This window comes from Pseudomonas sp. B21-019, from assembly GCF_024749225.1.
Classification (GTDB): Bacteria; Pseudomonadota; Gammaproteobacteria; order Pseudomonadales; family Pseudomonadaceae; genus Aquipseudomonas.
The window spans coordinates 4,123,300-4,178,127 of the sequence record NZ_CP087193.1 but is presented as its reverse complement, the minus strand read 5'-3'; the positions used below and the strand labels follow the sequence as shown (position 1 = coordinate 4,178,127).

The 54,828-nt window shown below is 60.2% G+C and carries 56 protein-coding genes and 4 pseudogenes (2 of these 60 cut by a window edge); 34 read left to right on the top strand and 26 right to left on the bottom strand.

Annotated elements, in window-relative coordinates; all coding sequences use genetic code 11:
* Nucleotides 1–713: the 5' portion of a patatin-like phospholipase family protein gene (locus LOY36_RS18620; RefSeq protein WP_258669940.1), read on the bottom strand. 367 nt of this gene lie to the left of the window's left edge; 713 of the gene's 1,080 nt are visible here — the first part of the coding sequence; its start codon is at nt 711–713; its stop codon lies off the left edge, out of view.
* Nucleotides 714–995: 282 nt separating this feature from the next.
* Here LOY36_RS18620 and LOY36_RS18615 point away from each other — a divergent pair, with 282 nt between their 5' ends.
* Genes LOY36_RS18615 through LOY36_RS18600 form a run of 4 tightly spaced genes read left to right on the top strand, consistent with a single transcriptional unit; the run spans nt 996 to nt 3,606 of the window.
* The gene (locus LOY36_RS18615) at nt 996–1,304 is read left to right on the top strand and encodes a PepSY domain-containing protein (RefSeq protein WP_258669926.1); all 309 of its coding nucleotides are present in this window, start codon (nt 996–998) and stop codon (nt 1,302–1,304) included.
* Nucleotides 1,304–1,624 (top strand): PepSY domain-containing protein, encoded by a 321-nt coding sequence (locus tag LOY36_RS18610; protein ID WP_258669921.1) that lies wholly within the window; start codon nt 1,304–1,306, stop codon nt 1,622–1,624. The genes LOY36_RS18615 and LOY36_RS18610 overlap by 1 nt, the downstream gene beginning before the upstream one ends.
* A gap of 3 nt (nt 1,625–1,627) precedes the next feature.
* Nucleotides 1,628–2,296: a response regulator transcription factor gene (locus LOY36_RS18605; RefSeq protein WP_019648365.1), complete on the top strand. Its 669-nt coding sequence runs from the start codon at nt 1,628–1,630 to the stop codon at nt 2,294–2,296.
* Nucleotides 2,293–3,606 (top strand): sensor histidine kinase, encoded by a 1,314-nt coding sequence (locus LOY36_RS18600; protein ID WP_258669917.1) that lies wholly within the window; start codon nt 2,293–2,295, stop codon nt 3,604–3,606. Before LOY36_RS18605 ends, LOY36_RS18600 begins: the two co-directional genes overlap by 4 nt.
* Before the next feature lie 188 nt (nt 3,607–3,794).
* Here LOY36_RS18600 and LOY36_RS29180 read toward each other — a convergent pair whose 3' ends face one another.
* Together LOY36_RS29180 and LOY36_RS29175 are read right to left on the bottom strand one after the other, a co-directional pair.
* Nucleotides 3,795–4,550, bottom strand: coding sequence for a methyl-accepting chemotaxis protein (locus LOY36_RS29180; protein ID WP_408981129.1), 756 nt, complete (start codon nt 4,548–4,550; stop codon nt 3,795–3,797).
* A gap of 102 nt (nt 4,551–4,652) precedes the next feature.
* A pseudogene (locus LOY36_RS29175) lies at nt 4,653–5,723 on the bottom strand (HAMP domain-containing protein); the annotation flags it as partial.
* 597 nt (nt 5,724–6,320) lie between these two features.
* On the opposite strand from LOY36_RS29175, the gene LOY36_RS18590 reads away from it, so the two are divergent.
* From LOY36_RS18590 to LOY36_RS18580, 4 genes and pseudogenes are all read left to right on the top strand, one after another.
* Nucleotides 6,321–7,637, top strand: coding sequence for a Na+/H+ antiporter family protein (locus LOY36_RS18590; RefSeq protein WP_167331173.1), 1,317 nt, complete (start codon nt 6,321–6,323; stop codon nt 7,635–7,637).
* A gap of 91 nt (nt 7,638–7,728) precedes the next feature.
* A pseudogene (locus LOY36_RS29170) lies at nt 7,729–8,553 on the top strand (cache domain-containing protein); the annotation flags it as partial.
* 345 nt (nt 8,554–8,898) lie between these two features.
* Nucleotides 8,899–9,411, top strand: a pseudogene (locus tag LOY36_RS29165) (methyl-accepting chemotaxis protein); the annotation flags it as partial.
* Between the two features lie 95 nt (nt 9,412–9,506).
* The gene (locus tag LOY36_RS18580; RefSeq protein WP_086945083.1) at nt 9,507–9,665 is read left to right on the top strand and encodes a metallothionein; all 159 of its coding nucleotides are present in this window, start codon (nt 9,507–9,509) and stop codon (nt 9,663–9,665) included.
* 72 nt (nt 9,666–9,737) lie between these two features.
* Here LOY36_RS18580 and LOY36_RS18575 read toward each other — a convergent pair whose 3' ends face one another.
* Nucleotides 9,738–9,965, bottom strand: coding sequence for a DUF6555 family protein (locus tag LOY36_RS18575; protein WP_018925379.1), 228 nt, complete (start codon nt 9,963–9,965; stop codon nt 9,738–9,740).
* Nucleotides 9,966–10,110: 145 nt separating this feature from the next.
* Between LOY36_RS18575 and LOY36_RS18570 the strand changes: the two are divergent.
* The 3 genes and pseudogenes from LOY36_RS18570 to LOY36_RS18560 all read left to right on the top strand — a co-directional run.
* Nucleotides 10,111–10,884: pseudogene (locus LOY36_RS18570) on the top strand (AraC family transcriptional regulator); the annotation flags it as partial.
* Nucleotides 10,885–10,995: 111 nt separating this feature from the next.
* Nucleotides 10,996–11,169, top strand: a complete 174-nt coding sequence (locus LOY36_RS18565; protein WP_007933035.1) for a DUF1427 family protein — start codon at nt 10,996–10,998, stop codon at nt 11,167–11,169.
* A 29-nt stretch (nt 11,170–11,198) separates the two neighbouring features.
* Nucleotides 11,199–12,155, top strand: coding sequence for a zinc-binding alcohol dehydrogenase family protein (locus LOY36_RS18560; RefSeq protein ID WP_018925381.1), 957 nt, complete (start codon nt 11,199–11,201; stop codon nt 12,153–12,155).
* 69 nt (nt 12,156–12,224) lie between these two features.
* Here the strand turns inward: LOY36_RS18560 and LOY36_RS18555 are convergent, their stop codons facing one another.
* Together LOY36_RS18555 and LOY36_RS18550 are read right to left on the bottom strand one after the other, a co-directional pair.
* Complete coding sequence (locus LOY36_RS18555; protein ID WP_258669908.1) at nt 12,225–13,259, bottom strand: purine nucleoside permease; 1,035 nt, start codon at nt 13,257–13,259, stop codon at nt 12,225–12,227.
* A gap of 24 nt (nt 13,260–13,283) precedes the next feature.
* Nucleotides 13,284–14,240: a nucleoside-specific channel-forming protein Tsx gene (locus LOY36_RS18550; protein ID WP_111454117.1), complete on the bottom strand. Its 957-nt coding sequence runs from the start codon at nt 14,238–14,240 to the stop codon at nt 13,284–13,286.
* A gap of 478 nt (nt 14,241–14,718) precedes the next feature.
* Between LOY36_RS18550 and selD the strand changes: the two genes are divergently transcribed.
* Together selD and mnmH are read left to right on the top strand one after the other, a co-directional pair.
* Nucleotides 14,719–15,753, top strand: coding sequence for a selenide, water dikinase SelD (selD, locus tag LOY36_RS18545; RefSeq protein WP_019648372.1), 1,035 nt, complete (start codon nt 14,719–14,721; stop codon nt 15,751–15,753).
* Nucleotides 15,753–16,856 (top strand): tRNA 2-selenouridine(34) synthase MnmH, encoded by a 1,104-nt coding sequence (gene mnmH / locus LOY36_RS18540; protein ID WP_258669890.1) that lies wholly within the window; start codon nt 15,753–15,755, stop codon nt 16,854–16,856. Before selD ends, mnmH begins: the two co-directional genes overlap by 1 nt.
* 62 nt (nt 16,857–16,918) lie before the next feature.
* On the opposite strand, the gene LOY36_RS18535 is transcribed toward mnmH, so the two are convergent.
* Nucleotides 16,919–17,593 carry a hypothetical protein gene (locus LOY36_RS18535; RefSeq protein WP_019648374.1) on the bottom strand — a complete coding sequence of 225 codons (675 nt, stop codon included), beginning with the start codon at nt 17,591–17,593 and terminating at the stop codon, nt 16,919–16,921.
* Nucleotides 17,594–17,900: 307 nt separating this feature from the next.
* On the opposite strand from LOY36_RS18535, the gene LOY36_RS18530 reads away from it, so the two are divergent.
* From LOY36_RS18530 to hemB, 3 genes are all read left to right on the top strand, one after another.
* Complete coding sequence (locus LOY36_RS18530; RefSeq protein WP_019648375.1) at nt 17,901–18,608, top strand: glutathione binding-like protein; 708 nt, start codon at nt 17,901–17,903, stop codon at nt 18,606–18,608.
* A 23-nt stretch (nt 18,609–18,631) separates the two neighbouring features.
* Nucleotides 18,632–19,474 (top strand): PhzF family phenazine biosynthesis protein, encoded by an 843-nt coding sequence (locus tag LOY36_RS18525; protein ID WP_258669884.1) that lies wholly within the window; start codon nt 18,632–18,634, stop codon nt 19,472–19,474.
* Between the two features lie 139 nt (nt 19,475–19,613).
* Nucleotides 19,614–20,588 (top strand): porphobilinogen synthase, encoded by a 975-nt coding sequence (gene hemB, locus LOY36_RS18520; protein ID WP_258669860.1) that lies wholly within the window; start codon nt 19,614–19,616, stop codon nt 20,586–20,588.
* 112 nt (nt 20,589–20,700) lie between these two features.
* On the opposite strand, the gene LOY36_RS18515 is transcribed toward hemB, so the two are convergent.
* Nucleotides 20,701–22,230 (bottom strand): FAD-dependent monooxygenase, encoded by a 1,530-nt coding sequence (locus LOY36_RS18515; protein WP_019648377.1) that lies wholly within the window; start codon nt 22,228–22,230, stop codon nt 20,701–20,703.
* A gap of 177 nt (nt 22,231–22,407) precedes the next feature.
* Here LOY36_RS18515 and LOY36_RS18510 point away from each other — a divergent pair, with 177 nt between their 5' ends.
* Complete coding sequence (locus tag LOY36_RS18510) at nt 22,408–23,502, top strand: DUF1615 domain-containing protein (RefSeq protein WP_258669856.1); 1,095 nt, start codon at nt 22,408–22,410, stop codon at nt 23,500–23,502.
* An 81-nt stretch (nt 23,503–23,583) separates the two neighbouring features.
* A complete protein-coding gene (locus LOY36_RS18505) occupies nt 23,584–24,204 on the top strand; it encodes a glutathione S-transferase N-terminal domain-containing protein (RefSeq protein ID WP_019648379.1) in 621 nt (206 codons plus the stop codon).
* A gap of 202 nt (nt 24,205–24,406) precedes the next feature.
* Here the strand turns inward: LOY36_RS18505 and LOY36_RS18500 are convergent, their stop codons facing one another.
* A complete protein-coding gene (locus LOY36_RS18500) occupies nt 24,407–24,847 on the bottom strand; it encodes a CBS domain-containing protein (RefSeq protein WP_007939416.1) in 441 nt (146 codons plus the stop codon).
* A gap of 259 nt (nt 24,848–25,106) precedes the next feature.
* Here LOY36_RS18500 and LOY36_RS18495 point away from each other — a divergent pair, with 259 nt between their 5' ends.
* On the top strand, nt 25,107–27,467 hold the full coding sequence (locus LOY36_RS18495) for a DNA polymerase II (protein WP_258674202.1): 2,361 nt from the start codon (nt 25,107–25,109) through the stop codon (nt 27,465–27,467).
* Here LOY36_RS18495 and LOY36_RS18490 read toward each other — a convergent pair.
* The 3 genes from LOY36_RS18490 to LOY36_RS18480 all read right to left on the bottom strand — a co-directional run bounded on the left by LOY36_RS18490 (nt 27,432) and on the right by LOY36_RS18480 (nt 30,046).
* Nucleotides 27,432–27,902, bottom strand: coding sequence for a DUF1810 domain-containing protein (locus tag LOY36_RS18490; protein ID WP_258669850.1), 471 nt, complete (start codon nt 27,900–27,902; stop codon nt 27,432–27,434). The genes LOY36_RS18495 and LOY36_RS18490 overlap by 36 nt on opposite strands.
* Nucleotides 27,903–27,932: 30 nt before the next feature.
* Nucleotides 27,933–28,754, bottom strand: coding sequence for an aldo/keto reductase (locus LOY36_RS18485; protein WP_258669845.1), 822 nt, complete (start codon nt 28,752–28,754; stop codon nt 27,933–27,935).
* 143 nt (nt 28,755–28,897) lie between these two features.
* On the bottom strand, nt 28,898–30,046 hold the full coding sequence (locus LOY36_RS18480; protein ID WP_258669837.1) for an aldose epimerase family protein: 1,149 nt from the start codon (nt 30,044–30,046) through the stop codon (nt 28,898–28,900).
* Between the two features lie 248 nt (nt 30,047–30,294).
* Between LOY36_RS18480 and LOY36_RS18475 the strand changes: the two genes are divergently transcribed.
* A complete protein-coding gene (locus LOY36_RS18475) occupies nt 30,295–31,044 on the top strand; it encodes a hypothetical protein (protein ID WP_026345722.1) in 750 nt (249 codons plus the stop codon).
* Between the two features lie 164 nt (nt 31,045–31,208).
* A complete protein-coding gene (locus LOY36_RS18470) occupies nt 31,209–31,994 on the top strand; it encodes a sulfite exporter TauE/SafE family protein (RefSeq protein ID WP_019648385.1) in 786 nt (261 codons plus the stop codon).
* On the opposite strand, the gene LOY36_RS18465 is transcribed toward LOY36_RS18470, so the two are convergent.
* Entirely contained in the window at nt 31,976–32,371 is a 396-nt protein-coding gene (locus LOY36_RS18465) for a VOC family protein (protein WP_007939410.1), read from the bottom strand. The two genes, LOY36_RS18470 and LOY36_RS18465, sit on opposite strands and share 19 nt — an antisense overlap.
* A 164-nt stretch (nt 32,372–32,535) precedes the next feature.
* Between LOY36_RS18465 and LOY36_RS18460 the strand changes: the two genes are divergently transcribed.
* Nucleotides 32,536–33,081, top strand: a complete 546-nt coding sequence (locus LOY36_RS18460; RefSeq protein WP_019579989.1) for a DUF4174 domain-containing protein — start codon at nt 32,536–32,538, stop codon at nt 33,079–33,081.
* A 142-nt stretch (nt 33,082–33,223) separates the two neighbouring features.
* Here LOY36_RS18460 and ampC read toward each other — a convergent pair whose 3' ends face one another.
* A complete protein-coding gene (gene ampC / locus LOY36_RS18455; RefSeq protein WP_309475219.1) occupies nt 33,224–34,378 on the bottom strand; it encodes a class C beta-lactamase in 1,155 nt (384 codons plus the stop codon).
* Between the two features lie 160 nt (nt 34,379–34,538).
* On the opposite strand from ampC, the gene LOY36_RS18450 reads away from it, so the two are divergent.
* The gene (locus LOY36_RS18450; RefSeq protein WP_258669794.1) at nt 34,539–35,417 is read left to right on the top strand and encodes a LysR family transcriptional regulator; all 879 of its coding nucleotides are present in this window, start codon (nt 34,539–34,541) and stop codon (nt 35,415–35,417) included.
* Nucleotides 35,418–35,457: 40 nt separating this feature from the next.
* Here LOY36_RS18450 and gudD read toward each other — a convergent pair whose 3' ends face one another.
* Nucleotides 35,458–36,801 (bottom strand): glucarate dehydratase, encoded by a 1,344-nt coding sequence (gudD, locus tag LOY36_RS18445; RefSeq protein WP_258669793.1) that lies wholly within the window; start codon nt 36,799–36,801, stop codon nt 35,458–35,460.
* Nucleotides 36,802–36,823: 22 nt separating this feature from the next.
* Nucleotides 36,824–38,170, bottom strand: a complete 1,347-nt coding sequence (locus LOY36_RS18440; protein ID WP_258669781.1) for an MFS transporter — start codon at nt 38,168–38,170, stop codon at nt 36,824–36,826.
* 283 nt (nt 38,171–38,453) lie between these two features.
* Between LOY36_RS18440 and LOY36_RS18435 the strand changes: the two genes are divergently transcribed.
* Entirely contained in the window at nt 38,454–39,170 is a 717-nt protein-coding gene (locus LOY36_RS18435) for a FadR/GntR family transcriptional regulator (protein WP_258669767.1), read from the top strand.
* Nucleotides 39,171–39,208: 38 nt separating this feature from the next.
* Here LOY36_RS18435 and yegQ read toward each other — a convergent pair whose 3' ends face one another.
* Nucleotides 39,209–40,534 carry a tRNA 5-hydroxyuridine modification protein YegQ gene (gene yegQ, locus LOY36_RS18430; RefSeq protein WP_258669763.1) on the bottom strand — a complete coding sequence of 442 codons (1,326 nt, stop codon included), beginning with the start codon at nt 40,532–40,534 and terminating at the stop codon, nt 39,209–39,211.
* A 175-nt stretch (nt 40,535–40,709) separates the two neighbouring features.
* Here yegQ and LOY36_RS18425 point away from each other — a divergent pair, with 175 nt between their 5' ends.
* Nucleotides 40,710–41,771, top strand: coding sequence for an AI-2E family transporter (locus LOY36_RS18425; protein WP_258669760.1), 1,062 nt, complete (start codon nt 40,710–40,712; stop codon nt 41,769–41,771).
* Here LOY36_RS18425 and LOY36_RS18420 read toward each other — a convergent pair.
* The 3 genes from LOY36_RS18420 to LOY36_RS18410 all read right to left on the bottom strand — a co-directional run bounded on the left by LOY36_RS18420 (nt 41,768) and on the right by LOY36_RS18410 (nt 42,808).
* The gene (locus tag LOY36_RS18420; RefSeq protein ID WP_258669746.1) at nt 41,768–41,950 is read right to left on the bottom strand and encodes a hypothetical protein; all 183 of its coding nucleotides are present in this window, start codon (nt 41,948–41,950) and stop codon (nt 41,768–41,770) included. The two genes, LOY36_RS18425 and LOY36_RS18420, sit on opposite strands and share 4 nt — an antisense overlap.
* A 101-nt stretch (nt 41,951–42,051) precedes the next feature.
* Nucleotides 42,052–42,246 carry a hypothetical protein gene (locus LOY36_RS18415; protein WP_007940421.1) on the bottom strand — a complete coding sequence of 65 codons (195 nt, stop codon included), beginning with the start codon at nt 42,244–42,246 and terminating at the stop codon, nt 42,052–42,054.
* A gap of 193 nt (nt 42,247–42,439) precedes the next feature.
* The gene (locus LOY36_RS18410) at nt 42,440–42,808 is read right to left on the bottom strand and encodes a hypothetical protein (RefSeq protein WP_019579997.1); all 369 of its coding nucleotides are present in this window, start codon (nt 42,806–42,808) and stop codon (nt 42,440–42,442) included.
* 240 nt (nt 42,809–43,048) lie between these two features.
* Between LOY36_RS18410 and LOY36_RS18405 the strand changes: the two genes are divergently transcribed.
* A complete protein-coding gene (locus LOY36_RS18405; RefSeq protein WP_258669741.1) occupies nt 43,049–43,867 on the top strand; it encodes a shikimate 5-dehydrogenase in 819 nt (272 codons plus the stop codon).
* 198 nt (nt 43,868–44,065) lie between these two features.
* Nucleotides 44,066–44,584 (top strand): cupin domain-containing protein, encoded by a 519-nt coding sequence (locus LOY36_RS18400; protein WP_019648396.1) that lies wholly within the window; start codon nt 44,066–44,068, stop codon nt 44,582–44,584.
* A 187-nt stretch (nt 44,585–44,771) separates the two neighbouring features.
* On the opposite strand, the gene LOY36_RS18395 is transcribed toward LOY36_RS18400, so the two are convergent.
* Complete coding sequence (locus LOY36_RS18395) at nt 44,772–45,419, bottom strand: YceH family protein (RefSeq protein ID WP_019648397.1); 648 nt, start codon at nt 45,417–45,419, stop codon at nt 44,772–44,774.
* 127 nt (nt 45,420–45,546) lie between these two features.
* On the opposite strand from LOY36_RS18395, the gene LOY36_RS18390 reads away from it, so the two are divergent.
* Nucleotides 45,547–46,056 carry a DUF1993 family protein gene (locus LOY36_RS18390; protein WP_007901777.1) on the top strand — a complete coding sequence of 170 codons (510 nt, stop codon included), beginning with the start codon at nt 45,547–45,549 and terminating at the stop codon, nt 46,054–46,056.
* A 176-nt stretch (nt 46,057–46,232) separates the two neighbouring features.
* Here the strand turns inward: LOY36_RS18390 and sstT are convergent, their stop codons facing one another.
* Complete coding sequence (gene sstT, locus LOY36_RS18385) at nt 46,233–47,465, bottom strand: serine/threonine transporter SstT (RefSeq protein WP_019648399.1); 1,233 nt, start codon at nt 47,463–47,465, stop codon at nt 46,233–46,235.
* 334 nt (nt 47,466–47,799) lie between these two features.
* Between sstT and LOY36_RS18380 the strand changes: the two genes are divergently transcribed.
* On the top strand, nt 47,800–48,954 hold the full coding sequence (locus tag LOY36_RS18380; protein ID WP_138867944.1) for an MFS transporter: 1,155 nt from the start codon (nt 47,800–47,802) through the stop codon (nt 48,952–48,954).
* Nucleotides 48,955–48,958: 4 nt separating this feature from the next.
* Here LOY36_RS18380 and nhaR read toward each other — a convergent pair whose 3' ends face one another.
* Entirely contained in the window at nt 48,959–49,858 is a 900-nt protein-coding gene (gene nhaR / locus LOY36_RS18375) for a transcriptional activator NhaR (RefSeq protein WP_258669727.1), read from the bottom strand.
* A 281-nt stretch (nt 49,859–50,139) separates the two neighbouring features.
* Between nhaR and LOY36_RS18370 the strand changes: the two genes are divergently transcribed.
* On the top strand, nt 50,140–50,382 hold the full coding sequence (locus LOY36_RS18370; RefSeq protein ID WP_258669723.1) for a hypothetical protein: 243 nt from the start codon (nt 50,140–50,142) through the stop codon (nt 50,380–50,382).
* Nucleotides 50,383–50,410: 28 nt separating this feature from the next.
* On the top strand, nt 50,411–51,160 hold the full coding sequence (locus LOY36_RS18365) for a TerC family protein (protein WP_018925415.1): 750 nt from the start codon (nt 50,411–50,413) through the stop codon (nt 51,158–51,160).
* 80 nt (nt 51,161–51,240) lie between these two features.
* Here the strand turns inward: LOY36_RS18365 and LOY36_RS18360 are convergent, their stop codons facing one another.
* Complete coding sequence (locus tag LOY36_RS18360) at nt 51,241–51,411, bottom strand: hypothetical protein (RefSeq protein ID WP_019648402.1); 171 nt, start codon at nt 51,409–51,411, stop codon at nt 51,241–51,243.
* 171 nt (nt 51,412–51,582) lie between these two features.
* On the opposite strand from LOY36_RS18360, the gene LOY36_RS18355 reads away from it, so the two are divergent.
* From LOY36_RS18355 to LOY36_RS18345, 3 genes are all read left to right on the top strand, one after another.
* Nucleotides 51,583–52,311, top strand: coding sequence for a hypothetical protein (locus tag LOY36_RS18355; protein WP_018925417.1), 729 nt, complete (start codon nt 51,583–51,585; stop codon nt 52,309–52,311).
* A gap of 93 nt (nt 52,312–52,404) precedes the next feature.
* Nucleotides 52,405–52,620, top strand: a complete 216-nt coding sequence (locus LOY36_RS18350; protein WP_019580004.1) for a DUF6021 family protein — start codon at nt 52,405–52,407, stop codon at nt 52,618–52,620.
* 12 nt (nt 52,621–52,632) lie between these two features.
* Nucleotides 52,633–52,857 carry a hypothetical protein gene (locus LOY36_RS18345; RefSeq protein WP_019580005.1) on the top strand — a complete coding sequence of 75 codons (225 nt, stop codon included), beginning with the start codon at nt 52,633–52,635 and terminating at the stop codon, nt 52,855–52,857.
* Nucleotides 52,858–52,944: 87 nt separating this feature from the next.
* Here LOY36_RS18345 and pbpG read toward each other — a convergent pair whose 3' ends face one another.
* Nucleotides 52,945–53,883 carry a D-alanyl-D-alanine endopeptidase gene (pbpG, locus tag LOY36_RS18340; RefSeq protein WP_258669714.1) on the bottom strand — a complete coding sequence of 313 codons (939 nt, stop codon included), beginning with the start codon at nt 53,881–53,883 and terminating at the stop codon, nt 52,945–52,947.
* A 261-nt stretch (nt 53,884–54,144) separates the two neighbouring features.
* On the bottom strand, nt 54,145–54,828 hold the 3' portion of the coding sequence (folD, locus tag LOY36_RS18335; protein ID WP_019648405.1) for a bifunctional methylenetetrahydrofolate dehydrogenase/methenyltetrahydrofolate cyclohydrolase FolD. It continues 171 nt past the right edge of the window; 684 of the gene's 855 nt are visible here — the last part of the coding sequence; its start codon lies off the right edge, out of view — the gene reads right to left on this strand; it ends in the stop codon at nt 54,145–54,147.

Below are 54,828 nucleotides of genomic sequence, written 5' to 3'. Positions count from 1 at the left end.
CCTGCGCCTGCGCCCGGCAAGTCGCGTACGCCTTGCATGACCATCGGGATCGAACCCGAGGCGAGCAGGGCCTGGCGCAGGTTGCCGGCATTCAGTGAGATGAAGCGTGACGGGAAATCATTCAGCGCGTTGACCGGTGGCGCCTGGCGCGGGTCGTGGATGATCAGCCGCTCGAAATGCCGCGACAGCCGTGCGCGACCGCGCAGGTTGTCGGCGATCACTGACGACAGGCCCAGCCCCAACCGGCCGCGATGATCGTCCGCCAACAGGCCGTGGCTTTTGACCACCATGATGTTCAGGCGGTAGTGGGCGTTATCCAGAATCGCGGCATCGCGGCCGTCGAGCAGGTCATCGAGCATGCGCCGCGAGCTCTGGCTGATCTGCGCCATGGTCACGCCCTTGGCGAAGTTCTGCTCGGTGTACAGATGGCCGAGGCGGCGGATGCCTTCGGCGGCATCCGGCAGGCAGGCACTGGCGAACCGCCAGGAACCCACTGAGGCGCCGATCAGCGAACGCTCCCGGGGCGCCGCCGGCAGCCATTCGCCAAACAGCGCCAGGTCCAGACCCTGAATCCCCAGCGCTTTCGGGCCACCGGCGGCGCCCGGCAACGTGCCCACATCGGCAGCGCTCAAGCCGTTGGCACGGATGCGCGCCAGAGCACGCGGGCCGGCCTTGAGGGTCAGGGAAGGGAACTTGATGTGGATAGCGGTCATACCGGTCTCGATGTCTGGCAAGCAGGGATTATAAGCACCTCTTGGGCTGCGATTGTCCCCGATCAATGCAGGAGCTGCCGAAGGCTGCGATCTTTTGATTTTGATTTTTGGCGTTTATGACGCAGCCAAAGATCAAAAGATCGTCCGATCGCGGCCCGAGCCTTCGGCAGCTCCTACGGGGAATGCATCAGCTATTCCCAATGATGGCAATTCAGTTTCAGTTAAGTTCGAATCGCTAAGGTCGCTCCGTAGGCAACACATAAGAAAATATGGAGCCACCCCATGAAAATCCTGACTGCCCTGTTCACCGCGTCCCTCATTTGCCTGACCGCTAGCCTCGCTCATGCCCGCGACCTGGGCCCCGACGAAACCCTGAGACTGCGCGACGCTGGTACCATTGTGTCTTTCGAGAAGCTCAACGCCACCGCTCTGGCCAAACACCCCGGCTCGACCATCACCGGCACCGAGCTTGCAGAAGAGTACGGCAAGTACAAATACCAGGTGGAACTGCGTGACCCGCAGGGCATTGAGTGGGACCTGGAACTGGATGCGGTCAACGGGCAGGTCCTCAAGGATCATCAGGATACGTAATGAAGGTGCTTTTTTTGAATCGGCGCGCCAGCAGTCGCATGGTGCTGATGCTTCTGGCTTTTTGCTCGGTGGCCGTGGCCCGCGACCTGGATCAGGACGAAGCCCTGCGCCTGCGCCAACAGGGCGTGATCCTGCCGCTGGAGCAGCTCTTGCAGCAAGCACTGGACCGCTATCCCGGGGCCAAGTTGCTGGAAGCCGAGCTTGAAGAAAAACACGATGTCTATGTTTATGAAGTCGAGCTGCTGACCGCCGAAGGCGTGGTGCGCGAGCTGGACGTCGATGCCACCACCGGCCACCTGCTGAAAGACAAGGAAGATTGATCGATGCGTTTGCTCCTGGTGGAAGACCATGTGCCGCTGGCCGACGAATTGATGGCCGGCCTCAACCGGCAGGGTTACGCCGTGGACTGGCTGGCCGACGGCCGCGATGCGGTGTACCAGGGCAGCAGCGAGCCTTATGACCTGATCATCCTCGACCTCGGCCTGCCGGGTTTGCCGGGGCTCGAGGTGCTGGCGCAATGGCGGGCCGGTGGCCTGGCGACGCCGGTGTTGATCCTCACGGCGCGCGATTCCTGGGCCGAGCGGATCGAAGGCCTCAAGGCCGGCGCCGACGATTACCTGAGCAAACCCTTCCACCCGGAAGAGCTGCACCTGCGCATTCAGGCATTGCTGCGCCGCTCCCACGGCCAGGCCAATCAGCCGACGCTCAAGGCTGCCGGGCTGAACCTGGATGAAGGTCGTCAGTGCGTGACCCGCGACGGCGCCGACATCCAGCTCACCGCCGCCGAATTTCGCCTACTGCGCTATTTCATGCTGCACCCCGAACAGATCCTTTCCAAAAGCCACCTCGCCGAACACCTCTACGACGGTGAAACCGAGCGCGATTCCAACGTGCTCGAAGTCCACGTCAACCACCTGCGCCGCAAGCTCGGCCGCAGCGTGATCGAAACCCGTCGCGGTCAGGGTTACCTGTTCGGCGGGCAAGCCCAGTGAGGTCGATCCAGCGTCGCTTGAGCCTGGGCCTGATCAGTGTGATGGTGATCGTCGGCCTGGTGCTGGCGCAAACCAGCCTGTGGCTGTTCGAAATGGGTTTGCAGCGCTACCTCGAAGCCGGGTTGCGCAACGACAGTGAAAACCTGCTGGTGGCGCTGGTGCGTGGCCCGCAGGGGTTGCAGCTGGATGAGCGACATCTGTCGCCGGCCTATCAGCGCCCGTTTTCCGGGCACTATTTTCGTATCGACTTTGCCGACAGCCATTGGCGCTCCCGCTCGTTATGGGATCAGGACCTGCCGCGGCTCGAACACCCGGGCCTGAACAGCAACCTGCAACTGGGGCCGGAAGGGCAACAGTTGCTGGTGCTGCGTTCGGACTACCGGCGGCTGGGCCAGGCGATTTCCATCAGCGTCGCCCAGGACTACACGCCGGTGCGTGAGAGTTTCTGTCGCATGCAACAAGTCGGCCTCGGGTTGGGGCTGGCGGGGCTATTGCTGATTTTGCTGTTGCAACGGATCACCGTGCGCCGCGCCTTGCGCCCGCTGGAAAAGGCCCGCGAGCAAATCGCCCAGTTGCAGCAGGGCCAGCGTTCGCAACTCGACGAAGCCGTGCCGGTGGAGCTGGAGCCGCTGGTGGCGCAGATCAACCATTTGCTGGCCCACACCGAAGATAGCCTCAAGCGCTCGCGCAATGCCTTGGGCAACTTGGGGCATGCGTTGAAAACCCCGTTGGCGGTGTTGTTGAGCCTGGCTTCCAGCGAGAAGCTCGATGCGCACCCGCAGCTGCGCAAGGTGATTCAAGCGCAACTGGAGCAGGTCCAGCAGCGACTCAATCGCGAACTCAACCGCGCCCGGTTGTCCGGCGATGCGCTGCCGGGGGCGTTGTTTGATTGCGATGCCGAGCTGCCGGGGTTACTGGCCACGTTGAACATGATTCACGGCGAACACCTCGACTTGAGCTACCGAGCACCGACCGGTTTGCAACTGCCGTGGGATCGCGAAGATCTGCTGGAGTTGCTGGGCAACCTGCTGGATAACGCCTGCAAATGGGCGGATGCCGAGGTTCGGTTAAGCGTGGTTGAAACGGCTGAAAGTTTTCAGTTGAGCGTGGAAGACGATGGGCCGGGGATTCCCGAAGACCAGCGCGATCAGGTGTTCAGCCGCGGTACACGGCTTGATGAACAGACCGATGGGCATGGATTGGGATTGGGCATCGTGCGCGACATCGTCGACACGTGGGGCGGGGTGTTGAGGCTGGAGGAAAGCGAGTGGGGCGGGTTGAAAGTGATGATCGAACTGCCCAAACGCTAACGGAGGACTGAAGGTGTGGCGAGGGGGCTTGTCGGAACGCCGCATCGCCCCGTTGGGCTGCGCAGCAGCCCCAAAACCATTCACTCCGGTGTAATCAGACAGACCGAGCTGGCAGGTTTACGACTGCTGCGCAGCCGAACGGGGGCAAGCCCCCTCGCCACAAAAGCTCCCTCGCCACAGGTGTCAGGTCACACGCGAAACTGGTCCATCAAGCTCTGCTGCTGATTCGCCAGGCTGTTAAGCGACTGACTCACCCGCGCCGACTCATTGGCCTGTCCCGACAGCGATTCGGTCACATCCCGAATGGTCGCCACGTTGTTATTGATTTCCTCGGCCACCGCGCTTTGCTCTTCCGCCGCACTGGCAATCTGCAGGTTCATATCGCTGATCACCGTCACCGCATCACCAATCTGCCGCAACGCCGTCACCGCCTGACCCACCTGCTCGACGCTGCCCTGAGCCTGGCGATGGCTGCTGTTCATCGAGCTCACCACCTCCTGAGTACCGCCCTGCAACTGCTCGATCACCTGACGGGTTTCCTCCACCGATTCCTGAGTGCGTCGCGCCAGGTTGCGCACTTCATCGGCGACCACGGCGAAACCGCGTCCGGCCTCACCGGCGCGGGCGGCTTCGATGGCAGCGTTCAGCGCCAGCAGGTTGGTCTGCTCGGCAATGGCGCGTATCACCTCCAGCACCGAACCGATTTTCTCGCTGTTCGCTGCCAAGCCTTCAACCTGCACCATGGCTGCGCTCATGTCGGCGGCCAGATGGTCGATGCTGGTGGTGGTGCGGTCGATCACGGTCAAACCCTGACGGGTTGCCTGATCGGCGTCGCGTGCTGCTTGTGCCGCCTGCGCGGCGCTGCGGGCGACGTCCTGGGCGGTGGCGCTCATTTCGTGGGACGCGGTGGCCACTTGGTCGACCTGGCGGTATTGCTGTTCCATGCCGGCGCTGGTCTGGGTGGCGATGGCGGACGATTGGTCTGCCGTGCTGCGGGCGTCCTGCACCGAGCGTTTCACTTGGGCGATGATCGGTTGCAGCTTGTCGAGGAAGCGGTTGAACCAACCGGCCAACTGGCCCAGCTCATCCTTTTTGTCGTAAGCCAGACGCCGGGTCAGGTCGCCTTCGCCGCTGGCAATGTCTTCCAGCATGCGGGCCACGCCGAGGATCGGTTTGGTCACGCTGCGGGCCATCAGCCACACCAGTAACAAACCGACGAGCGCCGCCAGTACACCCAGGCACAGTTCAACCAGGGTGCCGGCGGTGTTGCTGTCGTCGAGTTGTTTTTTCAACGCTTCGGCGGGGCCGACCAGCACCTTCTCCGGCACGTCGAGCAACACGCCCCAGGATTTGCCACCGGGAATCGGCTGGAACGGCGACAGCACTTTCAGTTGCTGGTTGCTGTGCAGGCTCTCGGTCTTGCTGCTGGCAGTGAGCCGGCGCAGCAGTTCGGCGCCGTTGGTGGTGTCCACGGCGTCGAGGCGCTGGCTGAGCTTGCTGGCGTCCGGGCTGTAGCCGGCCAGCAAACCGACCGGGCTGACGATGCTGACGCTGGTCTGGCCGTCATAGAGTTTCTTGCTGGCGCTCTGACTGATCGCTTGCAGGCTATTGAGGTTGATGTCCACCGACAGCGAGGCGATGACTTTGCCGTTGACCATCAACGGGAACACGATGCTGGTCATCAGCACGTTCTGGCCGTCGATCACATAGAAGTAGGGTTCGATCACGCAAGGCTTGAGCGTGGTGCGTGGGCAGGTGAACCAGGCGTTGGCCGGTTCGCCGCTGGGGCCGGTGCTGGTGTCGGCCATGTCGCTTTCCGGCAGGGCCATGGAGGTCACTTTGCCGGGCGTCGGTTGCGACCAGTACAGGGCGAAACGGCCCTTGTCGTTACTGCCCAACTCCGTCTGCCCAGCGAACAGATTGTCCTTGCCGTCCAGCGCATTGGCCTCGAACACCAGCGACAGGCCAAGCAGGTCCGGGTTGGCCTGCAGGGCCGACTTGACCTGCCGGGTCAGGTCTTCACGCAGGTCGAAGGCATCGAGAAAGCGCTTCTCGGCCTGATCGCGCAAAAACAGCACCTGCCGCGAAAAGCCATGGCCATATTGATAGGCGTCCATGAACTGCTGGCGAATCCCCAGCGCCTGGACCTCACCCTGGGACTCAATGCGCGCCTGGGCGGCTTCGGTGAGCATTTCCATGCTCGAGGCTTTCACCAGTGCCGAGCTGTGCTCCATGCGATACAGCGAAAGCCCTACCAGCAGGGTCACGATGCCCGCCAGGCACAGCCCGGCCAACAGGGTGATTTTCCATTGAATGGAAAGGTGTCTGAGCGACATGGGAACGTCCTTTTATTCGATAAATATCTGAGACTTTGCACTGTAGCGGCCGTGATTTGGCTTTCTTTATGTCGCAGGCTGAATAACCAATCCCGATCACTGCAACCTCTGTGGCGAGGGAGCCTGTGGTGAGGGGGCTTGCCCCCGTTCGGCTGCGAAGCAGTCGCGAATCCAGGCAACCAAGTGTGTCTGCAGGAATATAGGGGGCCGCTTCGCGACCCAACGGGGGCAAGCCCCCTCGCCACAGAGCCCCCTTTGACAAGGCGGCAGCGGTCCGGCACAGTGCGCGCCCTCTAATAAAACCCTCTCTTCAATCCGCTGGCGGCGCTTGTGCGCACTGCCGGACGGACTCTTTCCGCTTGCCTTGAGGTAACGATGATTAATGCAGTAATTGCCGCGGTCGGCATCATGCTGATACTCAGCCTGTCCCGCGTGCATGTGGTAATCGCGCTGATTGTGGGCGCGCTGGTGGGTGGCTTGACGGGTGGCCTGGGGATCGATGCGACCCTCAAAGCCTTCAACAGCGGCCTCGGTGGCGGGGCGACGGTGGCGTTGTCCTACGCCTTGCTCGGCGCATTTGCGGTGGCCATTGCCAAGTCCGGCCTGGCCCACGCCCTGGCGGACAAAGCCCTGGCCATGGTCGATCGCCAGCACGCCAACGGTGGCGGCAATGTCAAATGGCTGCTGATCGGCCTGCTTTGGGTGGTGGCCATCGCCTCGCAGAACATTTTGCCGATTCATATCGCCTTTATCCCGTTGCTGGTGCCGCCTCTTTTATATGTGCTGACCAAACTGCAACTGGACCGGCGGTTGATCGCCTGCGTGATGACCTTCGGGCTGATCACGCCGTACATGTTCCTGCCGGTGGGCTTCGGCAACATCTTCCTCAATGAAATCCTGTTGGCCAACGTCGCCCGTAGCGGAGTGGACATCAGCGGCATCAACGTCACCCATGCCATGGGCATTCCGGCACTGGGCATGGTGTTTGGCCTCGCGGCAGCCTTCATCAGCTACCGCAAGAAGCGCGTTTACGACCTGGAAAAGATCGAGCAAGTCGAACAGGTCGCGGTGCAGTACAACCCCTTGAGCCTGATGGTCGCCGGTCTGGCGATTGTCGTGGCGTTCATTATTCAGCTGTTGCTGGACTCGATGATTATCGGGGCGCTGGTGGGCTTCCTGATCTTTTCGGCGTCGGGCATCGTCAAGTGGCGTGAAACCGACGACTTGTTCACCGAAGGCATGAAGATGATGGCGATGATCGGCTTCATCATGATCGCCGCGTCCGGGTTTGCCGAAGTGATGAAAGCCACCGGTCATGTGCAGACACTGGTGGAGTCCTCGGCCTCGTGGATCGACCACAGCAAAGGCATCGGGGCGCTGTTGATGCTGCTGGTGGGCCTGTTGGTGACCATGGGCATCGGCTCGTCGTTTTCCACGGTACCGATTCTGGCGGCGATTTTCGTGCCGTTGTGCGTGCAACTGGGCTTCAGCCCGATCGCCATCGTGTGCATCGTCGGCACGGCCGGCGCGTTGGGCGATGCCGGTTCACCGGCGTCGGACTCGACCCTGGGCCCGACCTCCGGTCTGAATATCGACGGCCAGCATCACCACATCTGGGACACCGTGGTCCCGACCTTCCTGCACTACAACCTGCCGTTGCTGGCGTTCGGTTGGGTGGCGGCGATGGTTCTGTAACCACTCTACCTTGTAGGACCGCGTTCAACTTTTGATCTGGCGTGCCGTTATAGCCTTTAACCACGCCAACAAAATCAAAAGAGTGAACGTCATGCGCATGAGCCTGAAGGCCAAAGTCCTGTCCCTTGCCGTCCTCCCGGTGTTGCTCTTTGCGCTGGTCATCAGTCTGACCACGCTGTTCATCCTGCAGGAACAGGCCCGCAAGGAAGTCGAGGAAACCCGTCAGCGCCTGCTCAACGACGCCAAAGCGACCCTGCAAAGTTACGTTGCCGTGGCTATGACCACGATCAAGCCGCTCTACGACGTGGCCGCCCCCGGCGATGACGCGGCGCGGGCGCAGGTGATCAAGTTGTTGTCGAGCATCACCTACGGCAAGGACGGCTACTTCTTCGGCTACGACTCCAACACCGTGCGCCTGTTCAGGGCCAACAGCCCCGAAGGCGTGGGCCAGAGCTTCAAGGACAACCGCGACCCGAACGGCGTCTACGTTAACCGCGATCTGGTGAAAGTCGCCAAGGACGGGACCCACTACCTGCAATACAGCTCGACGATGCCCGGTAACAGCCAAGTGCTGGTGCCCAAGCTCGGCTACACCGAATACCTGCCGAAGTGGGACATGGCGGTCGGCTCCGCGGTCAACCTCGACGGCATCGAAGCGCAAGTGGCGCTGGTCGAGACCAAGGTCCAGGAACGCATGCAAGGCGTGGTGCTGAGCATTGTCGGGATTGCCGTGGTGGTGCTGCTGGTGATCGCCGCGGCCGGGATGCTGCTGGCCAATACCATTCTGCGTCCGCTGAACCTGATGAAAGCCAACCTCGACGACATCGCGGCGGGCGAGGGCGACCTGACCCGGCGCCTGACCATCACCAGCCAGGATGAACTCGGCGAACTGGCCGGCTCGTTCAACCGTTTCGTCGACAAGATCCACGGCCTGGTGCGGCAGATCACCGAAATGACCTCGCAACTGACCGGGCTGGTGAATCAGGTTTCCGATCAGGCCCAACGCTCGGATCAGGCCATGGAGCGCCAGCGTCACGAGACCGATCAGGTGGCCACGGCGATCAACCAAATGTCGGCGGCGGCCCAGGAAGTGGCCAAGAGCGCGCAAAACGCCGCGGTCGCTGCCCAGCAGACCGACGAAGAAGGCCAGGCCGCCAAGCGCGTGGTGGCCGGCAGCATCGTGAAGATTCATGCACTGGTGAACGACATTCGCAGCAGCGGCGTGTCCCTCGACAGCCTGCAAAAAGACGTGTCGTCGATTGTCAGCGTGCTCGGGGTGATCCGTTCGATTGCCGAGCAGACCAACCTGCTGGCGCTCAACGCCGCCATTGAAGCTGCCCGTGCCGGTGAGGCCGGACGTGGTTTTGCGGTGGTTGCCGACGAAGTGCGGGCGCTGGCCAGTCGCACGCAAATCAGTACCCAGGAAATCCAGGGCATGATCGACCGCTTGCAGGCCGGCACCCAATCGGCGGTCGAGTCCATGCGCCGCTCCAGCGAGGCCGGCGACGGCACGTCGGCCCAGGCCAACGAGGCCGGGGCGTCGCTGGATGCCATGGCCCAGTTGATCGGCACCATCAACTCGATGAACGCGCAGATTGCCAGCGCCGCCGAAGAGCAAACCGCCGTGGCCGAAGAGATCAACCGCAGCGTGCACCAGATCGCCGTGGCGGTGGACAGCGTCGCCGACGAGACCCAGCGCGGCGCACAAACCTCGCGCAGCCTGGCCGATCTCGGTCAGCGCCTGGGGCAATTGGTCGGGCAATTCCGTATTTGATGCGGTGAGCGGGGCAGGGCTGGCTCCAACTCCTACACTGGTATTACGGTGCGCATCCGTCGCACCCGGACGACCATAACCATGGAGTCAGACTCATGAACGACGGTACCTGCGACTGCCCGAAATGCTCCTGCAAACTGGGCGATCACCCCATCGTGCGTCACGGCAAGCACTATTGCTGCGAAGGCTGCGCCAAACATCACGAACACGGCGAAGAATGTTCCACCAAAGGCTGCAAGTGCGCTAAGCACTGACCGTTCACCCAAAAAAAGTGGAGCCGCTGCGGCTCCACTTTCAGTTTGAATATTCACCCTCCCTTTCAAAGCTCAACTCGTCGGCCGCCAGGTCACGTTCTCGACGCCGAATTTTTCCGCCACTGGTTTGCTGGTCTTTTGCACCCGCTCACGGCCAAAACGCGGGATCCGGCCTATGCCGGCGTCGCAACTTGCCCAGTGCCAGGCTTCTGCGTTGTCCATTTTGTCCTGGCGGATGATGAAAGACTTGGGCTTGCCATGAAGTGTGTATTCAATGACGAAAAGTTTTGCGTTGTTCATAAAACCTGTATTCCTCCCTGTTGTAATAGAAGGATCGCCAGGCGCGCGAAAAATTCAGTCGGATTGTCAGTCGGTTACAGTGACTGGCGACACGCTGCACGCCTCGCTACCATGGAGCCTTTCCGCCCCTCAATGATCCTAGCCTATGGCCAAGGCCGCACCCCCTGATTTAAGTGATACCGATGTGCCGGTGCAACCGCTGGCACGTACTTACCCGCGTGGGTTGTATATCGAGCCTCACGAACATGTGTGGGGCCAGTTGCTGTACGCGATGAGCGGTGTGATGTGGGTCGAGACACCCCATGAAGCACTGGTGGTGCCGCCGCAACGGGCGGTCTGGCTGCCGCCGGGTGTGCCGCACGGGATTCGCGTGGTCTCTGACTTGCAGATGCGCAACATCTACCTGCGGCCGTCATTGGCGGCGACACTGGACGACAGTGTGCAAGTGATTGAAGTCGGCGGCTTGCTGCGCGAACTGATCGTCGGGCTGGTGGAGCAGGGCGACGACGGTGCCCCGGATTACTACGATGCGCTGGTCGGCCTGGCCTTGCTGGAGCTCAAGCGCGCCCGACGTTCATTGCTGAAAATACCGCTGCCGGACGATTCCGACCGGCGACTGATGAACCTGTGCCAGGCGGTCATGGCCTCACCGTCGCTGGACATTCCCTTCGAGCAGCACGCCGAAAATGCCGGTGCCAGCGTGCGTACCCTGGCGCGGTTGTTCAAGGACGGTTTGGGCATGGGCTTCGCCGAATGGCGGCGGCAGGTGCAACTGGCGACCGCGGCGGCCGAATTGATTCAGGGCGTACCGGTCAGCGCGATTGCCCGGGAGCTGGGTTATTCGCCGAGCAGCTTCAGCGACATGTTCCGCCGGGAACTGGGCGTCGCGCCTTCGCAGTTTTGCGTGAGCCAGCAACGGGGCGGCGCTGCGTCAAAAGCGCTTTGGCCGACATTCAGAAGTACTTGGCCGATGCCCGTGGCGACCTCTCTCTAGACTCTGCGCATACCCCCTTATGCCACGGAGTCTGTCATGAACTACCTTATCTCGTTGGGTATCGGTCTGGGCGTCGGCCTGCTCTATGGCGCGCTGGATTTTCGTTCCCCCGCACCACCGGCCATCGCGCTGGTGGGTCTGCTGGGCATGCTCGCCGGTGAGCAGTTGTGGCCCTTGGGCCGGCAACTGGTGGCGGGCTGGATCTCCTGAAACCTCTTATCCATTTGGTGGAAATGCCCATGAAAGCACTGCAATTCGACAAAACCGGCGACCTCTCGGCCCTGCGCTACGTTGAGGTGCCCACCCCCGTTCCCGGCGCTGACGAAGTGCTGGTCCAGATCAAGGCGGCGGGGCTCAATCCCAGTGATGTGAAAAACGTACTGGGGCGCTTTCCCTACACCACGTTGCCGCGGATTCCCGGGCGTGATTTCGCCGGTATCGTCGTCGAAGGCCCGCAGGCGCTGATCGGCCAGGAAGTCTGGGGCACCGGCCGGGAGCTGGGCTTCTTTGCCGACGGTTCCCACGCGCAATTCGTCAAACTGCCGGCCAATGGCGTGGCGCTGAAGCCGACGCATCTGAGCTTTGCCCAGGCTGCCAGCCTCGGTGTGCCGTACACCACGGCGTGGGATGCGCTGGAACGCAGTCTTGTCACGACCGGAACGCGGTTGTTGGTGATCGGCGGCGGGGCGGTGGGCAGCGCAGCATTGGCGCTGGCCAAAGTCCGGGGCGCCCAGGTGCTGGCGGCGGCGCGGCGGCCGGAACAGGTCAAGGATTTGCAGGCTCAGGGTTATCAGACGCTGCAACTGGATAAGCCTGAGGACCTGGGCGCACAGGTCAACGCTGTGTATGCCGGCGGCGCCGACGTGATCTTCGACACCACCGGTTTCTGGCTACCGGCCTCGGTCCCGGCGCTGGCCGCGTTCGGCCGAATCGCAATCATCGCCGCACCGGCGGATGGGCATGTGCAATTGCCGGCCCTGGCGCTGTATCGCAAGGGCGGTTCGGTGGTGGGGATCAATTCGTTGCTGTACGGGGTTCAGGCGTGTGCGGCGATGCTCGAACAGTTCGGAAGCTTTTTCGATCAGGGCCTGTTGCCGTTGCCGGAAGGGCTAGTTGAATCGCCGTTGGCCGAGGGGCTGGAACGGTATGCCGAGGTGAATCAGGGCAGTGGCGACAAGGTGATTTTGTTGCCTTGAAATGGATGCAACTGGAAATACACCCCGGATCAAATGTGGGAGCGGGCAAGCCCGCTCCCACCTATCAGATCAGGCTTCAGGCACACCTTTCTCCCAAGCCGACCAATTCTGCAAAATCTCCTGCACCAACGGATTCCCCGTGCGGTACAGGTTCTCCAGTGCCGGCACAAACCCGCCCTGATCGGCGTATTTGAGCAGGTTATCCACTTCGCTCTGGCCCGGCGCCGGCCGGTCGAAGTCGGAACCGGCGCGTACCACCGCCAAACGGCGGACATCCACCAGACCTTCGCGACTGGCCCGCAGCAGTGCCTCGTAGGTGGAGTTGTCTTCCTGCTGAGTGGTGCAGTAGACACCTTCGTTGTTGGTCAGCAATTTTGTCCAGACTTCCGCCCGCTCACTCAAGCGCGTCCCGGAAAACCAGGTATTGCCCGCCAGCGTGTCGCACTGGGTCACCACCGGCGGCTGATTGGCCGGGGCCGACGGATACTTCAAGCGCCACGCCGCCGATTCCTTGCTCTCGCTCAGTTCGACTTTGTGGCTCAGGGCGAAGGCTTTGGCCTGCAACTTTGGATTGAGTTCGAAGACTTCGGTCTTGTAATCCAGCGGCGGTTTTTCGTTCGGGCCTTTGGTGTTGATGCCCAGGTAACCGGTCGGCCAGTCTTTCGGCGCGTCCCGGGAGTCCAGTTCCCACTGGGTGCCGAACTCCACCAGGTAGTGCGCCCACGCGGTGGTGCCGATGGTCCCGTGTTTCGGGCTGATGCCGGCAATCCCGGCGATCAGGAAGTAACTTTTGCGCAGGTCGAATTTCGGCGACAGCGCCAGGGCCAGGGTCGAGGCCGCCGCATTGGTCTGGCCCATGCCGGTGACCATCAGGCACACCTGTTCGGTGTTGCAGCGAATGTTCGGGTACTCGGCGGACAGGCCCGGTACTCGCACTTCCTGCTTGAGTTCCAGGCGATCGATCCAGTTCTGCGCCTCGGGAGCGAACATGGTGATCAGCATCACTTTCGGCTGGATCGGCGCTTCTACCGCCCAGGCAGAGGAAGAGAGCAGGGTGCTTGCCGCAAAACCGACAGACAGGGAAAGACGCGTCATTGCCTTCATAAAACCTCCTGATTCAAATGAGCCTTAAAACTGATAGCCGACACCGGCGTAGTAACCCCAGCCGTTGGAACGGGCGCGGAAGTCGCCGTCGCCGAAATTCAACTCACTGCCGTCCTCCCAGTTGCCGCCGTTGTGGAAGTAACGGCCGACCAGGGTGAAACGCAAGTGGGTGAAGGCGTAGAGCAACACGTTGGTGGCCACGGTGGCATTGGCGGTGCGGGCCGGGTTGTCTTTGTGCAGATCGGAGCCGAAGTCGAAGTTGGTGAAACCGATGTAGGTCAACGAAGCGCCGTTGCTGAAACTGCTGATGGGCACGATGTATTTGAGCTGGGCGCGGTAGCCGTCCCACGAATACTCGTTGCTCGCGCCGTAGTTTTCCCACTGGTAGCGACCGTAGAAGTTGGCCGACAGGTTGACCCGCGAATGGGTGTCGATGTCGGTGCCGAGGCCGCTGTACAGCGTGTTGGCACGATTGGCGCTGTTGCTGCCGTGGTCGTAGATCCAGTCGAACGCCACGTACCATTCCTTGAACGGCCCGACGGCCAGGCTGCGGCCGGCGAGGTAGTCGATGGAAATCCGCGGTTCGTGCTCCATGAACACTGGCGAGCCGTGATCCCACACGCCTTTGTCATGGCTGTTGCCGATGTCGAAGATCTTCGGAATGTCGATGTAGCCGTACAACTCGAACGGCCCCTTGCGGCCGAAGTATTCGTACTCCAGGTAAATATCGTCGGCCGGTTGCGGGCCGAAACTGATGTCCTTGCTGCCGATGACGGTCAGGTCCTGATTGAACCAGTCCGACAGGTACGCGCCTTTTTTCGGTGGGTTGGCTTCAGGGCTGAGGGCTTCGCCCTGGGCGGATTCTTCGGTGGTGGCCGGTTGGGCCAACGCGGAGCTGCTGAGTAGTCCTGTAACGCTGGCCAACAGCAAGGAAACAGCAAACGTGCGCGAGCAAGTCACGCGACTGGAGGTGCAATGCATTAAAAGTCCCTTTTCGTGCGTATCGAAGGCCCGATGGTGCGGGCTTGTGCGGTTTAAGTGGTGAACAGGCCGGTATCGGCGACTCGCAAACGTTTGCACAAGCTATACCAATTTTCTCAAAGCGCTGAAAAGCCGGAGGAATTGGCGGTTTTGCTGTCCTTTCGGTCAAGGATTACGGGAGGATAGGTAAAACGAATGGAACTCGGGGCGAAGGGGATCTGGACAGGACATGCACCAAAGTGGTGTCACCTGATCTGTGGCCTGAGCTTTTGTGGCGAGGGAGTTTGCTCCCGCTGGGTTGCGCAGCAGCCCCAAAACCTTGCATGCGGTGTTTCTGGGAATCCCTGTCCGCCAGGTTTGCGGGTGCTTCGCACCCGAGCGGGAGCAAGCTCCCCCGCCACAATGGATCACTTATTGCGGCTCCTACAAATGGGGGTTGCTGTAGAATCCTGGGCATTGACTTCACAAGGTGCATCCCATGAGCGAGCCGATTCGTCTGACCCAATACAGCCACGGCGCAGGTTGCGGCTGCAAGATTTCGCCCCAGGTACTGGAGGTGATTCTGGCCGGCAGCGGGGCGCAGAACCTGGACCCGAAACTCTGGGTTGGCAATGCCTCGCGCGATGACGCGGCGGTGTATGCCATCGATGAAGAGCGCGGCGTGGTATCGACTACTGACTTCTTTATGCCGATTGTCGACGACCCGTTCGATTTCGGCCGTATCGCCGCCACTAACGCCATCAGCGACATTTACGCCATGGGCGGCGATCCGTTGATGGCGATTGCGATCCTCGGCTGGCCGGTCAATGTGCTGGCGCCGGAGATTGCCCGGGAAGTGATTCGCGGCGGTCGGTCGGTCTGCGATGAAGCGGGAATTCCCTTGGCCGGTGGCCATTCCATCGACGCACCTGAGCCGATCTTCGGCCTGGCCGTGACCGGACTGGTGGAAAAGCGCCACATGAAGCGCAACGACACCGCCACCGCCGGATGCCTGCTCTACCTCACCAAACCCTTGGGCATCGGCATCCTCACCACCGCCGAGAAGAAGGGTAAGTTGCGCAATGCCGACATCGGCCTGGCCCGCGACTGGATGTGCACCCTGAACAAACCCGGCAGCCGTTTCGGCAAGCTCGACGGCGTGACCGCAATGACTGACGTCACCGGTTTCGGCCTGCTCGGGCATCTGGTGGAAATGGCCGACGGCAGCAACGTGACCGCCCGCATCGGCTATGACCGTGTGCCGCGCCTGCCGGGCGTCGAGTATTACCTTGATCAGGGCTGCGTGCCCGGCGGCACGCTGCGCAATTTCGACAGCTACGCCAGCAAGGTCGGCCGGCTCCAGGAGTTGCATAAACGCGTGCTCTGCGACCCGCAGACCAGCGGCGGTTTGCTGATTGCAGTCACGCCCGAAGGCGACGCAGCGTTCCTGGCGGTGGCGGCCGAACTTGGGCTGGCCCTTCAGCCGATCGGCGAACTGGTTGAGCGACAGACCCACGCGGTTGAGGTGGTTTGATGTCCAGAGACTTCACCGATTACCGCGACATCTTCCTCAACGACCGGCCGATGATGGATGTGCGCGCGCCGATCGAATTCCTCAAAGGCTCATTCCCCGGCGTGGTCAACCTGCCGCTGATGAATGACCACGAGCGGCAACGGGTCGGCACTTGCTACAAGCAACACGGTCAGCAAGCGGCCATCACGCTGGGGCATCAATTGGTGGCCGGCGCGATCAAGGCCGAGCGCATCCAGGCCTGGGCCGATTTTGCCCGGGCGCATCCGGATGGTTATTTGTATTGTTTTCGCGGCGGACTGCGTTCGCAGATCACCCAGCAGTGGCTCAAGGACGAAGCGGGCATCGACTATCCGCGGGTCGGTGGCGGCTACAAGGCCATGCGCACCTTCTTGCTCGACACGCTCGACCAGGCCGTAGCCCAGTGCGATTTCGTTTTGCTGGGCGGCATGACCGGCACCGGCAAGACCGAGGTGCTCACGCAATTGAGCAACGCGCTGGACCTTGAAGGTCACGCCCATCATCGCGGCTCCAGCTTCGGCAAACGCGCCACTGGCCAACCCTCCAACATCGACTTTGAAAACCGCCTGGCCGTGGACGTGCTGAAAAAGCGTGCCAGCGGTATCGGGCAGTTTGTGCTCGAAGACGAGAGCCGCGCGATCGGCAGTTGCGCGCTACCGTTGCCGCTGTATCAGGGCATGCAGCAGTTTCCGATGGTCTGGCTGGAAGACAGCCTGGAAGGGCGCGTCGAGCGGATCCTGCGCGATTACGTGGTGGATTTATGCGCCGAGTTCACCGAGGTGTATGGCGATGAAGGCTTCACGCTGTTTTCCGAGCGGATGTTGGCGAGCCTGAACAATGTCCAGAAACGCCTGGGCGGCGAACGTCATCGGCGGATGCTGACCTTGATGGAAGATGCGCTGGCGGAACAGGCCAATAGCGGCGCGGTGGACTTGCACCGGGGCTGGATCGAAGGGTTGCTGCGTGAGTATTACGACCCGATGTATGTGTTTCAGCGGGAGAAGAAGGGCGCGCGGATCGAGTTTGTCGGGGATCGGGGGGCGGTTCTCGAATATTTGCGGGAGCGGGGTAAGCAGCGGGGGTGATGTTGTTTTTGCTGGCCCCTTCGCGGGCTTGCTCGCGATGGGGCCAGCAGGTGCCCGACCGCTTACGTCGGACAACTCTCCGGGCCGTTATTGAGCCCTTGCTTGTAGCTGTGGCTCTGCAGGCTGGCCTTGCCGTTGTGCCAGGTCAGCGTGAGCACGTACAGCGAGTCATAGTCGCTGGATGCCCAGTCATCGGTGATGCGCTGTTCTGAGCCGACGGCTTCCCCGGCGACCTTGTTGATCAGCTCGGGCAGGTAGCCATGGGACCAGGCGGTATAGATGATCGAGTTGTGATACTTGTCGCGAAGCAGTTCATCGGCCAGGTCGCTGGTGTCGTTGGCCGAAAATTCGATGTTCACCGGTAAGCCGAGCTTGATCGCGCTGGGGCTGATGGTCATCAGGGGGCGGATGTAACTGTAGGAGTTATCCAGTTCGCCTTCCTCGACATTGCGCGTCGGGTTGGCGGCAAACACGTAGTTGGCCTTGCCGAATTTTTCCGGCAGCAAGGTGGCCAGGTCGATGGCGCGGTTCAGTCCCTGGCAATTGAGCTGACCCAGGCCGCCGGCCGGTTTTTCCGCGTGACGCAAAAACACCAGCGTCTGTGTACCGTCCACCGGCTGGGCGCGGCTTACACTGGACTCCAGCGACAAAAGCAACGCGCTGGCCGCCAACAGAGCGGGCAGGAAGATATAAGCACGATGTTTGAAGCGGTTGGTGAATTTCAAAGGATTCATCATCGAATAGGTGATCTTCAGCGCATTTGGTTAAGGCTGACAAACATTGACACCTCAAGCTCCTAGCATAGGGTGTTTTCCATGTCGTTGACCCGGCCCATTTCTAACAGGGCAATGCTCAGAGTCCGATGAAGCCCTTTTGGTTCGATTCGAGCTTCGATCCGAGCGAGGTGCCTGACACTTTAGCGGCAACCTTGAACGGATTGGGGGGAAGGTTATCGACAGGATGTTTCGGATTCATGGACACAGTACACATCTTGGCCCCGTCCCCCTTATGATCTTCACTCCGATTTTCCCGTGGAAGCTCCCGATGACCGATTTGTCTGCATTCCCCATCACTCGAAAATGGCCGGCCCAGTACCCGGAGTGGATTCAGCTCTATTCCTTGCCAACGCCCAATGGCGTCAAGGTTTCGATCATGCTCGAAGAGATCGGGCTGCCCTACGAGCCGCATCGTGTGGGCTTCGACACCCAGGATCAGCTGTCCCCTGAGTTTCTGTCGCTGAACCCCAATAACAAGATCCCGGCGATCCTCGACCCCCACGGCCCGGGCGACCAACCGCTGGCGCTGTTCGAGTCCGGGGCGATTCTGATTTACCTCGCCGACAAGAGCGGGCAACTGCTGGCCCAGGAGTCGGCAGCGCGTTACGAGACCCTTCAGTGGCTGATGTTTCAGATGGGCGGTATCGGGCCGATGTTCGGCCAGCTCGGTTTTTTCAACAAATTCGCCGGCAAGGACTACGAAGACAAGCGTCCGCGTGATCGCTACGTCGATGAAAGCAAGCGCTTGCTCAAGGTCCTCGATGGCCGTCTGCAAGGGCGCGACTGGATCATGGGCGAGCGCTACACCATTGCCGACATCGCGACTTTTCCGTGGGTGCGCAACCTGATCGGCTTCTACGAGGCCGGCGACCTGGTCGGCATCCAGGATTTCCCCAACGTCACCCGCGTGCTGGAGCGTTTCCTGGCAAGACCGGCGGTAATTCGCGGTCTGGAAATCCCCAGGCAATCCCTTTGAATCCTTCATCACCAAGGCAGGCAATGAGCGCATTCGATTTCAAGCAAGTAGATGTTTTCAGCCCCGTCGCGCTCAAGGGCAACCCGTTGGCGGTGGTGTTCGGCGCAGACAAGCTCAGCGATGAACGCATGGCGGCGTTCGCGAACTGGACCAACCTCAGCGAAACCACGTTCGTGCTCGAACCTCGAGACCCCCGGGCCGACTATCGAGTACGTATCTTCACCACCCTGCAAGAGTTGCCGTTCGCCGGTCATCCGACGTTGGGCACGTGCCATGCCTGGCTCGAGGCCGGTGGGGTGCCCAAGGGTGAGGAGATTATTCAGGAGTGTGGTGTCGGCCTGGTGCGGGTGCGTCGGCAGGGGACGGAGCTGGCGTTTCTCGCGCCACCGCTGCTCAGGTCCGGCCCGGTGGACGCCGGGCTGGTCGAGCGCGTACGGCAGGGGCTGGGGTTGGCGCCGGGGGCGATTGTGCGCACGCAATGGGTCGACAACGGTGCCGGTTGGCTGGCGGTGATGGTCGCGGACCGTCAGCAGATTCTGGACTTGCAGCCGGATCATGCACAGTTGCTCGGCCTCGCCGTCGGTGTCATCGCGCCATGGCACCCCGAGAATGATGGTGCTGACGCGCAGTTCGAAGTGCGTGCATTCATCTCCGGCGACGGCATGCCGGAAGACCCGGCCACCGGCAGCCTGAACGCCGGGATCGCTCAATGGTTGTTCAGCGAAGGGCTGGCTCCGGCGTCTTATGTCGTCAGTCAGGGCCTGACCATGGGCCGCGCCGGGCGGATTCGGGTGGAGCAGGTGGGGGATGAGATCTGGATTGGTGGTGCTGTAGTGACGTGTATTACCGGAACGCTGACGATCTAACCTGTGAGAGCAGGCGGTATTCGATGCGGGCGATTGTTGCCGCCGCGGTAACGTTGTCTTGAGCGATCGAGGTTTGTGTCCCGCACCTTGCAGGGCATAAGCTTTGCGCCCTACGAATTTCGTCTCTTCAGGAAGGTCCATGTCCAGTCAGTTCCCCGAAGCACGTCCACGCCGTCTGCGCCGCAATGCGAGCCTGCGCAGCTTGTTCCAGGAAACCGAGTTCAGCTTGAACGATCTGGTGCTGCCGATTTTCGTCGAGGAAGAAATCGACGATTTCGTGCCGATCAAGAGCATGCCCGGGGTGATGCGCATTCCTGAGTCGAAACTGGCCGGCGAGATCGAGCGTTACGCCCGGGCGGGGATCAAGTCGGTGATGACGTTCGGCGTGTCTCATCATCTGGACAGCAACGGCAGCGACACCTGGAACGATAACGGCCTGGTGTCGCGCATGTCGCGCATCGCCAAAAACGCCGTGCCGGAAATGATCGTGATGTCCGACACCTGTTTTTGTGAGTACACCGACCACGGCCATTGCGGCGTGTTGCACCAGCACGAAGTTGATAACGACCAGACCCTGATCAATCTCGGCAAACAAGCCGTGGCCGCCGCCCGGGCCGGCGCCGATGTGATCGCGCCGTCGGCGGCGATGGACGGGCAGGTCCAGGCGATTCGCCGGGCGCTCGATGCAGCGGGGTTCAGCCAGACCGCGATCATGGCCTATTCGACCAAATTCGCCTCGGCGCTTTATGGCCCGTTCCGCGAAGCCGGCGGCAGTGCGCTCAAGGGTGACCGCAAAAGCTATCAGATGAATCCGATGAACCGTCGTGAAGCGATGCGTGAGTCGTTGCTGGACGAACAGGAAGGCGCCGACGCGCTGATGGTCAAGCCGGCCGGCGCGTACCTGGACATCATCCGCGACATCCGCGAAGCCTCGCGTCTGCCGTTGTCGGCGTATCAGGTGAGCGGTGAATACGCGATGATCAAATTCGCCGCCCAGGCTGGGGCGATCGATGAAGATCGCGTCGTGCGTGAGAGTCTGGGGGCGATCAAAAGGGCGGGGGCGGATTTGATTTTCACCTACTTCGCAATGGACCTGGCCCTGGCCGGGATCTAAACAATCAAAAGATCGCGGCCTTCGGCAGCTCCTACATTGAATGCGTTCGCCGCAATATTGCGGGTAAACATCGATCCTGTAGGAGCTGCCGCAGGCTGCGATCTTTTGATCTTCAGACGATAAAAGGCCGTATCCCATGATCGCGGAAATACCGTTCGATCACCTTCGGATCGGCGCTGTAATCGGCGATCGCCACATAGGTATCGGGGCGCAGCAGGTAAAACCCGTTGCGCGCCAGTCCCACGGTTTCAAACACCGGTCGCCAGTCGAACACCTGCAACGGCAGGTGATGCGCGCTGCACCAGGCGATCATCTCGTCGCTGGTTTCGCCATACACATGCACCTGCCAGGTCAGGTATTTCAGCGATTCGAAGTTGTCCCCTTCATCGTCGTGGGCCCAGGGCAGGCGATCACCGCCGTGAATATGGCCGGTAACGCCCTCACTCAACGGCATGCCGCGATAGTTGAGGGTGGTCTGTGACACCGTGCGAAACATGAACTCCCGGACCGCCTCGAACGAGATCATTTTCGGGATCAAAAAGGGCGCCACGCGCATGCGCATTACGTCGGCAATTGGCCCATCGGCCGTGACGAAATTGAACACCCGATCAGTGGTGGCCACCAGGCGCTGGGCAAAGGCGATGCGTTCGGTTTCATAACTGTCGAGCAGTTTGGCCGTGGCGCTGCCGCTCAACACCGCCGCGAGCTTCCAGGCCAGATTGATCGCATCGCCAATCCCGGTGTTCATGCCCTGGCCACCCGCCGGGCTGTGGACATGGGCAGCGTCACCCAACAGAAACGCGCGTCCGGTACGAAAGTGATCCGCTACCCGGTGATGCACGCGGTAGGTCGAGAACCAGTTCACCTGATCGATCTGCACCTTTAAATTCTCGATGGCCCGTCTGCTGACGTCTGCAAACTGGAGGGTTTCGGCGCGCTCGGCGCGTTCGTCGCGAACCGTGCCGATCAGTCGGGCACGACCTTCGCTGGACAAAGGAAAAATGGCGAGAAAGTCGGCTTCGTCGAGGTCCACATGCAATTCACCGTTGAACGTCGGGCCGCGGGCCTGCACATCCGCCACGTAGAAAATCTGCTGGTAGGTGCCCCCTGGGAAATCGGTGTCCAGGGATTTGCGCACGATCGAGCGGGCGCCGTCGCAGCCAGCGAGGTAACAGGCCTGACAGGTTTGCTGTTGGCCATCGGGCAAGCGCAGTGTTGCGGTGATGCCGTCGCCGGTTTCCTCGAAACTTTGCAATTCGGTGTTGCGCTCCACCGTAATGCCAAAGGTCTCCAGGCGTTCGATCAGCAGTTGTTCGTGCTCGTCTTGCGGATAGATTTCCAGGAACGCATAGGGCGTCAAACCCTCGCCGATGGCGCTCAGCGGCAGGTGCGCGACCGGTTCGCCCTTGACCCAGAAATTCGCGGCGCACACTTTATGGCCGTTCTGCACCACGGCGTCGCTGAGGTCGAGCTGGCGATACAGCTCCAGCGTTCGGGCCTGTACTGCCAACGCGCGTGAGGTAGTACCGGGGGCCGAGGTCTTGTCGATAATCCGCACCCCAATCCCCAGCTTGCTCAGCCACAGTGCCAGGACCAGCCCGGTCGGGCCGGCACCGATGATCAGCACATCGCTACGGTTCATGAGCCTGTCCTCCTCGGTGTGTGGATCAAGTATGGTTCAACCGGGGGGCACTCGCAGGCTCGACAGCGGCTACGGCGAACGAGTTGCTACGGAACAGGGAGAGGGCGGCATAGTCATAGCCTGCGCCATGCCATTGATCGTATGGTTAACCCGGCTCAACGGATTTGATGGAGCACCATGCAAGCCAATCGATTGATCATGAGCGTGGCCGCGCTGTTGGTACTGGCCGGTTGCGGCACTCAGCGCCCCCAGGAACCGCCGGCCCGCAAGCCTGCCGAGGTCAAGGCCGAAATCGTCAGCCTGCTGCCGGCCAAAACGGTCGACCGCCAGGGCTGGGCCACGGATATCTACGCAGCGTTTGCCGCGCAAAAGATTTCGCCGACCACGCAAAACCTGTGTTCGGTACTTGCGGTCGCTGAGCAGGAGTCGACGTTTCAGGCTGACCCGCTGGTGCCAGGCCTGGGCAAGATCGCCCGGGATGAAATCGACCGCCGCGCCGATAAGGCCCACATTCCCAGCTTGCTGGTCAGCGGTGCCTTGCAGGTGCGTTCACCCAACGGCAAAAGCTACAGCGACCGACTGAGTGCCGCGCGCAGCGAAAAAGAGCTCAGCGCGATTTTCGATGACTTCATCGGCATGGTGCCCATGGGCCGGACCTTGTTCGGCGGCTTCAACCCGGTACACACTGGCGGGCCGATGCAGGTCAGCATCGACTTTGCCGAGCAGCATGTGCGGGATTATCCCTACCCGGTGAACGGCTCGATTCGTCACGAAGTGTTCACCCGTCGCGGTGGCCTGTATTTCGGTATCGCCCACTTGCTCGGTTATCCGGTGAGCTATAAGCAGCCGCTGTATCGCTTCGCCGATTTCAATGCCGGTTGGTACGCCAGCCGCAATGCGGCGTTTCAGAACGCGGTCAGTCGTGCGACGGGTATCCCGCTGGCGCTGGATGGTGATCTGGTGCGCTACGACTCGATCATGCCCGGCACCACGGAACTGGCGGTGCGCACCCTCGGCAAGCAATTGGACATGCGCAACCCGACCATTCGGGATCAGCTGGAGGAGGGTAAAAGTCTTCAGTTTGAGGACACCACGCTCTATCAACGCGTCTTCGCTTTGGCCGAACAGGCCGAAGGCCGGCCATTACCCCGGGCGGTGTTGCCGGGGATCGTGCTGCAAAGCCCGAAAATCACCCGAAAACTCACCACGGCGTGGTTTGCCAAGCGGGTCGACGAGCGCTATCAGCGCTGTATGAAACGCGCGGGAGGGTAACCGGGCAAGCTCCCACCCACATGGTTCGCGCGCAGTCTTTGGCATCTGCTACAAAGAGAGAGTCGCAGAGGAGATTTAGTCATGTACCAGCTCTATGGGTATCAGAATTCGGGTGCGGCCGCCATCGAAGCCGCGCTGGAACTGTGCGAGGTTCCTTATCGCTTCATCGACGTATCATCGTCCCCGGAGGCGGTGCATGCGCTGGAGAAGCTCAACCCGCTCAAGCAGGTTCCCACTCTGCAACTGCCCGATGGCGGCGTTCTTGCCGAGAGTGCGGCCATCCTGATTCACCTGGGCCTTACGTTCCCGGAGTCGAACCTGTTGCCGGAAAATCCGATCAAGCGCGATCAGGTGATTCATGGTCTGGTGTACATCGTCAGCAATTGCTACAGCGCCATCGGTATCATCGATTACCCCGAGCGCTGGCTGGGCGAGGCGGACGAGTCGTCCCGGCAAAACCTCATGGCCGGTGCCCGCCGGCGCCTGCACTGGAATTGGGAGGTGTTTGCCGATCAATTCGCCGGCAAGCTGTACCTGGGCGATGGCAAGCCGGGCGCGCTGGATATTCTGGCGGCGGTGGTGACGCGGTGGGCGGGTACCCGGGAACACTTGCGCGTTGCGCGGCCGGGGTTCTTCGCCTGGCTCGAACGCTTCGACCGCCACCCGGTATTGGCGCCGGTCTTCTCGCGGCATTGGCCATAGGAACACATCAAACCAATGTGGGAACGAGCCTTTGTGGGAGTGGGGCTTGTCTGTGGCGAGGGAGCTTTTGTGGCGAGGGGGCTTGCCCCCGTTGGGTCGCGAAGCGGCCCTAAAAGCTTTGCGACTGCTTCGCAGCCGAACGGGGGCAAGCCCCCTCGCCACAAAGCCTCTCGCCACAAAAGCCCCCTCGCACAGTGTGGGATCACTCGCCGCGAATGTACTGCTCCAGCTGCCGAATCAGTTCAGCCTGTTCGGCAATGGCTTCCTTGACCAGGTCGCCGATCGACAGCAAGCCCATCAGCTCACCGTCCTCCACCACCGGCAAGTGCCGCAGGCGTTTGTCGGACATGATGCCCATGCAGGTTTCGACGGTTTGATGGGTGTCCACGGTGATCACCGGCGACACCATGATGTCGCTGACCGGTGTGCCGACGGAGGAGCGCCCCTTGAGCACCAGTTTGCGCGCATAGTCCCGCTCACTGATGATGCCGACGACCTTTCCATCTTTCAGGACCGGTAACGCGCCGACGTTTTTTGCGGCCATCACCATCAGCGCTTCCAGCACCATTTGATGAGGCGCAATGGTGTGGACTGCCTGATTCTGTTGGGCCTTTAACTTGAGCAACTGGGCGACGGTTTTCATGACGGCTTCTCGGGTGTTGTCGTTGTCCTTGAAGAATCGTAGAGACAGGCTCACAGAGCAAGGCGCAAAGCGGCAGATAACACGCAAATAGCGTCATTCAGTGATTTTTCTTTGTAAAAGTCCGGTACATACAGATGTGTGACGAGGGGGCTTTCCCTTTGTAGCAGCAGGCTTGGCCCGCTGCTACGGATCGCATTACGGCTTAGCCGGCGATCACGCGTAGAATCACCACTTGAATCAGATCGTTGAGGTTGCAGTGGTGGATTTACAGCAGGGCTTCGTCCTGACCCGGCATTGGCGCGATACCCCGGCCGGCACCGAAGTCGAATTCTGGCTGGCGACCGATGCCGGTCCCCGGCGCATCCGCCTGCCGCATCAACCGTCGGTCGCGTTCATTCCACAGGCCATGCGCGAGCCAGCCGAAGCGGTGTTGCGCGGCGAAAAGAACGTCGAACTGCGGCCGTTGGCGCTGCTGGACTTCGAGCACCGCCCGGTGCTCGGACTGTATTGCCAGCAGCACGGCCAGTTGATGCGCCTGGAAACCGCGCTGCGCAAATCAGGCGTCGAGGTATTCGAAGCCGACATCCGCCCGCCGGAACGCTACATGATGGAGCGGTTCATCACCGCGCCGGTTTTGTTCGGCGGCACACCCGGTGCCGACGGCCTGCTGCTCGACGCGCAAATGAAACCCGCCCCCGGCTACCGGCCGAACCTGCGGCTGGTCTCGCTGGACATCGAAACCACCGCCCAGGGCGAGTTGTACTCCATCGCCCTGGAAGGCTGCGGCGAGCGTCAGGTGTATATGCTCGGGTCGCCCAATGGTGATGACAACGGGGTGGATTTCCAGCTCGAATACTGCGATTCGCGAACCCTGCTGCTGAAAAAACTCAATGAGTGGTTCGCCCGGCACGACCCCGACGCCATCATCGGCTGGAACGTCGTGCAGTTCGACCTGCGCGTACTGCACGAACATGCTCGCCGCCTGGCGGTGCCGCTGAAGCTGGGGCGTGGCGGCGAAGAAATGCAGTGGCGCGAGCACGGCAGCGGCAATCATTATTTCGCCTCGGCTGCCGGCCGGTTGATCATCGACGGCATCGAGTCACTGCGTTCGGCGACCTGGAGCTTCCCCTCGTTCAGTCTGGAAAACGTCGCGCAAACCCTGTTGGGCGAAGGCAAGTCGATCGACAACCCGTACCAGCGCATGGACGAAATCAACCGTATGTTCGCCGAAGACAAACCGGCCCTGGCCAAGTACAACCTCAAGGATTGCGAACTGGTGACGCGGATTTTCGCCAAGACCGAGTTGCTGACCTTCCTGCTGGAGCGCGCCAGCGTCACCGGTTTGCCGGCGGACCGCAGCGGTGGCTCGGTGGCGGCCTTCACTCACCTGTATATGCCGCTGATGCACCGTCAGGGCTTCGTCGCACCGAACCTTGGCAATAAACCACCGCAGGCCAGCCCCGGTGGTTTTGTCATGGACTCGCAACCGGGGCTGTACGAATCGGTGCTGGTGCTCGATTACAAAAGCCTCTATCCGTCGATCATCCGCACCTTCCTGATCGACCCGGTGGGCTTGATCGAAGGGCTCAAGCATCCCGACGACAGCGAATCGGTGCCGGGTTTTCGCGGTGCCCGTTTCTCACGGACCCGGCATTGCCTGCCGGCCATCGTCGCCCGGGTTGCCGAAGGCCGTGAAACCGCCAAGCGCGAACACAACGCGCCGCTGTCCCAGGCCCTGAAGATCATCATGAATGCCTTCTATGGCGTCCTCGGTTCCAGTGGTTGCCGCTTCTTCGATACGCGACTCGCCTCATCCATCACCTTGCGCGGGCACGAGATCATGTTGCGTACCCGCCAACTGATCGAAGCTCAGGGCCATGCGGTGATCTATGGCGACACCGACTCGACCTTCGTCTGGCTGCGTCGCCCCCATGGTCAGGCCGAAGCGGCGCAGATCGGCCACGCGCTGGTGGACCACGTCAACCAATGGTGGCGCGAGCATGTGAAGCAGGAGTACGGGTTGGAAAGTGCCCTGGAGTTGCAGTTCGAAACCCACTACAAACGCTTTCTGATGCCGACCATTCGCGGTGCCGAGGAGGGCAGCAAGAAGCGCTATGCCGGGTTGGTTACCCGTGCCGATGGCACCGACGAGATGGTCTACAAAGGCCTGGAAACCGTGCGCACCGACTGGTCGCCGCTGGCCCGGCAATTCCAACAGGAGTTGTACCTGCGCATCTTCAAACGCAAGCCCTATCAGGATTACGTGCGTGACTATGTGCGCAAGACGTTGGCCGGTGAGTTCGATGAGCGCCTGATCTACCGCAAACGCCTGCGTCGGCCCCTGGATGACTATCAACGCAATGTGCCGCCCCATGTGCGGGCCGCGCGGATCGCCGATGACTACAACGATCAACAGGGGCGGCCACGGCAATATCACAACGGCGGCTGGATCAGCTACGTGATCACGGTCGCCGGCCCCGAGCCGCTGGAAGTGCGCAGCGCGCCGATCGACTACGACCATTACGTCACCCGGCAGCTGCAACCGGTGGCGGATGCCATCCTGCCGTTCGTGGATGACGATTTCTCAACGCTGATTGGGGGGCAGTTGGGCCTGTTTTGAGTCCAGCAGCGACAGCGTCCAGTCATCCGGTATGCCGTGAAAGTACTGATCCAGCGCCTGATGGAACAGGCTGCCTTTTGGCGAAACCTGGGCGAACAGCGTCATCGATGAATGAAACTTGAGGTTGTCGGGGTGCCCGAAAATCTTGGTGATCGAACGTTGAGGAACGTCCAGCACCAATTGCGTGCAGGTGCGCAAGCGCGGACCCAGTAGCGGATGCTCCAGGTACGCCACAGCTTCCTCGCTGGAGTGAATGGCAAAGTAGCGGGACATTTCGCTGTCACCCAACCCGGCAAACTGCGGAAAGATGAACCACATCCAGTGCCGACGCTTCTGGCCGGCGCGCAGTTCATCCTGAACCCACTCGAACACAGGATCCTGTGCCTGGATAAAGCGTGGCAAGTTGAAAGAGTCGAGCTGATCGGTACTTCTCATGCCGATGCCCTCTGATAGCTCCGCGATGGCTCAGACCATGGCCAACCGCTGCTTGCGTTGTGGCGCGCGAAACGCTTGGTCCAGCGCCTCCAGATCCCCGACTTCAAGCTGCAATTGTGCCGCTTGCGCGTTGAGCCGCACATGCTCGGGGTGGACCGCTTTGGGGATGGCGATCACCCCGTTCTGACGCAGAATCCATGCCAGCGCTACCTGCGCAGGTGTCGCCTGGTGACGGGCGGCAACCTGCTTGAGCGTCGGATTGGCCAGCATATGCCCGCCCTGGCCGATCGGACAGTAAGCCATCACCGGCATTTTTTGCTGTTGGCTCCAGGGCAGCAGATCAAATTCGATGCCGCGTTCTTCCAGGTTGTACAGCACCTGATTGGTCGCGCAGGCCGGTGAGGCCAGTTCCTCCAGGTCGTCCAGGTCGAAATTGGACACGCCCCAACGGCCGATCTTGCCGTCTTCGCGCAGGCGCTCGAAGGCTTCGACGGTTTCCTCGAGGGGATACTCGCCGCGCCAGTGCAACAGGTACAGATCGATGTAATCGGTATTCAACCGCCGCAGGCTGCGTTCGCAGGCCTGGGGGATGCCTTTGCGGCTGGCGTTGAAGGGGTAGACCTTGCTGACCAGAAAAACCTGGTCGCGCAGGCCTGTGATGGCTTCACCCACCACCTCTTCGGCGCCCCCTTCAGCGTACATCTCAGCGGTGTCGATCAGGGTCATGCCCAACTCGATGCCCAGGCGCAGCGCTGCAACTTCCTTGGTGTGTCGGGAGCGTTCCTCTCCCATGTGCCAGGTGCCTTGGCCGATGACCGGCACAGGGCTGCCGGCCAGCCCAAGAGTCCGCATGAATCCTCCTTATCGAAGTCCGATCGATACTACAGTTGGCAGCAAAATAGCAGGGTGGTTCCGTGCCATCATGAAAGATCGCAGCCCGCGGGGGCGGGGTGTACCCGCGATATCGGAGCTGCCGAAGGCTGCGATCTTTTGATCTACCGGGCGGAGAACCTGAACACCGTGGTCTGGGCATAGGTCTTGCCCGGATCCAGCCGCGTGGACGGGAAGCTCGGCTGGTTCGGCGAGTCCGGATAATGCTGGGTTTCCAGAGTAAAGGCACCCCAATGCGGGTAAATCTTGCCGGCCTTGCCCTTGACCGAGCCGTCGAGGAAGTTGCTGGTGTAGAACTGTACGCCAGGTTCGGTGGTATAGAGCTGCAAGCGACGGCCGGATTGCGGATCGCTGACATCGGCGGCGAGTTTGCCCAGGTCGCCCTTGGCATCCAGCACCCAGTTGAAGTCAAAACCGCCGTGTTTCGGTTCGGCGAATTTCAACTGCGGGTGATCGGCCTTGATGTGTTGACCGATGGCGGTCGGTTGAGTGAAGTCCATCGGCGTGCCGGCGACCGGGGCCAGCTCACCGGTGGGGATCAGTTTGCCGGTGACTGGCGTGTAACGGGCGGCGTGCAAGGTCGCCAACTGCTTCAGCACATCGCCGTTACCCGCGCCGGCGAGGTTGAAATAGCTGTGGTTGGTCAGGTTCAGCACCGTGGGCTTATCGGTGCTGGCCTTGTAGTCGATGCGCAGCTCATTGTTCTCGGTGAGGCTGTAGGTGACCTCGGTTTTCAGGTTGCCGGGGAAACCCATTTCGCCATCCGAGGACAGGTACGTCAGCGTCACACCCACCGAATCCTTGCCCTTGCTCGGTTCGGCTTTCCACACCCGCTTGTCGAAACCTTGAGCCCCGCCGTGCAGCGAATTGCTGCCGTCGTTGAGCGGCACTTGAAAGCGCTTGCCATCCAGCTCGAAGGCGCCGTTGGCCAGGCGATTGCCGAAGCGGCCGATGGTCGCGCCGAAGAACGCCTTGCCGCTTTGATAACTCTGTACGTCATCGAAGCCGAGCACCACATCGTCGAGCTTGCCGTTTTTGTCCGGCACTTTCAGCGACTGGAGAATCCCGCCGTAGGTAATGACCGTGGCCTGCAGGCCATGGCTGTTGCGCAAAATGTATTGCTCGACGGGTGTGCCGTCATTGGTTTTGCCGAAGGCTTTTTGTTCGCTGGACAAACCAGTGGCGTGAGCGGAGAGGGTGGCGATCATCAGGGAGAGTCCGAGGCCGGAGAGCAGGTGTCGGGATTGAAGCATGGTTGACCTTCCTTTTTGTTGTTTTTAAGAAGTAGTCATACTAATGATCGTGCTTTAGCGCGATCAAGGAAGGATTTATAGTCTATGTCTTGAGTAATGCAATTAAAAAGCATTACTAATGAGGGGCGCTTTCAGGGTGACCAGCGCTTACGGACCACCGGCACTGCACTTTTCCAGCTTTCACGGTTCTATCCTTGGGCAGCCTGCGGCGATCCCCACCGCCGGCCCATGCCCAAGTTCAAGAACCCATGGCTCGAGTTTTACCCCGTTTTACCCTGCACATTCGCCGTCATTGCTTGCTGCTGATAAGCCTGTCGATGCTCCTCGCCAGTGGTTGCAGCCATCAGCCGGGCAACGATGTCATCAGCCAGTTTCGCGATGGCAAACCCCAGGAATTCCTCCAGACCAGCGTCGACCGCATGGCGACCCTGACGATGCGCGACAACCTCGAAAGCCTCTACCTGCTGATGAACAAGCTCTACCTGCGCAACCCGCAGGAGCTGAAAAAATCCGGCTTCCTCGATGTCGGCACCGCAGAAAAGCAGGTGCGCATGGCCATCGAACAGCAAGAGCCGCTGCCCACCCTCGGCGGCAAAAAAGACCTCGCGGCGCTGAGCTTTGCCATGAGCCCGGAATTCCTCGGTGACCGGGTCGGCGCGTTCATCTATGCCATCGGCAGCATGCTGGTGACGGCCCATGGCAATCGACTGGAGTTCTACATGACGGATGCGCTCAACCCGACCTTCGTCAGCAATGCTGCGCGCAACATCGAAAAAGCCACCTGGATCTTGAGCCAGCGGCAAAACAGGCAAGGCGAGCCCTTGCTGTTTTCCAACGAAATCTCGGAGGAGGGCAGCAACCTGAGCTTTGCCGTGGAGTTCGGCAAAATCGTCGCGCGACTGGACCTGCTGACCCAGATGCTCGACGAGCGGTACCGGCGGATCGGCCTGAACTACGCCCAGAGTCTGCTGTTCCTGAATTTTTTGCCGGTGCAGTGAGATGTCGGATAAAGCGCAATTCTTGTGGGGTTGGTATTGAGGGGGAAGTCGCTGTTTCAAATCGGTGAATTGGCATAACGATAGACCGCATCGATATATGTGGTTATAAGAAAAATCGCTATGCTGCTGACCGGTTTGTTTCCTGCGAATTTCTGGGCGTATTAATGGATTTCGGTAATTTCGGGTTGGTCGTAGCGGGTCTGGTGGTCGGCTTTATTGTCGGCATGACCGGTGTTGGGGGCGGTTCGTTGATGACGCCGATCCTGCTGTGGTTCGGCGTAAACCCGGCCACGGCGGTGGGCACGGACTTGCTGTACGCGGCCATTACCAAATCCAGTGGTGTGCTGGTTCATCGCAAGAACAAGAACATCGACTGGGCGATCACCGGTTGGCTGACCCTCGGCAGTGTGCCGGCGGTAGCCTTGACGCTGTGGTTCCTGAGCACTTTGCAAACCTCGCCCGAGGCGATGAACGCCGTCATCAAACAGGCGCTGGGCTTCGTATTGTTCGCCACGGCGCTGGCGATTTTCTTCAAGAAACGCTTGCTCGATTTCGCTCACAAACGGGCGGGTGGCCAATACAACCCCAGCGGCTCCCGGTTGAATGCACTGACCGTGATCACCGGTCTGGTGCTAGGCACCATGGTGGCCCTGACTTCCATCGGCGCCGGCGCCCTGGGCACCGTTGCGCTGTTCATCCTGTATCCGCTGCTGCCCACTCGTCGCCTGGTCGGCACCGAAATCGCCCATGCGGTGCCCCTGACCCTGGTCGCCGGCCTCGGCCATGCGAGCATGGGTAACATGGACTGGCACGTCCTGGGCTTCTTGCTGGTTGGTTCGCTGCCAGGGATTTACCTGGGCAGCCATTTGACCGGGCGCATCTCCGACGAACTGCTGCGTCCGTGCCTGGCGACGATGCTGGTGCTGATCGGCTACAAACTGGCGTTCTGATCCGATACCGCTTCCCGAGTAAAAATCTCCAGCAGATGCCCGTCCGGGTCATCGAAATACACCCGCCGGCCACCGGCGTAATCGTTGATCTCGTTGGGCCGCTGCTTACCGGGGTCGGCCCACCACGGCTGCTTGATCGCCTGCAGGCGAGCGAAGGCCGCATCGAAGTCGTCGTCACCAATCAAGAACGCATAGTGCTGGGACGCGATGGGCGGGTCGTTGTTGTAGAAATCCAGCGACACCCCGTTATCGAACTTGACCACCAGCATCGGCCCGAACGGCTCGGGATCAGGCAGGCCGAGGAGGTCGGTCAGGTAGCGTGCCGAAACCTGTTTGTCACGGCACCAGACGATGGTGTGGTTCAGCTGAGCGCTCATGGATAAACCCTCACGATGAATCAGCTATGAGATTAGCTCAGGCTGTTGCGCAATGACCGCCCTGACCTAAGCTTGGGCAAGGCGGAACACAATCGCGGTGCATCGCCCGGAACGATCACCGCGATGCGCAATCATTAGAGCGTGGATATCAAAAGGAGATGCGCATGCTCATCAGGTCTTTGACCCTGGCTACCCTGTTGGCTTTCGTCGGTCCTTCATTCGCCGCCGATGACGATTCCCCTCTGGTTAAAGACGTGGGCCGGGCTCGACCCCTGATTGTCATCGCGCCCAGTTCGGTGGACCCGGTTTGGCTCAACCTGAAAAAATCACTGGACGACTCTGCCAACCGCAAGGGCTTCACCGATCGAAACATGGTGCTGTACACCGTGATCAATACGATGGGCCAACGGGACGGCAAAGACCTCGACCCGCAATCGACGATGGCGCTGATCCGCTCGCTCAAACTGGGCGCCGGCGCGAAGAGCAAAATCATCCTGATCGGCAAGGATGGCGAAAAGAAGCTTGAGCAGTCGGATGCGGTCGAGTTGAAAGAGATATTCAACACCGTCGACCAGCTGCCGACGGCCGAGAAGGAAGCAACGGTACCGGTGCCAGCGCCGGTGGCTGAAGTCGCACCGGTCAAAGGTGCTAAAGGTACCAAAGGCAAACCGGCGAAGCCTGCCAAACCAGCTGAGCAACCGGATGATTGAATTGAGTTGAGTAGTGGTGAGAAGGCTTACCCCAATGGGCGACCCCAACAGGTCGCCCATTTTGTTTGCCAACGGAAATCTGAAACTTGGTGATCCATTGTGAGGTAACCCTGTGGCGAGGGGGCTTGTCGGGTTACTGGGATCAATCGGCCAGCGCACTCAATATTTTGTGAGCGATTTTGATCCGCTCCGGATTCGGGTAGTTTTTGTTGGCCAGGATCACGATGCCGATGTCCTTCGCCGGGATAAAAGCAACGTAGGCGCCGAAGCCGCCGGTTGAGCCGGTTTTGTTGATCAGCACAGTGTCGCGTTGAGGTTGCGGTGGGGTCAGCCACTGGACTTCATGAGCCTCCATCGCCATCTGCGACGAGTTGCCAGCCAGCAATGTGTCGAGCTTCACCGGGTAGTTGTAGAGCTCCCACCCCAGCCCTTGAGTCATGCCACCAACCGTGTAGTAACCGGTATGAGTGATGGCGATCGCTTGCTGCAAAGGCTTTTCCAGCGACGCGGGATTCATGTTTGCCTCAACATAGCGAAGCAGGTCTGTGGCGCTGGTTTTCACGCCGTACGCTTCGGAATCCAGCGCACCCGGCTCGACCCGCACAGGTTTGTCATCCTTGCTGTAACCCTGGGCGTAAAGCCCCATCTGATCCTGCGGCACCTTGAGGTAGCTGTGCTTGAGGCCGAGTTTCGGCAACAAGGTTTTTTCCATCAGCTCATCGAACGGAGCCCCCATGCTTTGGGCTGCAAGATAACCGAACAGCCCAAGGCTGGGGTTTGAATACTGGCGACGAGTGCCGGCGGCGTAGGTGGGTTTCCACTGCTTGAAATAGCCGAGCATTTTGTCCTGATGGTCTGCCTCGCTGGGGAATTGCAGGGGCAGGCCGCCGGCGGTGTAGGTGCCGAGTTGCAGCACGCTGATGTTGTCGAACGCGCTGCCGCGCAAGGCTGGCAGCACCTGACTGGCGTTGTCCGACAAGGACAGTTTGCCGCTCGCCTGGGCATAGGCGGCGAGAGTGGCGGTGAAGGTTTTGCTCACCGAACCGATCTCGAACAGGGTGTTTTCGGTGACGGCATTACCGTTTTCTTTCGAGGCCACGCCGTAGTTAAAGTAATGCGGCTGACCATGGACGGTGATTGCGACCGCGAGGCCGGGGATCTTCTGTTGCTGCATCACCGGTTCGATGGCGGCTTTAACGATGGTTTCGATGCGCTCGTCAGCAAAGCTGTGGCTGGCACCGAGGAGAAGTGCGAAAGCGCTGTAGGATATGAGTTTCTTCTGATTTTTTTTACGCATGATTGAGACGCTGTCCATGATTGTTCGTGGTGTTAACCGCTACACTCCGAGCGGTCTTTCAAGGCGGTCCGCTGTTGGGCGAGCCAAATCTAGGCAGTTTGGCGAAGACCGGCAAACGACGATATTTCGGATGAGCCATTAGAAAATTTTGGGGGCTGGCATGATTCGACCTCATTTGCCGCTGAATGCGTTGCGTGCTTTCGAGGCTTCGGCGCGCCATTTGAGTTTCACCCGGGCGGCCGTGGAGTTGTGCGTCACGCAGGCGGCGGTGAGCCATCAGGTCAAAAGTCTTGAAGCCCAGCTTAACGTGACTTTGTTCAAACGCCTGCCCCGCGGCCTGATGCTGACCAGCGAAGGTGAAACGCTGTTGCCGGTATTGCGCGAATCCTTCGACCGGATTGCCGAAACCCTGGAGCGTTTCGAGGGTGGGCATTTTCGTGAAGTGTTGACGGTGGGCGCCGTGGGGACGTTCGCGGTCGGTTGGCTGTTGCCGCGATTGGCGGATTTTCAGCAGAAACATCCGTACATAGATTTGCGCCTGTCGACTAATAACAACCGGGTGGACGTGGCCGCTGAAGGTCTGGATTACGCCATTCGCTTTGGTGCGGGGGCGTGGCATGGAATTGAAGCGGTGCGGTTGATCGAGGCACCACTGTCGGTGCTCTGTGTGCCGGAGATCGCCCGGCAATTGCAGGCGCCAGAGGATCTGTTGCAACAAACACTGTTGCGCTCCTATCGCACGGATGAGTGGCCGGAGTGGTTTCAGGCGACCGGTCTTTCGGCCCATGCCGTGCTGCCCCGGAGCATCGTCTTCGATTCCTCTCTGGCGATGATGGAGGCTGCGTTGCAAGGTGCAGGTGTGGCATTGGCGCCGCCGCTGATGTTTGCCCGGCAACTGGCGGCGGGCGCAATCGAGCAACCGTTCGCCATCGGGATCACCACCGGCAGCTACTGGCTGACCCGCTTGCAGTCGCGCCCCGAAACGTCGGCGATGGCGGTGTTCCGGGGCTGGCTGCTGCAAGCGGCCCAGATGAAATAGTGTGAACACCACTCCTTGTGGGAGCGGTGTTTCCAGAGGTTTAGCGCACCAGGCACGGCCGCTTGTTATCGAACTTCCATCCCGGAATCAGAAACTGCATCGCCACGCTGTCGTCCCGCGCGCCGAGCCCCATGCTTTTGTACAGCTCATGGGCCTTGGCCAGTTGATCCATGTCCAGCTCAACCCCCAGGCCAGGTTTTTTCGGTACTTGCACGCAGCCGTCGACGATTTGCAGCGGTGCCTTGGTCAGGCGCTGGCCGTCCTGCCAGATCCAGTGGGTGTCGATGGCCGTGATCTCGCCCGGCGCGGCGGCCGCGACGTGGGTGAACATGGCCAGGGAAATATCGAAGTGGTTGTTGGAATGCGAGCCCCAGGTCAGGCCCCATTCATGGCACATCTGCGCCACCCGCACCGAGCCCTGCATCGTCCAGAAGTGCGGGTCGGCCAAGGGAATGTCCACCGACTGCAACTGGATCGCGTGGCCCATTTCCCGCCAGTCGGTGGCGATCATGTTGGTCGCGGTTTTCAGGCCCGTGGCCCGACGAAACTCGGCCATGACTTCACGGCCCGAGTAACCGTTTTCCGCCCCGCACGGGTCTTCGGCATAAGCCAGAACGTGATGCTGATCCCGGCACAGGCGGATCGCGTCCTTGAGCGACCAGGCGCCATTCGGATCGAGGGTGATGCGCGCATCTGGAAAGCGCTCGGCGAGGGCCGTGACCGCTTCGATTTCCTCGTCGCCGCTCAACACGCCGCCCTTGAGTTTGAAGTCCTTGAAGCCATAGCGGGCGTGAGCGGCGACCGCCAGGCGCACCACGGCGTCGGCGCTCATGGCTTTTTCGTGACGTACGCGGAACCAGTCATTGTCGGCATCCGGCTCATCGCGATAAGCCAGATTGGTTTCGTTGCGATCACCGACGTAAAACAGGTAGCCGAGCATTTTCACTTCATCACGCTGCTGACCTTCGCCGAGCAAAGCGGCGACCGGCACGTCCAGGTGCTGGCCAAGCAAGTCGAGCAGGGCGGCTTCCAGGCCGGTGACCGCGTGAATGGTGATACGCAGGTCAAACGTCTGCAAACCGCGACCGCCGGCATCGCGATCGGCGAAGGTCTGGCGCACTTGATTGAGGATCTTCTGGTAAGTGCCGATCGGGCTGCCGATCACCAGTGCGCGCGCGTCTTCCAGGGTCTGGCGAATGCGCTCGCCACCGGGTACTTCGCCGACGCCGGTGTGGCCGGCGTTGTCTTTGAGGATCACGATATTGCGGGTGAAGAACGGGCCGTGGGCACCGCTCAGGTTGAGCAGCATGCCATCGTGGCCGGCCACCGGCACAACCTGCATGCTGGTGATGATCGGGGCTTTTGCGGCTTCTTGTGGGTTCATTTTTTGTCCTTTAAACCAATGTTCAAGCGTGATTCGGCGCTGGTTTGCCCAGTGCAACGGCCGGTACGGGTTTCGGTTTATTGCGCGCGGCGAAGACGATGATCGCGGCGATGATCGAGGTGGCGGCCAGGCCGTAGAGCCCGCCCTGGATTGAACCGGTGTGCTCTTCCAGCAAACCGAAAGTGGTCGGCGCCACGAAGCCGCCGAGGTTGCCCACCGAGTTGATCAGCGCGATCACGCCGGCAGCGATCCGCGCATCCAGGTACGCCTGGGGAATCGGCCAGAACAGTGACGAAGCCGATTTGAAACCCAGTGCGGCGAAGCAGATCGCAACAAAGGCGAAGATCGGCCCGCCGGTGGTGGACATGAACATCCCCGCCGCAGCGATCAGCAGGGCAGTGGCGACCCAGGCTTGCTGGTGCTTCCATTTGCCCGACAGCGAGGCAAAGGCGTACATGCCGACGATCGACAGCAACCACGGAATCGAGTTGAACAAGCCGACCTGGATGTCGCTCAGGTCGCCCATTTTCTTGATGATGCTTGGCAGCCAGAAAGTCGCGGCATAGATAGTCAATTGAATGAAGAAGTAGATCAGGCAGAACAGAATGATCTGGCGATCCTTGAGCAGTGTGCCCAGCGACGGTTTGATCGGCGTCGCGGCTTCGCGGGCCAGTTGTTCGTCATCGATGGCTTTGACCAGCGCGTCCTGTTCAGCCAGGGTCAGCCATTTGGCGTCGTGGGGTTTGGAGTCCAGCCAGCACCAGACGAACACGCATAACCCGACCGAGAACATGCCCTCGATGAAGTACATCCACTGCCAGCCGTGCATGCCCAAACCGTTGATTTGCAGCAGCAGCCCCGACAGCGGGCCGGAGATCAGCGAAGCAATCGCCGAGCCGCTGAGGAAGATCGCAATCGCCTTGCCGCGTTCCACACCGGGCAACCAGCGGGTGAAGTAATAGATCACCCCGGGAAAGAACCCGGCTTCAGCCACGCCGAGCAGAAAACGCAGGATGTAGAAGTGGGTTTCGTTCTGGATGAACGCCATGCAGGCGGCCACCAGGCCCCAGGTCAGCATGATGCGGGTCAGCCAGATTCGCGCGCCGACTTTTTGCAGGAGGATGTTTGAGGGGACTTCGAACAGCGCGTAACCGATGAAGAACAGACCGGCACCGAGGCCGTAGGCGGCAGCGCCAATCCCTAAGTCATGTTCCATGTGGGCGCGGACGAAGCCGATGTTCACGCGGTCGATGTAGTTGACGATGAACATGATCACGAACAGCGGCAGGACGTGGCGTTTCACTTTCGAGATGGCGGACTTCAGGACCGAATCAGCGCCATCGTGCATCCCTGGTATGGATGTATTCACTTGTTTTTCTCCCACTCGTTATTTTTATGCGGGGTGTGGCTGGATGTTGCGTTGTTGATAGACATCATACAACTGGTTTTTTTGATTCGACAAGCGCTTTGGTCCAATAAAATGGCTATTTGTTTGGTGGTTTCTATGCTTTTTGTGGTCGGGCGCGGGGCTTTGATGGTGTTGGAGTGGTCAATTTGTTGAGTGTTGTCATACAAGTTTGGTGCTGTTTTCTGAAGATTCCAGGCGATTCCGGTGCTACGATCCGGGTAGCCCTGCTTTACGGATAATCACCATGCAAGAAGAGATCGACGCACCCGCCCGAAAGCGCGCTCACAACCTGGCCCATGACCTGGTGGCCAAGCTGACCCAGAGCATCCTGCTCGGCCAGATGCTGCCGGGGGATAAGCTGCCTTCGGAGAACTCGATTGTTCAGGAGCATGGGGTCAGCCGCACGGTGGTGCGCGAGGCGATTTCGAAATTGCAGGCTTCAGGGCTGGTGGAAACCCGTCACGGCATCGGCACCTTTGTCATCGAGCGCGCACCGGAGCAGGGGTTGCGGCTGAATGTCGATACCGCGCTGGGCGTGCGCAGTATTCTGGAGTTGCGCATGGGCCTGGAAACCCAGGCCGCCGCGCTGGCAGCGGTGCGTCGCACCGATCAGCAATTGGCGCAGATGCGTGAAGCGCTGGATGACTATCAAAGTTTGCTGGCCAACAACGACAGCTGCGTCGAGGCCGACAAACGTTTCCACCTGCTGATCGCCGAAGCCACCGGCAACGTGTGCTTCACCGAGATCATGCAGCACTTGGGCAATGCGATGATTCCCCGCACCCGCGTCAATGCCGCCGAGCGCGGGTCAGCGGATTTGAGCAAGCTGGGGCAACTCGCCAACCTCGAACACGAGGCGATTCTCAACGCCATCAAGCGCCAGGATCCGGATGCTGCGCGGGCGGCGATGTGGTTGCACCTGACCAACAGCCGCGACCGCTTTTCGGCGGGCGGCAGCTGATTCGTCAGTGCTTAGGGGGGGCTCGTCGCTCAGGTTTCTTAACTCACACCAACATCGCGCATCAACAATCCAAACCGCAAATCCACCGCATCCGGAATTGGCAAATACACCGTATGCCCATCCCCTGGCGCCACTTCTATCGTCTCGCCTCTAAGGTTCTGCAGTTGATGCAGGTCGAAGTGGAAGTTGCCCTTGGGCGTCATCAATTCCATGTGATCGCCCAGGCCAAAACGATTCTTCACCCGCACCTCGGCCAGCCGGTCACGGCGTTCGCCGGTCAACTCCCCAACGAACTGTTGGCGCTCTGAAACCGAGCTGCCGTTCTGGTAGTTCTGGTATTCGTCATGCACGTGCCGGCGCAGAAAACCTTCGGTGTAGCCGCGCTGAGCGAGGGACTCCAGATCAGTCATCAAGCTGCGATCGAACACCCGGCCAGCCACCGCATCGTCGATCGCGCGGCGGTAAACCTGGGTGGTGCGCGCGCAATAGAAATGCGATTTGGTCCGGCCTTCGATCTTCAGTGAATGCACGCCCATCTGTGTCAGGCGCTCGACGTGCTGGACGGCACGCAGGTCCTTGGCGTTCATGATGTAGGTGCCGTGTTCATCCTCGAATGCCGGCATCAGTTCGCCGGGGCGATTGGCCTCTTGCAACAGGAACACCTGATCGGTCGGCGTGCCGAGGCCCAGGGTGGGTTCGGGTGAGTGGTGCTGGACGATTTCACCCAGTTGATTTTCGCTGGCCGGTGTCGCCGAGTATTTCCAGCGGCAGGCATTGGTGCAGCTGCCCTGATTGGCGTCACGCTTGTTCATGTAGCCCGACAACAGGCAGCGCCCGGAATAGGCCATGCACAACGCGCCGTGCACAAACACTTCCAGCTCCATCGCCGGGACGTGCTGGCGGATTTCGGCGATTTCTTCCAGCGACAGTTCGCGGGACAGGATGATCCGGCTCAAGCCCTGTTGCTGCCAGAACTCGACGCTGGCCCAGTTCACCGTGTTGGCTTGCACCGACAGGTGGATCGGCATCTGCGGGAAGTGTCGGCGCACCAGCATGATCAGGCCGGGGTCGGACATGATCAGCGCGTCCGGCGCCATGCCGATTATCGGCTCCAGGTCCTTGAGGAACGTTTTCAGCTTGGCGTTGTGCGGGGCGATGTTCACCACTACATAGAAGCGTTTGCCCTGGGCCTGGGCCTCGCTGATGCCGAGCGCGAGGTTGGCGTGATCGAATTCGTTATTGCGCACCCGCAGGCTGTAGCGCGGCTGGCCGGCGTATACCGCATCGGCACCGTAGGCGAAGGCATAACGCATGTTTTTCAGGGTGCCGGCAGGGGCGAGCAGTTCCGGGGGGATGAGTGGCATGGCGCAAGTCATGGCAGTGTCGATCGCAAAAGCCGGCAAGGGTAAGCGGCCTGCACGCGGGGTTTATTGATCTGGATCTATGCTTGACCAACAAACAGATGGCACTCGCGCCAACCGTGGCGGACTAAACATAAGGACGCGAATTTTCGCCTCTGCGCATTGGCATGGACCGGACATGAACGAAACGAAGCTCCAGAACACTTCGCTGATGGTCTTGCTGGCTGTGGTGACCGTTGCCTTCGTCTGGATTCTGCTGCCGTTCTACGGTGCGGTGTTCTGGGCGGCCATCCTCGGCATTCTGTTTGCGCCCTTGCAGCATCAATTGCAGCTGAAATTTGGTTGGTCACGCAACCTGACGGCCCTGTGCACCTTGAGTCTGTGTGTGCTGATTGCGATCCTGCCGGTAATCATCATCAGTACCTTGCTGGTTCAGGAGGGCGCGGCGCTTTATGGCCGAATCGAAAGCGGCGAACTGGACATTGCCGGGCATGTGTCGCAGTTCAAGCACAGCCTGCCGCTGTACTTTCAGCACTTGCTCGATCGTTTCGGCATGGGTGAGCTGAGCGGGCTTCGCGAGAAAATCATCAAGAGCATGATGCAAGGCAGTCAATTTCTGGCGTCCCAGGCGTTCAGTTTTGGCCAGGGGACGTTCGATTTCGTGGTGGGCTTTTTCATCATGCTGTATCTGCTGTTTTTCTTTCTGCGGGACGGCTCCGAACTGGCGCGCAAAGTACGCGCGGCGATACCGCTGGAAGATAACCAGAAGCGTCGCTTGCAACTCAAATTCAATCGGGTGGTGCGGGCCACGGTGAAGGGCAGTTTGCTGGTGTCGATCACGCAAGGGGCGTTGGGCGGGTTGATTTTCTGGTTTCTGGATATCCCGAGCGTGCTGCTCTGGGCGGTGTTGATGGCATTCCTGTCGTTGTTGCCGGCGGTGGGGGCGGGCATCGTCTGGGTGCCGGTGGCGGCGTACTTCCTGCTCAGCGGTGCGATCTGGCAGGGCACGGTGCTCGCGTTGTTCGGGGTGTTCGTGATCGGGTTGGTGGACAATGTCCTGCGACCGATCCTGGTGGGCAAGGACACCAAAATGCCCGACTACCTGATTCTCATCTCGACCCTCGGCGGCCTGGCGATTTTCGGCCTGAACGGTTTTGTCATCGGCCCGTTGATTGCCGCATTGTTCATGTCGAGCTGGGCGATTTTCGTCGATACCAAACAGCGGGTTCAGCTGCCTTAAGCGCTGAGCTGGCCTGAACCGATGCGTTGCGACAGGGCCTGGGCGTCGGGAAGCGAAGTGAGCGGACCGCTGATCGGTTCGCCGTCCTGCACCAGATACCAGCAGGCGAGCAATCCCAGCGCTCTGAGTTGTGCGGGAACGGCGCTGCCGATAACGGACATAATCTGAACCTGAGCCATAAGTACCTCCATCAATCTATGGGGCTACCTTACGGATCGGACGCTTGAACGGACAATCAACGCTTTCGATAGTCGTCATTGATGCCGGTGAGTGTTGGCGGTCAGTCCACGACTTGATCGAGCATATGCATGACTTCCTGTTCATTGAGCAGGCCTTTGCGCACCAGGTTTTGCGTCAGCAGCGAGAGAAACTTGGCGCTGCGATGGCCTTCCAGGTGCTTGAGCTCGGTCAGTGCGTTGTACACCTTGCTGGAAGTGCACAAGCCGACAATGCGGTGCGGGTTTTGTGTGGGCATGGCGTCGTCCTTGTTTTTATCAAACTGTTGTTTATGGACAGATCAAGCTTGCGGGCCTGTGATGACATAAATATGACCAACTTTACCTGCCGGTACTGTCCCGACAGCGACCTTGACGAGATTTATTCAGACTTCGCTCACCCTGCGGCCACAAAAAAGGCCCCGCTGTTGAGGCGGGGCCTGATGAGTCTTGTTACCAGCGGTCGTCACGGTAATAACCATGGGGATGGCCATAGTAACCGCGCGGTGGGCCATAGTAGCCGCGTGGTGGACCGTAATAAATCGGTGCCGGGCGGTAGTACATCGGTTGTTGGACGTAGACCGGCGCCGGTTGATAGTAGACAGGCGGTGGCTGTACGTAGACCGGTTGAGGTTGAACATAAACCGGTTGTTCTACATACACCGGCCGGTCGCGACCAATGATTGCCGAGCCGATGATTGCCGAGCCGACGATCGCACCAAACACAGCCGGACCTTCCCAGCCACGACCACCTGCTTCTGCCTGCCCTGCGATAGCGAGAGCACCGATCAGCAAGGCTACTGTGGGGATTTTACGGATCATGATAAGTCCTCGGTTCTTCGACCCGGCGCTCGCGTCTGCAATAGACGCAAGTTGTCGCGGGGATACTTCTAAGACAGCGTTTTTTTGAAAATCAGCACAGCCGTTGGGTAAATTTTGTGTAAGGTCTGTACCGGTTTCTTTACGGTGCTGTCTGGTACAGACATACCCTTATGATCGACCACAATCGGGTGGAATTGTTAATTCCGTCCATCTGAAAGTGCTATTGAAGGAGAGATTCGGATGCAGATGAACCCCAACAAAGACACCCAGTTGTGCATGTCACTCTCGGGGCGCCCCGGCAATTTCGGCCTGCGGTTTCACAATCATCTGTACGAACAACTGGGGCTGAATTTTTACTACAAGGCTTTCAGCAGCCAGGACCTGACGGGGGCTGTCAGCGGTATTCGTGCGTTGGGCATTCGGGGTTGCGGCGTGTCGATGCCGTTCAAGGAGGCCTGCATCGCGCTGGTCGATGAGCTGGATGCATCGGCCGAGGCTATTCAATCGATCAACACTATCGTCAACACCAACGGCCACCTCAAGGCCTACAACACCGATTACATCGCCGTCGCCCAGTTGCTTGAAACCCACCAGGTGCCCAAGGATTCGACCTTCGCCCTGCGCGGCAGCGGCGGCATGGCCAAGGCCGTGGCCAGCGCCTTGCGCGATGGCGGCTACAAAAACGGCTTGATCGTGGCCCGTAACGAACGCGCCGGGCGTGCCCTGGCTGAATCGCTGGGTTACCAATGGCAGGCGGAACTGGGCGCTCAACGCCCGCAGATGCTGATCAACGTCACGCCAATCGGCATGACCGGCGGCCCGGAAGCCGATCAACTGGCGTTTCCCCCTGAAGCCATTGCTACCGCCGAAACGGTCTTCGATGTGGTGGCGATCCCCTCGGAAACACCGCTGATCGTGCGTGCTCGTGCCGAAGGCAAACGGGTGATCACCGGGCTCGAAGTGATTGCGATCCAGGCGCTGGAACAGTTCGTGTTGTACACCGGCGTGCGACCGACCGATGAGCAGTTTCAGAAGGCCGTGGCGTTTGCCCGGAGCTGATCATCCCCAAATGTGTTGGCTGTACTGGCCCCTTCGCGGGCAAGCCACGCTCCTACAGGTTCTGCGCTGACCTTGTGGGAGCGTGGCTTGCCCGCGATTGCCGCGACTCGGTCACCCGCCATTGCCGTGAAAATCCCGGCCTATACTGCTCGCCAGCAAGCGAAGACTTGCTCTCCCGTCACCGAGACCGAGGTTCTCATGCATCCCGCCATTCTCAACCTGGATCAGGTCGAACTTGTACCGCTGCCCGAAGGTTTTGCCCCCACCGGTGAAGCCGCCAACCGCTATCAGCAACGCCAGGCCCGCATCGGCCAGCAACTGGGCGCGCAAAAGCTGGGTTATCGGTTGTACGCCCTGGAGCCTGGCATGCGCGGCAGTCCGTTTCATAGTCATCGGGTCAACGAGGAGATGTTCTACATCGTGGCCGGGGAAGGGGAGGTTCGCCTTGGCGCCGAACGCTTCCCGATTCGCGCCGGGGACGTGATCGCCTGCCCCGCGGGCGGTCCTGAAACCGCGCACCAGATCATCAACAACAGCCAGGGCGAGTTGCGCTATCTGGCGGTCAGCAGCCAGCAATCACCGGACATTTGCGAATACCCGGACTCCGGCAAATACGTGGTGATGGACGACTTCAAAGTCGATGCCAAGGGCAATGCGTCAGGCTTCGTTGCCGTCGCGAGGCAGGCCGATGGCGTGGATTATTGGGATGGGGAGTAGTCATTCAACGTTGAACACGTTCCTGTAGCAGCTGCCGAGCAGCGCGAGGCGGCGCTCGGCGGCGAAGCCGTCGTAAACCCTATATACGCGGTTACCCTGAAACACCGCATAGCATGAATTCACGACGGCTGCGCCGCCGAACGCAGCCTCGCGCTGCTCGGCAGCTGCTACGGCCGATACCGGGGCTTTATTCGAGGCGCGCCAGGCGTTCTTCCAGTGCCGCGATTCGCGCTTCAAGCTCTTCGATTCGCTCAACCGACACGCCGCCACCGGTGCCACGTTCCGCCGGGTTCTGTCGGGCCGCAAGGATCGCTTCGATATCCGCCGGATCGCCCAGCGCATGCATGTAACGATCTTCGCGCTGGCCGGCCTGGCGCGGAATCAACAGCGCCAGGCCTCGGGCGATCAAGCGCTCCAGTTGATGCACCACCTGTTCGGCATCTTCGAAGTCATGCATGCGGCCGCTGCGGGTCAGCAGTTCGTTGACCGTCTGCGGGCCGCGCAGGAACAACAGCCCCGTCAGAATCACCTGTGCTGGCACCAGTTCCAGCGCCTTGTCGACCCGATGTTCCCAGCGGTCGGCACGGCTGCCCATCACCAGCCGGGTGAAGCCGCGACCTTCAAGGGCCCGCAGGCTCTGGCCAACCTGGCCCTGGCTGAGGTTCATCACCGGTTCGCGGCTGGTTTTCTGGTTGCAGGCAATCACCAGGGCATTGAGGGTCAGCGGATAGGTTTCCGGGCTGGTGGCCTGTTTCTCGATCAACGAGCCCAGAATGCGGATTTCCGTGCTGTTGAGCCGCGGTTCGTCGAAGGTCGTCTCTTGTTCAGTGCTCATCGCGCTTTTCCCTAGGCAGTCGAGCCGCCTAGCCTAATCCTTGCTGGATAAAAGACAAGTCGCAGGGCGCGCCGGCATGGCTATAATCGCTCCACGTTTTTTACTCCCGTCACCACACGAGACTGCCATGACTATTTCCCTGTACGCCGCTTCCGTTCCGGTTTTCCAGCAAATGCTCAACGCCCTGAGCAACAACCTGAGCAAGGCTGAAGCCCACGCTACCGCGAAAAACATCGACCCGAACGCGTTCCTGCAGGCCCGTCTGTACCCGGACATGTTCCCGCTTGTACGTCAGGTGCAGATCGCCGTTGATTTCGCCAAGGGCGTTTCGGCGCGTCTGGCTGAAGTCGAACTGCCGAAATACGACGACACAGAAACCACCTTCGCCGAACTGCAAGCATTGATCGCCAAGGTCCTGGCCTTCATCGGCGAGATCAAACCCGAGCAGATCGACGGCAAGGAAGGCATCGAAATCGTGACCCGTCCTGGCACTCCTAAAGAGAAGCGCTTCACTGGCCAGGCTTACCTGCTGAGCTACGGTCTGCCGCAGTTCTTCTTCCACGTCACCACCGCCTACGCGCTGCTGCGTCACAACGGTGTGGAAGTGGGCAAGCGCGATTACATGGGCGCGTTCTAAACCACCCAGGTACAAAAAAGCCCGCCAAGGTGTAAGCCTTGGCGGGCTTTTTTGCAGGTTGATTGTCATTGCTGCGACTATCGTCAAAAGATCGCAGCCTTCGGCAGCTCCTACGTTGGATCGGCGTACACCCTGTAGGAGCTGCCGAAGGCTGCGATCTTTTGATCTTGGCTTTTTTAGGCCAAACGCTGCGCCTTCAACTCTTCACCCTGGCACGCCGCCGCGGTGAACAGCACGTCGGTTGAGGAGTTCAGCGCGGTTTCCGCCGAGTCCTGCAACACACCGATGATGAAACCGACCGCCACCACTTGCATGGCGATTTCGCTCGGGATGCCGAACAGGCTGCACGCCAGCGGAATCAGCAGCAACGAACCGCCAGCCACGCCCGAAGCGCCACAGGCACAGATCGCCGCGACGATGCTGAGCAGAATCGCCGTCGGAATATCCACGGCAATGCCCAAGGTGTGCACGGCGGCCAGCGTCAGTACGGTGATGGTGATCGCTGCGCCGGCCATGTTGATGGTCGCGCCGAGGGGGATCGACACCGAATAGGTGTCTTCGTGCAGGCCCAGACGTTTGCTCAACTCCAGGTTGACCGGAATGTTCGCCGCCGAGCTGCGGGTGAAGAAAGCGGTGATGCCGCTCTCGCGCAGGCAGGTGAGTACCAGCGGATACGGGTTGCGACGCAGCTTCCAGAACACGATGACCGGGTTCATCACCAGCGCCACGAACAGCATGCAGCCCAGCAGCACCGCCAGCAGGTGCATGTAACCGATCAACGCGCCGAAACCGGAAGTGGCGAGGGTCGAAGCCACCAGACCGAAGATCCCCAACGGCGCAAAACGGATCACCAGGCGCACGATCACGGTCACGCCATTGGACAAATCGCCCAGCACTTCGCGCGTCGTCTCGCCGGCATGGCGGATCGCAACGCCCATGCCGATCGCCCACGCCAGAATGCCGATGAAGTTGGCGTTCATCAGTGCGCTGACCGGGTTGTCGACCACGCTGAGCAGCAGGCTTTGCAGCACTTCGCTGATGCCGCCCGGCGCGGTGACCGCAACGTCCTGGGTCGACAGCACCAGGCTCGACGGAAACAACGTACTGGCGATCACCGCCACCACGGCTGCGGCGAAGGTGCCTAGCAGATACAGAAACAGAATCGGCCGGATATGGGTTTCCTGACCGTGTTTGTGGTTGGCAATCGAAGCCATGACCAGCACGAACACCAGAATCGGCGCGACAGCCTTGAGCGCCGACACGAATACTTTGCCAATGAAGGCGGTGGACTTCGCCACCTCGGGCGCGAACAGGGCCAGGGCAATCCCGGCGATCAGGCCGATGATGATTTGCGTGACCAGGCTGCTGCGTTTCAGGCGTTGAAAAAGAGAAGGGGATGAAGCGGTCATAACGGTATCTCTGATTTTATTAGGGTGCAGGGTTCCTCGGCTCATGCAGCAAAAAGCCGGGCAGGCCACATGGAGGGAACCGAAGGGGTCGCCACATCAATGCCAATCAATGGCCGATGAGCAAGGTGTCAATCTCGCGGGTCGCGGACTTTATCACAGCGTAGCCGCGATCCTTCAGACCTGTGACGATCTGCCACCCGATTGTTCAACGCGATTTGCAGGTTCGTGCAACTTCGCCCGGAAACACTCTGTTAAGCTTCGCCATCCTCATTTTCTAGTTCTGCCAGTGGGCCTTCGGGCTGTCGCTGGTGTCGTCGTTTTCCTGGAGTTCTGCATGCTGTTGCCCATTCTTCTGTTGTCCGCCGCCGGTTTCACGGTGCTGACCACGGAATTCATCATCGTCGGCCTGTTGCCGGCAATCGCCCGTGACCTGGACGTCAGCATTCCTCAAGCGGGTTTGCTGGTGACCTTGTTCGCGTTCACCGTGGCCGCGTTCGGGCCGTTCCTGACGGCGTATTTCGCAAGGTTTGAACGACGCAAACTGTTCATCAGCGTGTTGATCATGTTCGGCCTAGCCAACACGCTGGCGGCATTTGCGCCGAACATTTGGGTGATGGCCATTGCCCGGTTGATTCCCGCGCTGGGGTTGCCGGTGTTCTGGGCATTGGCCAGTGAAACCGCGGTGGACATTGTCGGCCCGGACTACGCCGGGCGGGCGATTGCCAAGATTGGTTTCGGCATCGTCTGCGCCACCGTATTCGGCATTCCGGTCGGCACGTTGATTTCCGATGCGTTCGGCTGGCGCAGTGCTTTCGGCATTCTGGCGGTGATTGCGTTTGCCAAGGCGCTGTTGCTGTTTATCTATTTGCCGAAAACCAGCCTGCACCAGCATCAGGTGAGTTTCCGTTCGCAGTTCAAGATCCTGCGCAGCCCGCTGATGCTGGGTCATGTACTGCTGTCGATCCTGGTGTTCAGCGGCATGTTCACCGCCTACACCTACCTGGCCGACATTCTTGAACGCCTCGCCGGTTTCAACGGCACCGTGGTCGGCTGGTGCCTGATGGGCTTCGGCGCGGTCGGGCTGATCGGCAACTCGCTGGGCGGTCGCGCGGTGGATCGTCACCCGCTGATCGCTTCTATGACGTTTTGCGCATTCATGATTGCCGGCATGGTGACGCTGGTGCCGAACATTCACTCGCCACTGGGGCTGGCGGCGGCGATGGGGATTTGGGGTGTGACCCAGGCGGCATTGTTCCTGGTCAGTCATGTGCGGTTGATGAAGGCGGCGCCTGAAGCGCCGGCCTTCGCGGCGTCGTTGAACATTGCCGGGGCCAACCTCGGGATCGGCCTGGGCGCCATGGTCGGCGGCCGGGTGATCGACAGTGTGGGCCTGGGCGGACTGGGTTTCGCCGCAGCCGGTTTTATCCTGGTTTCGATTCTCCTGGCCATGGCGCTGATGACCTTCAAGCCTCGCGAAATCTGCGCCTGAGGCTTCACATCTCGGTGAACAGCTCGCGTCGGGCACCTTCGGTAATGGCGACAATGCCGGGGTGCTTGACCTTGCGTTCCACCGAAATGGCGTAGAACGACTCGCGCACCGCGTCGGTCTGGCCGATCAACTCCACGCCGCATTGGCGTTTCACCTCGTCGGCAATCACGCTCGGGCCGATGAATATCCCGCTACCGGATTGGCCGAAAGCCTGCATCAAAGCGCTGTCGTCGAACTCGCCGACGATTCGCGGCTGGATCTGCTGTTCGGCAAACCAGCGTTGCAAGCGACTGCGCACCACGGTTTCCGGCCCGGGAATCAACAGCGGGGCGCCGTGCAGGCTGCGGGGGAAATCCTGGCCGTATCGCGCCGTCAGTTCAGCGGTGGCGAAGAAGCTGATACCGCATTCGCCGAGCTTCTGGCTGTAGCCCTTGATGTCCAGATGCGAGGGCATCGGGCTGTCGGAAATCACCAGGTCGAGGCGTTGAATCGCCAGGTCGGCGAGCAATCGTTCCAGTTTGTCTTCGCGGCAGGTGATGCGTAGCGGCTCGCTCAACTCCATGGTCGGCGCGATCAGGCGATAGACGATGGATTTGGGCACCACGTCGGCGACGCCCACCCGAAACAGAATCTGTTGCTCATTGGGCTGCGCCCGCAGCATCAGTTCCAGCTCGCCCCCAAGTTGAAACATCTGCTCGGCGTAGGGCAGGGTCTGACGCCCGGCTTCGGTGAGTTCCAGTTGCCGCCCGACCCGGCGAAACAATTCAACGCCATAGGTTTGTTCGAGCAGGGAAATCTGCCCGCTGATGGTCTGTGGCGTCAGGTTCAACTGCTCGCAGGCGCGCACGATGCTGCCGGTCTTGGCCACCACCCAGAAATAATGCAGCTGTCGATAATTGAGCATGTTGGTGAGATCCCTTGTTCCCATCATCTGTAGGAGCTGTTGTAGGAGCTGCCGAGTGAAACGAGGCTGCGATCTTTTGTTTTTAACGAACAAGATCAAAAGATCGCAGCCTCGTTTCACTCGACAGCTCCTACAAGCATACATACGACACATGTCGATTCGTAAAAACCGAAGTATAACCGCTGAAAATACGAATTTTCCTGAAGTATTTGTCTCTTTAGACTGCCTCGCTATCGACGGATCGCCTTTCGGGTTCTGTCTGTTCTATCGAGGAAAGCATCATGAAGCTTAAAACCACCGCGCTGCTGATCACCTCTTTACTGGTGTTGGCCGGTTGCGACCAGGCCGAGAAAAGTGCTCAGCAATTGATGGGCAAGGCCGCCGAAAGCGCCAAACAGGCGATTGACGATACCCACAAAGCCGCCGAACAAGCGTTGAGCGAGGCCACGAGCGGCCTGATCGGCAAGAAAGAACAACCGGCCAAAGAGACGGGCAAAACCGACTCTTCGTCCCAGGAAATCTAAACCGTCTACAACGAGTCAGGACTGACCCATGGAATACCTTTTAGAGCTCGCTGCAAGCCCCACCGCCTGGGTCGCCCTGGCCACGTTGGTGGTGATGGAAATCGTGCTCGGCATCGATAACCTGATCTTCATCTCGATCCTCACCAATAAGCTTCCCGAACAGCATCGCCAGAAGGCGCGGCGTATTGGTATCGGCATGGCGTTGATCTTGCGCCTGGCGCTGTTGAGCACCATCGCGTTCATCGTCCAGTTGACTGAACCGGTGATCGACATTCTCGGCCACGCGTTCTCCTGGAAGGACATGATCCTGATCGCCGGCGGCCTGTTCCTGTTGTGGAAGGCGACCACCGAGATTCATCACAGCATGGACCCGTCGCCGGAAGATCCGACGTCGGCCACCTCGACCGTGACCCTGGGCTTTGCCGCCGCCATCGGTCAGATCCTGATGCTGGACATGGTGTTCTCCATCGACAGCATCATTACCGCTGTCGGCATGACCGAGCATTTGCCGATCATGATCATCGCGGTGGTGGTGTCGGTCCTGGTGATGTTGCTGGCTGCTGACCCGTTGGCCAAGTTCATCAACGACAACCCGACGGTGGTGATGCTGGCGCTGGGCTTCTTGATCATGATCGGCATGACGCTGATCGCCGAAGGTTTCGGCGCCCACGTACCGAAAGGCTATGTCTACGCGGCCATGGCGTTCTCGGCGACGATCGAAGGCTTGAACATGCTGTCGCGGCGGGCCAAACAGAGGCGCGTTGCCGCAGAAGCTTAATCGCCGATAAACGAAACGGCCGCCTGAACTCGCGAGAGTCCAGGTGGCCGTTTTTTGTTTGTACGACTGAAAAGCGCCAGTCAGTGCGCGGTGATGGGGTGTGTAGCCGGTTTATCGGTTTTGGCCACGGGCGCCGATTGAACCGGGTGGTGATGGTGCCGACGGGTAATGCGCAATACGCCCCACAACATGGCGGCGGCCACTGCCAGCCAGCCGGAAATCAACATCACAATGGTCATTGTCAGGCTCATCAGTGCCTCCTCTTTGCCCTGCCGCGGGCGCACACTCTTCCTTGGTAAAGGACAGTCTAGCCGTTGCTGTGTTTCAGGCTATTGACCAAAGGTCGCCTGTCATCAACCCGTTCGCTCTATCAAATGCAAACAACTGCCGGTTAAGGCTATACCGCTGTCGCGCGGCATCCTATGATCGACGGCCAAGCCGGCTGCGTGATCGCCTGGCGTCTGAACAAGAGAGTGATGATGGTGCGGGTATTTTCTCGAATTCGATCTTTGGCACTGATCGTTGGCTGCGTTGCCGGCCTGGCTGGCTGCGCGGGGAGCGTAGCGCCTGAGATCAAGCGTCTGCCGGAGCGTGTCGAACTCAGCGGTACGTTCTACCGCGGGCAAAGTTATCAGAGCGGGCCTCAAGTGCTGGCCAGCCTGTTGTCCCAACAGGACATCGTGATAACTCCGGGGTTGCTCGAAAAGCCCCTGAATTTACCGGGTGCCGAAGACCGGTTGCAGCAGAACATGCAAAACCTCGCCCGCGAATACGGGATGGTGGTCTATCCCCTCGACAGCCAATTGCCGGCGCTGCTGACCCAGGTCGCGGCCGGTTATCCGGTGATGGTGCGCATTACTGAAGGCTCGGCGTTCTGGGCCGGGCCGCGATACGCCATTCTTGCCGGTTACAACCGTCAGAAGCAGACCGTGTTGCTGCGCACCGGGATGGATCGTCGGTTGCTGATGGGGTTCAGCGCCTTTGAGTCGGCGCTCGAGAATGCAGGCGGTTGGGCCGTTTTGATCCAGAAGCCGGACCAGATTCCGGCCAACGTCGATCAGCAGCGCTGGCTGAAAGCGGCGAACGATCTTGCCCAATCTGGTCAGGAGCAAGCGGCAGCCAGGGCGAAGAAGGCGCTGACCGCGCAGTAGTTTCCGCTCGTCATCTGCAAGGCACGACTCAGCGTTTTTGGTCTCTTATATAAAGGGCCCGGATTCTCGCCGGGTCGTGACCAGGAGGCGCCCATGGCTCATCCCAATACCCCCGACGGCCCGCACTCGTCCGAGCATTCGTCCGATAATGAGTTGGGGTTTGACCCCGATTCTCCGGACGTTGCTGATCCTCAGGTCGACCCCATCGGACCTGCCAGGGCGCCCAGGGACATAAAGCCGGGTGAGGAGGGCAAGAAGAAGCCGGCCAAGCCTTACGACCCACTCGGTAATTTGAGGCCCAAGTCTTAGTGAGAGGTGCATATGTCTACCGATTCGAGCTTCGATGACAAACATCCAGACTCTCCCGACAGTGTTCCAACAACCCTTGAGCCGGACGTGGACCCGGTGATGGACCCAGACAGCCCGTTAAGGGATCCCTTGGCCAGGCCGATGGTGGTGCCGACGAAGCATCCACAGGGCTGGCGAGACCCGAGTGCCGGGGATGGCATTCCGGATGACGATCAGATGCCATTGCCCAATGATTGACCGCCGGACGAAAACCGCCCGCCAACAAACCGCCCGCCAACAAAAAGCCCCGATTATTCGGGGCTTTCGTTGGCGGGTGTTTCGACCTTATTTCGAGGCTTCAACCACACCGCTCTGGCGATGTTTGAGGTTCTTCTCTGACTTGTATTGCAGGGCGACGGACGGCACGTTGGTGCTCTTGCCGGTTTCGACCCAGCTACGAATCCGTGTCGCATCGGCAAAGTGCGTGTACTTGCCGAAGGCATCGAGAATCACCAGCGCAACCGGACGGTTACCCATGCTGGTCACCAGCACCAGGCAGTGACCGGCCTCGTTGGTAAAACCGGTTTTCGTCAGCTTGATGTCCCAGTTCGGCTTGTTGATCAAATGGTCGGTGTTGTGGAACCCCAGGCTGTAGTTGGGTTTACGGAAACTGACGGTTTTTTCCTTGGTGGTGCTCAGCTCGGTCAATAGCGGGTACTTGTGCGCGGCGATCAGCAGTTTGCTCAGGTCGCGGGCGGTGGACACGTTGCGCGGGGAGAGGCCCGTCGGTTCGACGAAGTGGGTGCTGGTCATGCCCAGCGCCTTGGCTTTGGCGTTCATGGCGGCAATGAACGCGACATAACCGCCCGGATAGTGATGCGCCAGCGTCGCGGCGGCACGGTTTTCCGATGACATCAGGGCGATCAGCAGCATCTCGCGGCGCGACAATTCGCTTTTGAGTTTGACCCGGGAGAACACGCCCTTCATTTCCGGGGTGTCGCTGATGTTGACGGGAATGTATTCGTCCATGTTCTGCCGCGCTTCCACGACCACCAGGCCGGTCATCAGTTTGCTGACGGACGCGATGGGTACGACGACATCAGGGTTGCTGGCATAGATGACTTTGTTGGTTTGCAGATCCATCAGCAAAGCGCTGCCGGACGCGATCTTCAGTTGTGAATTGTCTCGTGGCGCCGCGGTGGTTTCAGCGGCGTTGACCGTTGGCGTGATGAAAGTCCCTGTAACTGCAAAAACTAGGCTCAGGATGGAAAGACGGATTTTCACGCTGGCAGACTCATAAAGGGTGGATATGCCGTTCTGTAACGGGCTGTTTCTTAAAAACGTCGCATTTTAGGAGTATGTGCCAGGAAAGCCATAGGCGCCTGTAAGAGAGGGGGTAAAAGTGAAGAATATTTAATGCTGTAACTCTTTCTTTACTATTTGGCTTTGCAGTTGTCCGACCTCTGTGATCGAGCTGTTTGCTACAGGCAAAAAGAACCCCGCGATGGGCGGGGTTCTTTTGAGTGCAGCAGGGTGAGAGTGAACTCAGCTGTGCAGTGTTTCGGCGGCGTACAACGTGTTTTCCAGCAGGCAGGCGCGGGTCATCGGGCCGACGCCACCCGGTACCGGAGTGATCCAGCCGGCACGGGCCAGGGCCGACTCGTAAGTCACGTCGCCGACCAGCTTGCCGTCTTCCTGACGGTTGATGCCGACGTCGATCACGATCGCGCCTTCCTTGATCCACTCACCTTTGACCAGGCCCGGCTTGCCGGCGGCAACCACTACCAGGTCGGCGCGACCGACGTGGCCGGCCAGATCCTTGGTGAAGCGGTGGGTGACAGTCACGGTGCAGCCGGCCAGCAGCAGTTCCATCGCCATCGGACGACCAACAATGTTGGAAGCCCCGACAATGACCGCGTCCATCCCGTAAAGATTGACGCCGGTGCTTTCCAGCAGCGTCATGATGCCTTTGGGTGTGCACGGGCGCAGCAGCGGAATACGCTGCGCCAGGCGACCGACGTTATAAGGGTGGAAACCGTCGACGTCCTTGTCGGGACGAATGCGCTCCAGCAATTTGGAGGCGTCCAGGTGTTCAGGTAGCGGCAGCTGAAGCAGAACGCCGTCGATTGCCGGGTCGTCGTTCAGGCGATCGATCAGATCGGTCAGCGCTGCTTGGGTGGTGTCGGCAGGCAGGTCATAGGCTTGGGATAGGAAGCCGACCTCTTCACA

Excerpts from the sequence above, each read along its gene's own strand:
- LOY36_RS18435 (WP_258669767.1), top strand. The coding sequence starts at position 38,454 with ATGCAAGAAGAGATCGACGCACCCGCCCGAAAGCGCGCTCACAACCTG.
- LOY36_RS18465 (WP_007939410.1), bottom strand. The coding sequence starts at position 32,371 with ATGAGCGCTCAGCTGAACCACACCATCGTCTGGTGCCGTGACAAACAG.
- LOY36_RS18425 (WP_258669760.1), top strand. The coding sequence starts at position 40,710 with ATGAACGAAACGAAGCTCCAGAACACTTCGCTGATGGTCTTGCTGGCT.
- hemB (WP_258669860.1), top strand. The coding sequence starts at position 19,614 with ATGTCCAGTCAGTTCCCCGAAGCACGTCCACGCCGTCTGCGCCGCAAT.
- LOY36_RS18365 (WP_018925415.1), top strand. The coding sequence starts at position 50,411 with ATGGAATACCTTTTAGAGCTCGCTGCAAGCCCCACCGCCTGGGTCGCC.
- LOY36_RS18470 (WP_019648385.1), top strand. The coding sequence starts at position 31,209 with ATGGATTTCGGTAATTTCGGGTTGGTCGTAGCGGGTCTGGTGGTCGGC.
- LOY36_RS18370 (WP_258669723.1), top strand. The coding sequence starts at position 50,140 with ATGAAGCTTAAAACCACCGCGCTGCTGATCACCTCTTTACTGGTGTTG.
- LOY36_RS18360 (WP_019648402.1), bottom strand. The coding sequence starts at position 51,411 with ATGAGCCTGACAATGACCATTGTGATGTTGATTTCCGGCTGGCTGGCA.
- LOY36_RS18380 (WP_138867944.1), top strand. The coding sequence starts at position 47,800 with ATGCTGTTGCCCATTCTTCTGTTGTCCGCCGCCGGTTTCACGGTGCTG.
- nhaR (WP_258669727.1), bottom strand. The coding sequence starts at position 49,858 with ATGCTCAATTATCGACAGCTGCATTATTTCTGGGTGGTGGCCAAGACC.
- LOY36_RS18505 (WP_019648379.1), top strand. The coding sequence starts at position 23,584 with ATGTACCAGCTCTATGGGTATCAGAATTCGGGTGCGGCCGCCATCGAA.
- LOY36_RS18530 (WP_019648375.1), top strand. The coding sequence starts at position 17,901 with ATGACCGATTTGTCTGCATTCCCCATCACTCGAAAATGGCCGGCCCAG.
- mnmH (WP_258669890.1), top strand. The coding sequence starts at position 15,753 with ATGTCCAGAGACTTCACCGATTACCGCGACATCTTCCTCAACGACCGG.
- LOY36_RS18525 (WP_258669884.1), top strand. The coding sequence starts at position 18,632 with ATGAGCGCATTCGATTTCAAGCAAGTAGATGTTTTCAGCCCCGTCGCG.
- LOY36_RS18410 (WP_019579997.1), bottom strand. The coding sequence starts at position 42,808 with ATGATCCGTAAAATCCCCACAGTAGCCTTGCTGATCGGTGCTCTCGCT.
- LOY36_RS18485 (WP_258669845.1), bottom strand. The coding sequence starts at position 28,754 with ATGCGGACTCTTGGGCTGGCCGGCAGCCCTGTGCCGGTCATCGGCCAA.
- LOY36_RS18580 (WP_086945083.1), top strand. The coding sequence starts at position 9,507 with ATGAACGACGGTACCTGCGACTGCCCGAAATGCTCCTGCAAACTGGGC.
- LOY36_RS18565 (WP_007933035.1), top strand. The coding sequence starts at position 10,996 with ATGAACTACCTTATCTCGTTGGGTATCGGTCTGGGCGTCGGCCTGCTC.
- LOY36_RS18535 (WP_019648374.1), bottom strand. The coding sequence starts at position 17,593 with ATGATGAATCCTTTGAAATTCACCAACCGCTTCAAACATCGTGCTTAT.
- LOY36_RS18605 (WP_019648365.1), top strand. The coding sequence starts at position 1,628 with ATGCGTTTGCTCCTGGTGGAAGACCATGTGCCGCTGGCCGACGAATTG.
- LOY36_RS18610 (WP_258669921.1), top strand. The coding sequence starts at position 1,304 with ATGAAGGTGCTTTTTTTGAATCGGCGCGCCAGCAGTCGCATGGTGCTG.
- LOY36_RS18460 (WP_019579989.1), top strand. The coding sequence starts at position 32,536 with ATGCTCATCAGGTCTTTGACCCTGGCTACCCTGTTGGCTTTCGTCGGT.
- LOY36_RS18480 (WP_258669837.1), bottom strand. The coding sequence starts at position 30,046 with ATGCTTCAATCCCGACACCTGCTCTCCGGCCTCGGACTCTCCCTGATG.
- ampC (WP_309475219.1), bottom strand. The coding sequence starts at position 34,378 with ATGCGTAAAAAAAATCAGAAGAAACTCATATCCTACAGCGCTTTCGCA.
- LOY36_RS18550 (WP_111454117.1), bottom strand. The coding sequence starts at position 14,240 with ATGCATTGCACCTCCAGTCGCGTGACTTGCTCGCGCACGTTTGCTGTT.
- LOY36_RS18390 (WP_007901777.1), top strand. The coding sequence starts at position 45,547 with ATGACTATTTCCCTGTACGCCGCTTCCGTTCCGGTTTTCCAGCAAATG.
- LOY36_RS18420 (WP_258669746.1), bottom strand. The coding sequence starts at position 41,950 with ATGGCTCAGGTTCAGATTATGTCCGTTATCGGCAGCGCCGTTCCCGCA.
- LOY36_RS18490 (WP_258669850.1), bottom strand. The coding sequence starts at position 27,902 with ATGAGAAGTACCGATCAGCTCGACTCTTTCAACTTGCCACGCTTTATC.
- yegQ (WP_258669763.1), bottom strand. The coding sequence starts at position 40,534 with ATGCCACTCATCCCCCCGGAACTGCTCGCCCCTGCCGGCACCCTGAAA.
- LOY36_RS18345 (WP_019580005.1), top strand. The coding sequence starts at position 52,633 with ATGTCTACCGATTCGAGCTTCGATGACAAACATCCAGACTCTCCCGAC.
- gudD (WP_258669793.1), bottom strand. The coding sequence starts at position 36,801 with ATGAACCCACAAGAAGCCGCAAAAGCCCCGATCATCACCAGCATGCAG.
- LOY36_RS18350 (WP_019580004.1), top strand. The coding sequence starts at position 52,405 with ATGGCTCATCCCAATACCCCCGACGGCCCGCACTCGTCCGAGCATTCG.
- LOY36_RS18615 (WP_258669926.1), top strand. The coding sequence starts at position 996 with ATGAAAATCCTGACTGCCCTGTTCACCGCGTCCCTCATTTGCCTGACC.
- LOY36_RS29180 (WP_408981129.1), bottom strand. The coding sequence starts at position 4,550 with ATGGAACAGCAATACCGCCAGGTCGACCAAGTGGCCACCGCGTCCCAC.
- LOY36_RS18355 (WP_018925417.1), top strand. The coding sequence starts at position 51,583 with ATGATCGACGGCCAAGCCGGCTGCGTGATCGCCTGGCGTCTGAACAAG.
- LOY36_RS18575 (WP_018925379.1), bottom strand. The coding sequence starts at position 9,965 with ATGAACAACGCAAAACTTTTCGTCATTGAATACACACTTCATGGCAAG.
- LOY36_RS18475 (WP_026345722.1), top strand. The coding sequence starts at position 30,295 with ATGGCTCGAGTTTTACCCCGTTTTACCCTGCACATTCGCCGTCATTGC.
- LOY36_RS18500 (WP_007939416.1), bottom strand. The coding sequence starts at position 24,847 with ATGAAAACCGTCGCCCAGTTGCTCAAGTTAAAGGCCCAACAGAATCAG.
- LOY36_RS18555 (WP_258669908.1), bottom strand. The coding sequence starts at position 13,259 with ATGAAGGCAATGACGCGTCTTTCCCTGTCTGTCGGTTTTGCGGCAAGC.
- LOY36_RS18560 (WP_018925381.1), top strand. The coding sequence starts at position 11,199 with ATGAAAGCACTGCAATTCGACAAAACCGGCGACCTCTCGGCCCTGCGC.
- LOY36_RS18400 (WP_019648396.1), top strand. The coding sequence starts at position 44,066 with ATGCATCCCGCCATTCTCAACCTGGATCAGGTCGAACTTGTACCGCTG.
- sstT (WP_019648399.1), bottom strand. The coding sequence starts at position 47,465 with ATGACCGCTTCATCCCCTTCTCTTTTTCAACGCCTGAAACGCAGCAGC.
- LOY36_RS18510 (WP_258669856.1), top strand. The coding sequence starts at position 22,408 with ATGCAAGCCAATCGATTGATCATGAGCGTGGCCGCGCTGTTGGTACTG.
- LOY36_RS18450 (WP_258669794.1), top strand. The coding sequence starts at position 34,539 with ATGATTCGACCTCATTTGCCGCTGAATGCGTTGCGTGCTTTCGAGGCT.
- selD (WP_019648372.1), top strand. The coding sequence starts at position 14,719 with ATGAGCGAGCCGATTCGTCTGACCCAATACAGCCACGGCGCAGGTTGC.
- LOY36_RS18415 (WP_007940421.1), bottom strand. The coding sequence starts at position 42,246 with ATGCCCACACAAAACCCGCACCGCATTGTCGGCTTGTGCACTTCCAGC.
- LOY36_RS18395 (WP_019648397.1), bottom strand. The coding sequence starts at position 45,419 with ATGAGCACTGAACAAGAGACGACCTTCGACGAACCGCGGCTCAACAGC.
- LOY36_RS18515 (WP_019648377.1), bottom strand. The coding sequence starts at position 22,230 with ATGAACCGTAGCGATGTGCTGATCATCGGTGCCGGCCCGACCGGGCTG.
- LOY36_RS18405 (WP_258669741.1), top strand. The coding sequence starts at position 43,049 with ATGCAGATGAACCCCAACAAAGACACCCAGTTGTGCATGTCACTCTCG.